Origin of the sequence: Pseudomonas sp. MPB23 (assembly GCF_046605395.1) — a bacterium.
Lineage (GTDB): Bacteria > Pseudomonadota > Gammaproteobacteria > Pseudomonadales > Pseudomonadaceae > Aquipseudomonas.
In genome coordinates this window covers 4,799,432-4,854,688 of record NZ_CP176771.1, presented here as the reverse complement: position 1 = coordinate 4,854,688, position 55,257 = coordinate 4,799,432, and the positions used below count along the sequence as shown (strand labels likewise).

The 55,257-nt window shown below is 60.5% G+C and carries 58 protein-coding genes and 1 tRNA gene (2 of these 59 only partly in view); 24 read left to right on the top strand and 35 right to left on the bottom strand.

The window, feature by feature from the left end:
- The 14 genes from nuoF to ACLH0J_RS21820 all read right to left on the bottom strand — a co-directional run.
- Nucleotides 1–455, bottom strand: the beginning of a protein-coding gene (gene nuoF / locus ACLH0J_RS21885) for an NADH-quinone oxidoreductase subunit NuoF (protein WP_010566875.1). 901 nt of this gene lie to the left of the window's left edge; only the first 455 of its 1,356 coding nucleotides appear in the window; it begins with the start codon at nt 453–455; the stop codon falls past the left edge of the window.
- Nucleotides 452–949, bottom strand: coding sequence for an NADH-quinone oxidoreductase subunit NuoE (gene nuoE, locus ACLH0J_RS21880; RefSeq protein WP_411388995.1), 498 nt, complete (start codon nt 947–949; stop codon nt 452–454). Before nuoE ends, nuoF begins: the two co-directional genes overlap by 4 nt.
- Nucleotides 950–951: 2 nt before the next feature.
- Complete coding sequence (nuoC, locus tag ACLH0J_RS21875) at nt 952–2,736, bottom strand: NADH-quinone oxidoreductase subunit C/D (protein WP_411388994.1); 1,785 nt, start codon at nt 2,734–2,736, stop codon at nt 952–954.
- A 72-nt stretch (nt 2,737–2,808) separates the two neighbouring features.
- Nucleotides 2,809–3,483: a NuoB/complex I 20 kDa subunit family protein gene (locus tag ACLH0J_RS21870; protein ID WP_003405105.1), complete on the bottom strand. Its 675-nt coding sequence runs from the start codon at nt 3,481–3,483 to the stop codon at nt 2,809–2,811.
- A gap of 10 nt (nt 3,484–3,493) precedes the next feature.
- On the bottom strand, nt 3,494–3,907 hold the full coding sequence (locus tag ACLH0J_RS21865) for an NADH-quinone oxidoreductase subunit A (RefSeq protein ID WP_003219575.1): 414 nt from the start codon (nt 3,905–3,907) through the stop codon (nt 3,494–3,496).
- A 597-nt stretch (nt 3,908–4,504) separates the two neighbouring features.
- Nucleotides 4,505–5,830: an isocitrate lyase gene (gene aceA / locus ACLH0J_RS21860; RefSeq protein ID WP_024076175.1), complete on the bottom strand. Its 1,326-nt coding sequence runs from the start codon at nt 5,828–5,830 to the stop codon at nt 4,505–4,507.
- A 496-nt stretch (nt 5,831–6,326) separates the two neighbouring features.
- Entirely contained in the window at nt 6,327–7,064 is a 738-nt protein-coding gene (locus ACLH0J_RS21855; RefSeq protein WP_411388993.1) for a secretin N-terminal domain-containing protein, read from the bottom strand.
- A 149-nt stretch (nt 7,065–7,213) separates the two neighbouring features.
- Nucleotides 7,214–7,636 (bottom strand): GNAT family N-acetyltransferase, encoded by a 423-nt coding sequence (locus ACLH0J_RS21850; protein ID WP_411388992.1) that lies wholly within the window; start codon nt 7,634–7,636, stop codon nt 7,214–7,216.
- Nucleotides 7,629–8,795, bottom strand: coding sequence for a JmjC domain-containing protein (locus ACLH0J_RS21845; RefSeq protein ID WP_411388991.1), 1,167 nt, complete (start codon nt 8,793–8,795; stop codon nt 7,629–7,631). The genes ACLH0J_RS21850 and ACLH0J_RS21845 overlap by 8 nt, the downstream gene beginning before the upstream one ends.
- Before the next feature lie 84 nt (nt 8,796–8,879).
- Complete coding sequence (gene purB / locus ACLH0J_RS21840) at nt 8,880–10,250, bottom strand: adenylosuccinate lyase (RefSeq protein WP_411388990.1); 1,371 nt, start codon at nt 10,248–10,250, stop codon at nt 8,880–8,882.
- A 125-nt stretch (nt 10,251–10,375) separates the two neighbouring features.
- A complete protein-coding gene (gene hflD, locus ACLH0J_RS21835; protein ID WP_411388989.1) occupies nt 10,376–10,999 on the bottom strand; it encodes a high frequency lysogenization protein HflD in 624 nt (207 codons plus the stop codon).
- Nucleotides 10,996–12,120, bottom strand: a complete 1,125-nt coding sequence (gene mnmA / locus ACLH0J_RS21830; protein WP_411388988.1) for a tRNA 2-thiouridine(34) synthase MnmA — start codon at nt 12,118–12,120, stop codon at nt 10,996–10,998. Before mnmA ends, hflD begins: the two co-directional genes overlap by 4 nt.
- A gap of 59 nt (nt 12,121–12,179) precedes the next feature.
- Nucleotides 12,180–12,626 (bottom strand): NUDIX hydrolase, encoded by a 447-nt coding sequence (locus tag ACLH0J_RS21825; RefSeq protein WP_411388987.1) that lies wholly within the window; start codon nt 12,624–12,626, stop codon nt 12,180–12,182.
- Between the two features lie 75 nt (nt 12,627–12,701).
- Entirely contained in the window at nt 12,702–14,927 is a 2,226-nt protein-coding gene (locus tag ACLH0J_RS21820; protein WP_411388986.1) for an NADP-dependent isocitrate dehydrogenase, read from the bottom strand.
- A 493-nt stretch (nt 14,928–15,420) separates the two neighbouring features.
- Here ACLH0J_RS21820 and icd point away from each other — a divergent pair, with 493 nt between their 5' ends.
- Nucleotides 15,421–16,677, top strand: coding sequence for an NADP-dependent isocitrate dehydrogenase (gene icd / locus ACLH0J_RS21815; protein ID WP_010566863.1), 1,257 nt, complete (start codon nt 15,421–15,423; stop codon nt 16,675–16,677).
- Nucleotides 16,678–16,755: 78 nt separating this feature from the next.
- Here icd and cspD read toward each other — a convergent pair whose 3' ends face one another.
- A complete protein-coding gene (cspD, locus tag ACLH0J_RS21810; RefSeq protein ID WP_411388985.1) occupies nt 16,756–17,064 on the bottom strand; it encodes a cold shock domain-containing protein CspD in 309 nt (102 codons plus the stop codon).
- A gap of 224 nt (nt 17,065–17,288) precedes the next feature.
- Between cspD and clpS the strand changes: the two genes are divergently transcribed.
- Nucleotides 17,289–17,657, top strand: coding sequence for an ATP-dependent Clp protease adapter ClpS (clpS, locus tag ACLH0J_RS21805; protein WP_010567912.1), 369 nt, complete (start codon nt 17,289–17,291; stop codon nt 17,655–17,657).
- Nucleotides 17,658–17,686: 29 nt separating this feature from the next.
- Nucleotides 17,687–19,957 (top strand): ATP-dependent Clp protease ATP-binding subunit ClpA, encoded by a 2,271-nt coding sequence (gene clpA / locus ACLH0J_RS21800; protein WP_411388984.1) that lies wholly within the window; start codon nt 17,687–17,689, stop codon nt 19,955–19,957.
- A 156-nt stretch (nt 19,958–20,113) separates the two neighbouring features.
- On the opposite strand, the gene infA is transcribed toward clpA, so the two are convergent.
- The 3 genes from infA to aat form a co-directional block, all read right to left on the bottom strand.
- On the bottom strand, nt 20,114–20,332 hold the full coding sequence (gene infA, locus ACLH0J_RS21795; RefSeq protein WP_002553999.1) for a translation initiation factor IF-1: 219 nt from the start codon (nt 20,330–20,332) through the stop codon (nt 20,114–20,116).
- Between the two features lie 100 nt (nt 20,333–20,432).
- Nucleotides 20,433–21,140, bottom strand: coding sequence for an arginyltransferase (locus ACLH0J_RS21790; protein WP_411388983.1), 708 nt, complete (start codon nt 21,138–21,140; stop codon nt 20,433–20,435).
- 55 nt (nt 21,141–21,195) lie between these two features.
- A complete protein-coding gene (aat, locus tag ACLH0J_RS21785) occupies nt 21,196–21,876 on the bottom strand; it encodes a leucyl/phenylalanyl-tRNA--protein transferase (RefSeq protein WP_411388982.1) in 681 nt (226 codons plus the stop codon).
- A gap of 496 nt (nt 21,877–22,372) precedes the next feature.
- Between aat and ftsK the strand changes: the two genes are divergently transcribed.
- From ftsK to cysG, 6 genes are read left to right on the top strand one after another with little or no spacing between them, the layout of a single operon-like run.
- Nucleotides 22,373–24,778 carry a DNA translocase FtsK gene (ftsK, locus tag ACLH0J_RS21780; protein ID WP_411388981.1) on the top strand — a complete coding sequence of 802 codons (2,406 nt, stop codon included), beginning with the start codon at nt 22,373–22,375 and terminating at the stop codon, nt 24,776–24,778.
- 54 nt (nt 24,779–24,832) lie between these two features.
- Nucleotides 24,833–25,456, top strand: a complete 624-nt coding sequence (lolA, locus tag ACLH0J_RS21775; protein ID WP_411388980.1) for an outer membrane lipoprotein chaperone LolA — start codon at nt 24,833–24,835, stop codon at nt 25,454–25,456.
- Between the two features lie 27 nt (nt 25,457–25,483).
- Complete coding sequence (locus ACLH0J_RS21770) at nt 25,484–26,806, top strand: replication-associated recombination protein A (protein ID WP_411388979.1); 1,323 nt, start codon at nt 25,484–25,486, stop codon at nt 26,804–26,806.
- Entirely contained in the window at nt 26,806–27,180 is a 375-nt protein-coding gene (gene crcB / locus ACLH0J_RS21765) for a fluoride efflux transporter CrcB (protein WP_411388978.1), read from the top strand. Before ACLH0J_RS21770 ends, crcB begins: the two co-directional genes overlap by 1 nt.
- Before the next feature lie 16 nt (nt 27,181–27,196).
- Nucleotides 27,197–28,477, top strand: a complete 1,281-nt coding sequence (gene serS, locus ACLH0J_RS21760) for a serine--tRNA ligase (RefSeq protein WP_411388977.1) — start codon at nt 27,197–27,199, stop codon at nt 28,475–28,477.
- Entirely contained in the window at nt 28,478–29,872 is a 1,395-nt protein-coding gene (gene cysG, locus ACLH0J_RS21755; protein ID WP_411388976.1) for a siroheme synthase CysG, read from the top strand.
- 61 nt (nt 29,873–29,933) lie between these two features.
- On the opposite strand, the gene ACLH0J_RS21750 is transcribed toward cysG, so the two are convergent.
- The 6 genes from ACLH0J_RS21750 to tusD form a co-directional block, all read right to left on the bottom strand.
- Nucleotides 29,934–30,929, bottom strand: a complete 996-nt coding sequence (locus tag ACLH0J_RS21750; RefSeq protein ID WP_411388975.1) for a glutathione S-transferase family protein — start codon at nt 30,927–30,929, stop codon at nt 29,934–29,936.
- Nucleotides 30,930–31,017: 88 nt separating this feature from the next.
- Nucleotides 31,018–32,019, bottom strand: a complete 1,002-nt coding sequence (locus ACLH0J_RS21745) for a glycosyl transferase family protein (RefSeq protein WP_411388974.1) — start codon at nt 32,017–32,019, stop codon at nt 31,018–31,020.
- The gene (locus tag ACLH0J_RS21740; RefSeq protein WP_411388973.1) at nt 32,016–32,351 is read right to left on the bottom strand and encodes a TusE/DsrC/DsvC family sulfur relay protein; all 336 of its coding nucleotides are present in this window, start codon (nt 32,349–32,351) and stop codon (nt 32,016–32,018) included. Before ACLH0J_RS21740 ends, ACLH0J_RS21745 begins: the two co-directional genes overlap by 4 nt.
- Complete coding sequence (gene tusB, locus ACLH0J_RS21735; RefSeq protein WP_411388972.1) at nt 32,348–32,626, bottom strand: sulfurtransferase complex subunit TusB; 279 nt, start codon at nt 32,624–32,626, stop codon at nt 32,348–32,350. The genes ACLH0J_RS21740 and tusB overlap by 4 nt, the downstream gene beginning before the upstream one ends.
- Nucleotides 32,626–32,976, bottom strand: coding sequence for a sulfurtransferase complex subunit TusC (gene tusC, locus ACLH0J_RS21730; RefSeq protein ID WP_411388971.1), 351 nt, complete (start codon nt 32,974–32,976; stop codon nt 32,626–32,628). The genes tusB and tusC overlap by 1 nt, the downstream gene beginning before the upstream one ends.
- A gap of 1 nt (nt 32,977) precedes the next feature.
- Entirely contained in the window at nt 32,978–33,370 is a 393-nt protein-coding gene (gene tusD, locus ACLH0J_RS21725) for a sulfurtransferase complex subunit TusD (RefSeq protein ID WP_411388970.1), read from the bottom strand.
- 157 nt (nt 33,371–33,527) lie between these two features.
- On the opposite strand from tusD, the gene ACLH0J_RS21720 reads away from it, so the two are divergent.
- Nucleotides 33,528–34,709: a CaiB/BaiF CoA transferase family protein gene (locus ACLH0J_RS21720; RefSeq protein ID WP_411388969.1), complete on the top strand. Its 1,182-nt coding sequence runs from the start codon at nt 33,528–33,530 to the stop codon at nt 34,707–34,709.
- A gap of 59 nt (nt 34,710–34,768) precedes the next feature.
- Here ACLH0J_RS21720 and ACLH0J_RS21715 read toward each other — a convergent pair whose 3' ends face one another.
- Both ACLH0J_RS21715 and ACLH0J_RS21710 read right to left on the bottom strand, forming a co-directional pair.
- On the bottom strand, nt 34,769–35,263 hold the full coding sequence (locus ACLH0J_RS21715) for a SprT family zinc-dependent metalloprotease (RefSeq protein WP_411388968.1): 495 nt from the start codon (nt 35,261–35,263) through the stop codon (nt 34,769–34,771).
- Between the two features lie 128 nt (nt 35,264–35,391).
- A complete protein-coding gene (locus ACLH0J_RS21710) occupies nt 35,392–35,994 on the bottom strand; it encodes a Yip1 family protein (RefSeq protein ID WP_411388967.1) in 603 nt (200 codons plus the stop codon).
- Between the two features lie 301 nt (nt 35,995–36,295).
- On the opposite strand from ACLH0J_RS21710, the gene ttcA reads away from it, so the two are divergent.
- Together ttcA and ACLH0J_RS21700 are read left to right on the top strand one after the other, a co-directional pair.
- Nucleotides 36,296–37,120, top strand: coding sequence for a tRNA 2-thiocytidine(32) synthetase TtcA (ttcA, locus tag ACLH0J_RS21705; RefSeq protein ID WP_411388966.1), 825 nt, complete (start codon nt 36,296–36,298; stop codon nt 37,118–37,120).
- Nucleotides 37,121–37,200: 80 nt separating this feature from the next.
- Entirely contained in the window at nt 37,201–37,872 is a 672-nt protein-coding gene (locus ACLH0J_RS21700) for a DNA-3-methyladenine glycosylase I (protein WP_411388965.1), read from the top strand.
- Between the two features lie 32 nt (nt 37,873–37,904).
- Here the strand turns inward: ACLH0J_RS21700 and ACLH0J_RS21695 are convergent, their stop codons facing one another.
- The 3 genes from ACLH0J_RS21695 to arsC are packed head-to-tail and all read right to left on the bottom strand — an operon-like array spanning nt 37,905 to nt 39,272.
- Entirely contained in the window at nt 37,905–38,324 is a 420-nt protein-coding gene (locus ACLH0J_RS21695; protein WP_411388964.1) for a DUF2069 domain-containing protein, read from the bottom strand.
- A complete protein-coding gene (gene wrbA / locus ACLH0J_RS21690; protein ID WP_010567934.1) occupies nt 38,308–38,922 on the bottom strand; it encodes an NAD(P)H:quinone oxidoreductase in 615 nt (204 codons plus the stop codon). The genes ACLH0J_RS21695 and wrbA overlap by 17 nt, the downstream gene beginning before the upstream one ends.
- A complete protein-coding gene (arsC, locus tag ACLH0J_RS21685) occupies nt 38,919–39,272 on the bottom strand; it encodes an arsenate reductase (glutaredoxin) (RefSeq protein WP_411388963.1) in 354 nt (117 codons plus the stop codon). Before arsC ends, wrbA begins: the two co-directional genes overlap by 4 nt.
- 115 nt (nt 39,273–39,387) lie before the next feature.
- Here arsC and ACLH0J_RS21680 point away from each other — a divergent pair, with 115 nt between their 5' ends.
- Nucleotides 39,388–39,849: a redoxin domain-containing protein gene (locus ACLH0J_RS21680; protein WP_411388962.1), complete on the top strand. Its 462-nt coding sequence runs from the start codon at nt 39,388–39,390 to the stop codon at nt 39,847–39,849.
- Nucleotides 39,850–39,896: 47 nt separating this feature from the next.
- Here ACLH0J_RS21680 and ACLH0J_RS21675 read toward each other — a convergent pair whose 3' ends face one another.
- From ACLH0J_RS21675 to ACLH0J_RS21660, 4 genes are all read right to left on the bottom strand, one after another.
- Nucleotides 39,897–40,301 (bottom strand): META domain-containing protein, encoded by a 405-nt coding sequence (locus tag ACLH0J_RS21675; protein ID WP_411388961.1) that lies wholly within the window; start codon nt 40,299–40,301, stop codon nt 39,897–39,899.
- Nucleotides 40,298–40,738, bottom strand: coding sequence for a hypothetical protein (locus ACLH0J_RS21670; protein WP_411388960.1), 441 nt, complete (start codon nt 40,736–40,738; stop codon nt 40,298–40,300). Before ACLH0J_RS21670 ends, ACLH0J_RS21675 begins: the two co-directional genes overlap by 4 nt.
- Nucleotides 40,739–40,809: 71 nt before the next feature.
- Nucleotides 40,810–41,799 carry a 2-hydroxyacid dehydrogenase gene (locus tag ACLH0J_RS21665; protein ID WP_411388959.1) on the bottom strand — a complete coding sequence of 330 codons (990 nt, stop codon included), beginning with the start codon at nt 41,797–41,799 and terminating at the stop codon, nt 40,810–40,812.
- Between the two features lie 34 nt (nt 41,800–41,833).
- Entirely contained in the window at nt 41,834–44,587 is a 2,754-nt protein-coding gene (locus ACLH0J_RS21660; RefSeq protein ID WP_411388958.1) for a response regulator, read from the bottom strand.
- 204 nt (nt 44,588–44,791) lie between these two features.
- Between ACLH0J_RS21660 and ACLH0J_RS21655 the strand changes: the two genes are divergently transcribed.
- A complete protein-coding gene (locus ACLH0J_RS21655) occupies nt 44,792–45,520 on the top strand; it encodes a response regulator transcription factor (protein ID WP_411388957.1) in 729 nt (242 codons plus the stop codon).
- Complete coding sequence (locus tag ACLH0J_RS21650; protein WP_411388956.1) at nt 45,507–46,877, top strand: histidine kinase sensor domain-containing protein; 1,371 nt, start codon at nt 45,507–45,509, stop codon at nt 46,875–46,877. The genes ACLH0J_RS21655 and ACLH0J_RS21650 overlap by 14 nt, the downstream gene beginning before the upstream one ends.
- A gap of 3 nt (nt 46,878–46,880) precedes the next feature.
- Here the strand turns inward: ACLH0J_RS21650 and ACLH0J_RS21645 are convergent, their stop codons facing one another.
- On the bottom strand, nt 46,881–47,396 hold the full coding sequence (locus ACLH0J_RS21645) for a DUF2062 domain-containing protein (RefSeq protein WP_411388955.1): 516 nt from the start codon (nt 47,394–47,396) through the stop codon (nt 46,881–46,883).
- A gap of 135 nt (nt 47,397–47,531) precedes the next feature.
- On the opposite strand from ACLH0J_RS21645, the gene ACLH0J_RS21640 reads away from it, so the two are divergent.
- The 8 genes from ACLH0J_RS21640 (at nt 47,532) to murB (ending at nt 54,369) form a co-directional block, all read left to right on the top strand.
- Nucleotides 47,532–49,757: a DNA internalization-related competence protein ComEC/Rec2 gene (locus tag ACLH0J_RS21640; protein ID WP_411388954.1), complete on the top strand. Its 2,226-nt coding sequence runs from the start codon at nt 47,532–47,534 to the stop codon at nt 49,755–49,757.
- Nucleotides 49,758–49,844: 87 nt separating this feature from the next.
- Complete coding sequence (locus tag ACLH0J_RS21635; protein ID WP_411388953.1) at nt 49,845–50,480, top strand: MotA/TolQ/ExbB proton channel family protein; 636 nt, start codon at nt 49,845–49,847, stop codon at nt 50,478–50,480.
- A complete protein-coding gene (locus ACLH0J_RS21630; RefSeq protein ID WP_411388952.1) occupies nt 50,477–50,905 on the top strand; it encodes an ExbD/TolR family protein in 429 nt (142 codons plus the stop codon). Before ACLH0J_RS21635 ends, ACLH0J_RS21630 begins: the two co-directional genes overlap by 4 nt.
- Nucleotides 50,905–51,915 (top strand): tetraacyldisaccharide 4'-kinase, encoded by a 1,011-nt coding sequence (gene lpxK / locus ACLH0J_RS21625; protein ID WP_411388951.1) that lies wholly within the window; start codon nt 50,905–50,907, stop codon nt 51,913–51,915. Before ACLH0J_RS21630 ends, lpxK begins: the two co-directional genes overlap by 1 nt.
- A 27-nt stretch (nt 51,916–51,942) precedes the next feature.
- Nucleotides 51,943–52,128 carry a Trm112 family protein gene (locus ACLH0J_RS21620; RefSeq protein ID WP_003174668.1) on the top strand — a complete coding sequence of 62 codons (186 nt, stop codon included), beginning with the start codon at nt 51,943–51,945 and terminating at the stop codon, nt 52,126–52,128.
- Complete coding sequence (kdsB, locus tag ACLH0J_RS21615; protein ID WP_411388950.1) at nt 52,125–52,889, top strand: 3-deoxy-manno-octulosonate cytidylyltransferase; 765 nt, start codon at nt 52,125–52,127, stop codon at nt 52,887–52,889. Before ACLH0J_RS21620 ends, kdsB begins: the two co-directional genes overlap by 4 nt.
- A complete protein-coding gene (locus tag ACLH0J_RS21610) occupies nt 52,889–53,353 on the top strand; it encodes a low molecular weight protein-tyrosine-phosphatase (RefSeq protein WP_411388949.1) in 465 nt (154 codons plus the stop codon). Before kdsB ends, ACLH0J_RS21610 begins: the two co-directional genes overlap by 1 nt.
- The gene (gene murB, locus ACLH0J_RS21605) at nt 53,350–54,369 is read left to right on the top strand and encodes a UDP-N-acetylmuramate dehydrogenase (RefSeq protein ID WP_411388948.1); all 1,020 of its coding nucleotides are present in this window, start codon (nt 53,350–53,352) and stop codon (nt 54,367–54,369) included. Before ACLH0J_RS21610 ends, murB begins: the two co-directional genes overlap by 4 nt.
- A gap of 62 nt (nt 54,370–54,431) precedes the next feature.
- Here the strand turns inward: murB and ACLH0J_RS21600 are convergent, their stop codons facing one another.
- Entirely contained in the window at nt 54,432–55,103 is a 672-nt protein-coding gene (locus tag ACLH0J_RS21600; RefSeq protein ID WP_411388947.1) for a Bax inhibitor-1/YccA family protein, read from the bottom strand.
- Between the two features lie 152 nt (nt 55,104–55,255).
- On the opposite strand from ACLH0J_RS21600, the gene ACLH0J_RS21595 reads away from it, so the two are divergent.
- Nucleotides 55,256–55,257: transfer RNA gene (locus ACLH0J_RS21595), tRNA-Ser, on the top strand (it continues 89 nt past the right edge of the window).

The following is a 55,257-nucleotide window of genomic DNA, read 5'->3' as shown; positions in this document are numbered from 1 at the left end:
TTGAGGTGCTTGGCGGCGGTGGTGTATTCGCCACGCAGGAAGATGTAGCCACGGTAGGTTTTCAGCGCGCGGGCGCTGATCAGCATGCCTTCGATCAGCAGATGGGGCAGTTGCTCCATCAGCATGCGGTCTTTCCAGGTGTTCGGCTCCATTTCATCCGCGTTGCACAACAGGTAGCGGATGTTGATGGATTCGTCTTTGGGCATCAGGCCCCACTTCACACCAGTGGGGAAGCCTGCACCACCGCGGCCTTTGAGGCCGGCATCTTTGACGGTCTGGACGATGTCGTCCTGGGCCATGTCGGCGAAGGCTTTGCGCGCAGCGGCGTAGCCGTTCTTGGCCTGGTACTCGTCGAGCCATACCGGCTCGGCATCATCACGCAGGCGCCAGGTCAGTGGGTGAGTCTCGGGCGACCGCTTGATGCGGTTGGCCGGGCCGAAGGAAGTCAGGGTCATGGGTAGCCCTCGAGCAATTGGGTCACGCCAGCAGGCTGCACGTCACCGAATGTGTCGTCGTCGATCATCAACGCCGGCGCCTTGTCACAGTTGCCCAGGCAGCACACCGGCAGCAGCGTAAAGCGGCCGTCCGGGGTAGTCTGGCCGAGGCCGATGCCCAGCTTGGCCTGGATTGCGCTGACCACCGATTCGTGGCCACCGATGTAGCAGACCATGCTGTCGCACACGCGAATGATGTGGCGACCTACTGGCTGGCGGAAGATCTGGCTGTAGAACGTGGCCACACCTTCAACGTCGCTGGCAGGGATGCCGAGGATCTCGCCGATGGCGTAGAGGGCGCCATCCGGCACCCAGCCACGTTCCTTCTGGACAATCTTCAAGGCTTCGATCGACGCCGCGCGCGGGTCTTCGTAGTGATGCAGCTCGTGCTCGATGGCCGAGCGCTCGGTTTCACTCAAGGTGAAACGGTCTGTCTGGATAAGCGTGTTATTCATGCTTAGCGGTCCACGTCGGCCATAACGAAATCGATACTACCCAGGTACGCAATCAAGTCCGCGACCATCTCGCCTTTGATCACCGAAGGGATCTGCTGCAAGTGGGCGAAGCTTGGGGTACGAATCCGGGTGCGGTAGCTCATGGTGCCGCCATCGCTCGTCAGGTAATAACTGTTGATACCCTTGGTCGCTTCGATCATCTGGAAGGACTCGTTGGCCGGCATTACCGGGCCCCACGAGACTTGCAGGAAGTGCGTGATCAGGGTTTCGATGTGCTGCAGCGTGCGCTCTTTCGGCGGCGGCGTGGTCAGCGGGTGATCCGCCTTGTACGGGCCGGCCGGCATGTTGCGCATGCACTGTTCGATGATCTTCAGGCTCTGGCGCATTTCTTCGACGCGCACGATGCAACGGTCGTAGGCATCGCCATTGGCCGCCAGCGGTACTTCGAACTCGAAGTTCTCGTAGCCGGAGTACGGGCGTGCCTTGCGCAGGTCGAAGTCGCAACCGGTGGAGCGCAGGCCGGCACCGGTGACGCCCCATTCCAGGGCTTCCTTGGTGTTGTACTGGGCAACGCCGATGGTCCGGCCCTTGAGGATGCTGTTGTCGAGGGCGGCTTTCTGGTACTCGTCCAGACGCTTGGGCATCCAGTCGATGAATTCCTTGACCAGTCGATCCCAGCCGTTGGGCAGGTCGTGTGCCACACCGCCGATGCGGTACCAGGCCGGGTGCAGGCGGAAGCCGGTGATGGCTTCGATGACCTTGTAGGCGCGCTGACGGTCGGTGAAGGTGAAGAACACCGGGGTCATGGCGCCGACGTCCTGGATGTAGGTACCCAGGAACAGCAGGTGGCTGGTGATCCGGAAGAACTCGGCCATCATGATGCGGATGGTGTCGACGCGGTCCGGCACCTTGATCCCGGCCAGCTTCTCGACCGAGAGCACGTACGGCAGGTTGTTCATCACGCCGCCGAGGTAGTCGATACGGTCGGTGTACGGGATGAAGCTGTGCCAGGACTGACGCTCGGCCATCTTCTCGGCACCACGGTGGTGGTAACCGATGTCCGGCACGCAGTCGACGATTTCTTCGCCGTCCAGTTGCAGGATGATACGGAACGCACCGTGGGCCGAAGGGTGGTTCGGGCCCAGGTTGAGGAACATATAGTCCTCGTTGGTGCCGGAGCGTTTCATGCCCCAGTCTTCCGGACGGAAGCGTGCAGCCTCTTCTTCCAGCTGCTGCTTGGCCAGGTTGAGGCTGAAAGGGTCGAATTCGGTGGCGCGGGCAGGGAAGTCCTTGCGCAGTGGGTGACCTTCCCAGGTCGGCGGCATCATGATGCGCGTCAGGTGTGGGTGACCCGGGAAGTCGATACCGAACATGTCCCAGACTTCACGCTCGTACCAACTGGCGTTCGGCCAGATACCGGTGACAGTCGGGACGCTCAGGTCGCTCTCGGACAGGGCGACCTTGATCATCACGTCGCTGTTACGTTCCAGCGACATCAGGTGGTAGAACACGGTGAAATCGGCGCCGCTCGGCAGCCCCTGGCGCTTGGTACGCAGACGCTCGTCCACGCCATGCAGGTCATAGAGCATGACGTACGGCTTGGGCAGGTTGCGCAGGAAGGTCAGGACTTCGACGAGCTTGGCGCGCGCCACCCACAGCACCGGCATACCGGTGCGTGTGGCCTGGGCGGTGAAGGCGTCAGGGCCAAAACGGTTATTGAGTTCGACGACCACATCCTGGTCGTCTGCCTTATAAGGCGGGATGTACAGAGCACTGCCTGTAGTCATGGTTTTTTATCGCTTTCGGTCAACGTAAAGAATGAAGCCAGGTTTTCGTTCTATGAAAGAAGCGGCGCTGGATCAGACTTCGTCGGGGCTGCGCAGGTTGGTGACCTGAATACGCTGTTCGCGGCGCTGTTCCTTTTGTGACGGCATCTCGGCGCGGTAAACGCCTTGATCTCCGACAACCCAGGAAAGTGGGCGACGCTCCTTGCCAATCGATTCCTGCAACAGCATCAAGCCTTGCAGGAACGCTTCAGGGCGGGGCGGGCAGCCAGGCACGTAGACGTCCACGGGCAGGAACTTGTCCACCCCCTGAACCACGGAGTAGATGTCGTACATGCCACCAGAGTTGGCGCACGAACCCATGGAGATAACCCACTTCGGCTCGAGCATTTGCTCGTAGAGACGCTGAATGATCGGCGCCATCTTGATGAAGCAGGTTCCGGCGATAACCATGAAATCCGCCTGGCGCGGTGATGCCCGGATGACTTCGGCGCCAAAGCGCGCGATGTCGTGGGGCGCCGTGAAGGCGGTGGTCATTTCCACGTAGCAGCAGGACAGACCGAAGTTGTACGGCCACAGGGAGTTCTTACGTCCCCAGTTGACCGCGCCACTCAGCACGTCTTCCAGCTTGCCCATGTAGATGTTTTTGTGGACTTGGTCTTCTAACGGATCGGAAACGGTTTCCCGTTTGCCGATGGGGTACTGCTCGTTAGGAGCATCCGGGTCGATCCTGGTGAGATTGTATTGCATCGCCAAAGCCTCATTGTTTCAGCTTCGCTTGCCGCTTACGACGAGCTTCCGGAGCCCAATCAAGGGCGCCCACTCGAAATAGGTAGACAAGGCCTGCCAACAGAATTGCTATGAAAACGAGGGCTTCGACGAATCCGGTCCAGCCGCTTTCGCGGACGGACACAGACCAGGCAAAGAGAAAGAGGGCTTCGATATCGAAGATCACGAACAGCATCGCGACCAGATAGAATTTGGCTGAGAGCCGCAGGCGGGCGCCACCTGTAGGTAGCATGCCGGACTCGAACGGCTCATTTTTGCTGCGGCCCCAAGCTTTTGACCCGAGGAGGCTGGAGACGCCGAGCATGAAGGCACAGAGGCCGACAACACCGAGGAGGAAAATGGCAAAGCCCCAGTTGTGGGCCATGAGTCCTGTCGCTTCGGTCATGCTGGTAATCCTTAGCAGAGAGCAAAGGTCTCTGAGCTCGAAAAAGTAATAATGCAGTGACGATATGTCGCAGCGCAATCAATCGCGTTGATTTTATGGCTAAACACCGGGCAAGTAAAATTCCGATGGTGAAATTATTCGATGGAATAAGGACATAGTGTACCTTCCTGGGGCTGCAGCCCTTGTAGTACGGGCATTAGCGAGCATTTGATCAAATGTGTTTTGTTTAACCTGTAACAGCGTTTTCACGCCCTAAATGATAATGAATGTTGTTTGGGTGGGTTTTAAGCGGATGGTTGTGGTGGGGTGGGGGAAGTTACCGTTACTTGCTTGATTACCGCTTAGTTGCCGGTACGGATCTTTTAACCGATTTGATCTCGGTGAATGCCGCTCTGGATCAATGTTTTTTAAAAAAACTTCAGGCTGGTCACGCTTCCCGGTGTGGGAGCAAGCCCCTCCCGCATTTTTGCTCCTGGTGGCCTCCAGGGCGCATTTTACCGCGCAAAAAAAACGCCCCGAACCAGTCGGGGCGTAATTGTCGCGCGGCACGTCGGTTAGCTCTTCAGCGGATCCGCAGTGGCCGTGTTCTCACTTCAATCAGTGGAACTGCTCTTCTTCGGTCGAACCGGTCAGCGCGGTCACGGACGAGGTGCCGCCCTGGATCACGGTGGTCATGTCGTCGAAGTAGCCAGTGCCGACTTCCTGCTGGTGAGCCACGAAGGTGTAACCCTTGGCGGCGTCAGCGAATTCCTGCTCCTGCAGCTTCACGTAGGCGGTCATGTCGTTGCGGGCGTAGTCATGCGCCAGGTTGAACATGCTGTGCCACATGTTGTGAATGCCGGCCAGGGTGATGAACTGGTGCTTGTAGCCCATGGCGGACAGTTCGCGCTGGAACTTGGCGATGGTCGCGTCGTCCAGGTTTTTCTTCCAGTTGAAGGAAGGCGAGCAGTTGTAGGACAGCAGTTGGTCCGGGTATTCCTTTTTGATCGCTTCAGCGAAGCGACGGGCTTCTGCCAGGTCCGGCTTGGCGGTTTCGCACCAGATCAGGTCGGCGTACGGGGCATAGGCCAGGCCGCGGGCGATGGCCTGGTCGAGACCGGCGCGCACTTTGTAGAAGCCTTCCTGGGTACGTTCGCCGGTGACGAACGGTTGGTCGTACGGGTCGCAGTCCGAAGTCAGCAGGTCGGCAGCGTTGGCGTCGGTACGGGCCAGGATGATGGTCGGTGTACCGGCAACGTCAGCCGCCAGGCGGGCAGCGGTCAGCTTCTGTACGGCTTCCTGGGTTGGTACAAGTACCTTGCCGCCCATGTGGCCGCATTTCTTCACCGAGGCCAGTTGGTCTTCGAAGTGAACGCCGGCGGCGCCTGCTTCGATCATGCTCTTCATCAGCTCGTAGGCGTTCAGTACACCGCCGAAACCGGCTTCGGCGTCAGCCACGATCGGTGCGAAGTAGTCGATGTAACCTTCATCGCCCGGGCCTTTACCGGCTTTCCACTGGATCTGGTCGGCGCGACGGAACGAGTTGTTGATGCGCTTGACCACGGTGGGTACGGAGTCCACCGGGTACAGCGATTGGTCGGGGTACATGGATTCAGCGGAGTTGTTGTCCGCAGCCACTTGCCAGCCGGACAGGTAGATCGCCTGGATACCGGCTTTTACCTGTTGTACTGCCTGGCCGCCGGTCAGGGCGCCCATGCAGTTGACGAAATCTTTGTCGGGACGGAAGGAAGGCTTGGCGCCCTGGGTGACCAGGTTCCACAGCTTCTCGGCGCCGAGTTTTGCAAAGGTGTGCTCAGGTTGAACCGAGCCACGCAGGCGGACGACGTCAGCAGCGGAATAAGCGCGGGTCACGCCTTTCCAGCGTGGGTTTTCAGCCCAATCTTTTTCAAGGGCTGCAATTTGCTGTTCGCGTGTCAGTGCCATGGGGAAAAACCTCGTCGCATAGGTCTGGGTGGAAAATTCCGTTTGCCAGCCACGTTTTCAGTGCGTGGCAATGGCTGCTCGCTGACCAGAAGCTTAGGTGTTCAAGTCAAGTTCGGCGGAGAATGCGACGGGATGAACGAAGAGGCTCAAGGGCGGAATTGAGCAGGTAAGGGCAGACTGCGAACGGTCTTCGGGCGTCGTGGGCCTTTGTACGATCCATCAGTGTGTAGCCGGGTTACCTGGTTAGCTTCCGTCCCTCGGGACAACTTCGTTCCAGTCGCAACCTCGTCAAACACACCTTGTGGGCGGTACAGACACGAATCGGCTCAGGTGGATAACTTGGAGCGACGATCCGAAGGCCCTTGCCAGGGCCTCTGATTAGCGGGAGCGAGGCCATCATGCCCATGCTTTTTTGGATCGTCAAATGTTTTGTAGTGCTTTTTTTTAGCCACTACATCTTTAGTCTTAGGCGACTCGTCAGTCAGGTTTTGATGCTTCAGTTCAGAGTGTCGACTTTGACCCGCAAAGTCAGGTCATCACGGCCCTGGGTAGCGTAACTGCGGGTTGTAGTGTATTTGCCGGCCTGGGTCTCGCGATTGATGCCGGCCAGGGTAATCCATTCGCCCAGGCGGCCGCTGATGGTTGTGTCGGTGCTTTGCACATTCACTACATCGGGGCGTTCCTGGCTCATGCGGTCACGATTGGTGCTGATCGCCAGGTGCACGGTCTCGCCCGTGACACTGGCGGTGACGTAGAAACCCTGGGTGACATTGCGGTACTGGGTCTGATTTTGCGGGCGACCGTAGCTGTCGGGCTCGGTGGTGGTCAGGGGGACGCTCTGGCCCACCTGGATCAGTGCGGGTACGCCTTCGCTGGCCTGGATCTGCTGGATGCCGCCATCCCGGCTGGTGGTGCCGTAGCTGATGATGCGGGTCTGGCTGTCACCGCTGTTTTGCTGGTTGTTTTCGTTGGTGTCGACGGTGATCAGCAGGCGTTTGGCGGGTGTGTCCAGTTGGGCAAGCAGGGCGCGCAGGTCCTGGATTTTGCCGGGGTCAGCGTTCACGATCAGTTGATTGCCATAGGCGCTGACGGTGCCGTCTTTACCGATGAAGTTTTGCGCTACAGGCAATAGGTCGGCGCTGGTGCGATTGCTCAGATTGACGACTTCGGTGTCGGCCACTGCTGTGAAGCTGGCGGTCAGGAGGAGGGCGGTGAGCAGGGTGCGTAGGGACATGTCCGTTATCTCTGCGAGTCAAAGGCTTGATAGTGCCACTTTGTCGGCCTGGCAGGTCGCAAGTTGAATCGTAGACGGCAAAACACCCTGGCATCGGGGGATGGCAGGGTGTTTTGTGGTGCTCTCGATAGCCGCGACGCGGTCCCGGATCAGCCCTCGCGCACCATATCGACGTGCGGAATCCCGACTTCGAGGAATTCCTCGCTGACGATCTTGAAGCCCAGTCGCTCATAGAACGGCGCAGCATAGACCTGCGCACTGAGGAACTGTTTGTCCTGGCCGCGCTTCTCGGCTTCGCCAATCACGGCTTCCATCAGCTTGTCGCCGACCTTGAGCCCGCGCCAGTCCTTGAGCACCGATACGCGACCGATCTCGCCGCTGGGCAGCAGACGCGCCGTGCCAATCGGAAAGTCACCCTCAAACGCCAGGAAATGCACAGCATCAGCGTCGTCCGCATCCCACTCAAGCTCGGGTGGGACTGATTGTTCAGCGATAAATACCGCTTCACGAATGCGCCGAATCTCAGCGATATCCTTTTGCCAGTCCGCGACACGTACGTGAATCTTATTCATCGGCAAACCCCAGGCTTCCTTGCTTGACCAGTTCGCACAACAGGTCACGGCCATCTTCGTCCGCCAGCCATTCGCCGAGGTTTTCGCTGTGCAGCGCGTCGGCCGAGCACACCAGTTTCAACAGTTCACGCAGTTTGCCTGGCAGGTAACGGCTCTGGCCGCTGGCGAACAGCAGCACGTCGTCGTCGACTTCGGACCAGGCCATGCGTGCGCTCGGGTTGCGCACCAGAATCGCACCGTCTTGCAGGCTGCTGATGAAGTCTTCTTCGATCAGTTCTTCGCCGGCGATCAGTTCCGGGTAGCGTGGCTCGGTCATGAACTGGCCGAACCAGGTCAGCAGCATGCGCTCGTCGCTCATGTGCTCGGCCAGCAGGCTCTTGAGGCGGTCCAGGGCGTCGCTCTGGATCTGGTGCGGGTCGCTGACCGGCTGGGCGTCCGCATCGGTGTAACGCTCTTCGTCGGTCAGGTACTGGGCGAGGAAGTCGGTGAAGTGGGTCAGTACTTCGGCGGCGCTCGGAGCGCGGAAGCCGACCGAGTAGGTCATGCAGTCGTCTTCAGCGATACCGAAGTGGGCCAGGCGTGGCGGCAGGTAGAGCATATCGCCCGGTTCCAGTACCCATTCGGCGCTCTCTTCGAATTCGGCGAGGATGCGCAGGTCTGCGTGTTGCAGCATGGGGCTCTCGGAGCTGCACATCTGACCGATTTTCCAGTTGCGCTTGCCATGGGCTTGCAGCAGGAACACGTCGTAGTTATCGAAGTGCGGGCCCACGCTGCCGCCGGGCGCGGCGAAGCTGATCATCACGTCGTCGATGCGCCAGCTCGGCAGGAAGCGGAACTGCTCCAGCAACTCGGCGACTTCCGGCACGAACTGGTCGACGGCCTGCACCAGCAGGGTCCACTCGCGCTCGGGCAGGGTGCTGAAGGTGTCTTCGGTGAATGGGCCGCGACGCAGTTCCCACGGGCGTTCGCCGTGTTCGATCACCAGGCGCGACTCGACTTCTTCTTCCAAGGCCAGGCCTGCCAGTTCGTCGGCGTCGATCGGGCTTTCGAAATCAGGAATGGCCTGACGGATCAGCAACGGTTTTTTCTGCCAGTAGTCGCGCAGGAATTCCCGTGCCGTGATGCCGCCCAAAAGTTGAAGAGGGATATCAGGATTCATGTGTAACCTATTGAAAAAAAGCACTTTTAAGACTGAAATAAAAACGCCCGGCGCGGCCGGGCGTCTCAAAGGGGCTTGCGATGATCAGATGCGCTTGGCTTGGGCCACGGCATTGCCGATGTAGTTGGCCGGGGTGAGCAGTTTCAGCTCGGCCTTGGCAGCGGCGGGCATGTCCAGGCCGTCGATGAAAGTTTGCAGCGCTTGCGGGCTGATGCCCTTGCCGCGCGTCAACTCTTTGAGCTTCTCGTACGGGTTTTCGATGTTGTAGCGGCGCATCACGGTCTGGATCGGCTCGGCCAGGACTTCCCAGCATGCATCCAGATCAGCGGCGATTTTCTGCTCGTTGAGTTCCAGCTTGCTGATGCCTTTGAGGCTGGCTTCGTACGCGATCACGCTATGGGCAAAGCCCACGCCGAGGTTGCGCAGCACGGTGGAGTCGGTCAGGTCGCGCTGCCAGCGGGAGATCGGCAGCTTGCTGGCCAGGTGCTGGAACAGCGCGTTGGCGATGCCGAGGTTGCCTTCGGAGTTTTCGAAGTCGATCGGGTTGACCTTATGCGGCATGGTCGACGAACCGATTTCACCGGCAATGGTGCGCTGCTTGAAATAGCCCAGGGAGATGTAGCCCCAGATATCGCGATCGAAGTCGATCAGGATGGTGTTGAAGCGCGCAATGGCGTCGAACAGTTCGGCGATGTAGTCGTGCGGTTCGATCTGCGTGGTGTAGGGGTTGAAGCCCAGGCCCAGTTCGTCTTCGATGAAGGCACGGGCGTTGGCTTCCCAGTCGATCTCGGGGTAGGCCGACAGGTGGGCGTTGTAGTTGCCGACAGCGCCGTTGATCTTGCCCAGCAACGGGACCGCAGCGATCTGAGCGATCTGGCGCTCCAGGCGGTACACCACGTTGGCCAGTTCTTTGCCCAGGGTCGTCGGCGAGGCCGGCTGGCCGTGGGTGCGCGACAGCATCGGCACTTCGGCGAAACGAATGGCCAGGTCGCGGATGGCTTCGGCGGTCTGGCGCATCAGCGGCAGCAGCACGTCATCACGGCCTTCGCGCAGCATCAGGGCGTGGGACAGGTTGTTGATGTCCTCGCTGGTGCAGGCAAAGTGGATGAACTCGCTGACCTGGGCCAGTTCCGGCAGCTTGGCCGCTTGCTCTTTGAGCAGGTACTCAATGGCTTTGACGTCGTGGTTGGTGGTGCGCTCGATCTCTTTGACACGCTCGGCGTGCTCCAGAGAGAAGTTTTCCGCCAGGGTGTTCAATACCGCATTGGCTTCGGCGGAGAACGCCGGCACTTCACTGATGGCGGGGTGAGCGGCCAGGCGCTGGAGCCAGCGCACTTCAACCAGTACACGGGCACGGATCAGGCCGTATTCGCTGAAAATAGGGCGCAGGGCCTGGGTCTTGCCGGCGTAGCGGCCGTCAACAGGGGAAACCGCAGTGAGCGAAGAAAGCTGCATGGGGTGTTCTCGGACAGTCGGGCAACGAAATGGGGCGCGTATCATACATGAAAAAATCCGCCGGTCCGTTGCCAACTGACCGGCGTATTACGCGTAACGGCTTGAAAAGGGCCTGTTGCTGCGACTTATTCGTTGCGCATCAACGGGTAAAGCTCTTTGAGTAATTTGCGACGGCTGATGACCAACTGCCAACGATGACCGCCCAATTGGCGCCACAACCGCGCCGATCGAATACCGGCCAGGAGCAGGGCACGGATTTTCGAGGCGTTGTTCGGTTGCTGCAGATTGCGCATGTCGCCATGCACCTGGATGCGCTGGCGCAAGGTGCTCAAGGTGTCCTGGTACAGCGCGCCGCAGGCGGCGATGACGTTTTCATGGGCTGGGCCGAAGTGTTCAACCTGGGACTGGATCTGCGGCAGGCGCTTGCCGATCGTTTCCAGCAGGTCGTTTCGCTTGGCCAGTTGACGCTCGAGACCGAGCATCGACAGGGCGTAGCGCAACGGTTCGCGCTGCAAGGTGCTCGGGTCGCGTTCCAGTGCGCCTACCAGTGCGCGGTAGCCTTCACGCAGCGCCAAATCGTCACCGCCATAGACTTCCAGAGTGTCCTTGGGGTCGCGGATCAGCAGGCTGCCGAGCATGCAGGTCAGGCCGGCTTCGGTGACCTGGCCGGTCTTGGCGATCTTATCCACCAGTACCGCAGCGAGGAATACGCCGCCCAGTGCTGTCAATTGCTCCTGGGTCGGGGTCATGCCGGGTTGCTCCAGGGTTCGGCGACTTCTATCACGCCGCCGCCCAGGCACACCTCGCCATCGTAGAACACCACGGACTGGCCAGGCGTGACCGCGCGTTGCGGGTCATCGAAGGTGGCGCGGTAACCGCTGGCGGTTTTTTCCAGGGTGCAGGGCTGGTCGCTCTGGCGATAGCGCACCTTGGCGGTCAGGCGGCGCGGCGCGCTCAGGTCCACCGGGTTGACCCAGTAGATGTCCGAAGCGAGCAGCGCGCGGGAGAACAGCCAAGGGTGGTCATTGCCCTGGCCGACGATCAGTTCGTTGTGTTCCAGGTCCTTGACCAGTACGTACCATGGCTCGTCACCGGCGTCTTTCAAGCCGCCGATGCCCAGTCCCTGGCGCTGGCCGATGGTGTGGTACATCAGACCATGGTGGCGGCCGATCACTTCACCGTCTGTGGTCTTGATCTCGCCCGGTTGTGCTGGCAGGTACTGCTTGAGGAAGTCGCTGAAGCGACGCTCGCCGATAAAGCAGATCCCGGTGGAGTCCTTTTTCTTTGCCGTGGCCAGGTCGTGCTTTTCGGCAATCCTGCGCACTTCGGGTTTTTCCAGTTCGCCCACCGGGAACAGGGTCTTGGCGATCTGTTCGCCGCCGACGGCGTGCAGGAAGTAGCTCTGGTCCTTGTTTGCATCCAGGCCCTTGAGCAGTTCGGTGCGTGCGTCGATGTCGCGGCGGCGCACGTAGTGGCCGGTGGCAATCAGGTCAGCGCCGAGCATCATGGCGTAGTCGAGGAACGCCTTGAACTTGATCTCGCGGTTGCACAGGATGTCCGGGTTCGGTGTGCGACCGGCCTTGTATTCGGCCAGGAAGTGCTCGAACACGTTGTCCCAGTACTCGGCGGCGAAATTGGCGGTATGCAGCTTGATGCCGATCTTGTCGCAGACAGCCTGGGCGTCCGCCAGATCGTCCATGGCGGTGCAATATTCCGTTCCATCGTCTTCTTCCCAGTTCTTCATGAACAGGCCTTCCACCTCATAACCCTGCTCCATGAGCAGAACGGCGGAAACGGAAGAATCCACGCCGCCGGACATACCGACGATGACGCGCTTCTTTTGTGTGTCAGAAGGGGCTGGATCACGCATAGGGTTTCAACGGGTGTCTTGAAAAAGGACGCGATTCTATCAGGCCGCAGCCTCTAAGGCTAAAGAGAAGGTCGGATCAGTTCGAGACTGTGGCGCTGGCCGCTCAAATAATCATCGATGCAGTGGATGATCAACTCGCTGCGCCAGGCATCGCGCAGGGCCATCAGCTCGTCACGGGTCAGCCAGCGGGCACGCACGATGCCTTCATCCAGTTGATAGTCCGGGTGGTGTTTCAGGGCCTTGGCGGTGAAGCACACGCGCTGGTAGGTCACACCGTTGCTGGGGGCGGTGTAGAGGTAGATCCCGACGATGCCGGTGGCTTCGACGTCCCAGCCGGTTTCTTCGAGGGTTTCGCGCACGGCGGCTTCGGTCAGGGTTTCGTGCGGATCAAGGTGGCCGGCGGGCTGGTTGAGCACGGCGCGGCCGCCCTTGAGTTCTTCGACCATCAGGAAGCGGCCGTTGTCTTCGACGATGGTGGCGACGGTGATGTGGGGTTGCCAGGTCATGGAGCGCCTCGATTAAAAGGGGGGATAAGCAGAAACCCCGGCGCAGGGCCGGGGTTTCTTTGTATCGCTACAACCTTACACCAGTGCAGCAATCGCCGCATTGAGCGTGTTGCTTGGGCGCATGACCTTGCTGGTCAGTTCCGGGTTCGGCGCGTAGTAACCGCCGATGTCCACTGGCTTGCCCTGTACGGCGTTGAGCTCGGCAACGATGGTTGCCTCGTTCGCGGCCAGGGTCTTGGCCAGTGTGGTGAACTGCGCTTGCAGTGCAGTGTCTTCAGTCTGCGCGGCCAGGGCTTGAGCCCAGTACAGCGCCAGGTAGAAGTGGCTGCCGCGGTTGTCGATGTTGCCGACTTTGCGCGATGGCGACTTGTTGTTGTCGAGGAACTGGCCGGTGGCCTGGTCCAGGGTCTTGGACAGCACGAGGGCTTTCGGATTGTTGTACGTCACACCCAAATGCTCAAGGGACGCGGCCAGGGCCAGGAACTCGCCCAGGGAATCCCAGCGCAGGAAGTTCTCTTCCAGCAGTTGTTGCACGTGCTTGGGTGCCGAACCGCCGGCGCCGGTTTCGAACAGGCCGCCGCCGTTCATCAACGGCACGATCGACAGCATCTTGGCGCTGGTGCCCAGCTCCATGATCGGGAACAGGTCGGTCAGGTAATCGCGCAGTACGTTGCCGGTTACCGAGATGGTGTCCAGGCCCTTGCGAGTGCGCTCCAGGGTGAACTTCATCGCGTCGACTGGCGACATGATGCGGATGTCCAGGCCTTCGGTGTTGTAGTCTTTCAGGTAGGTCTGGACTTTCTCGATCACTGCACCGTCGTGGGCGCGCTGTGGGTCCAGCCAGAAGATGGCCGGGGTGTTGCTGGCGCGGGCGCGGTTGACGGCGAGTTTGACCCAGTCCTGGATCGGCGCGTCTTTGGCCTGGCACATACGGAAGATGTCGCCGGCTTCGACGGGCTGCTCCATCAGCAGCTTGCCCTTGCTGTCGGTAACGCGGACGACGCCGTCAGCCTTGACCTGGAAGGTCTTGTCGTGAGAGCCGTACTCTTCGGCTTTCTGTGCCATCAGGCCAACGTTCGGCACGCTGCCCATGGTGGTCGGATCGAACGCGCCATGGGCCTTGCAGTCTTCGATGACGGCTTGGTAGATGGTGGCGTAGCAGCGATCCGGGATCACGGCCTTGGTGTCGTGCAGTTTGCCGTCAGTGCCCCACATTTTGCCGGAGTCACGGATCATGGCCGGCATCGAGGCGTCGACAATAACGTCGCTCGGCACGTGCAGGTTGGTGATGCCTTTCTCGGAGTTGACCATCGCCAGGGAAGGGCGCGCGGCGTAGACCGCCTGGATGTCAGCTTCGATCTGGGCTTGCTGCTCGGCCGGCAGGGCCTTGATGCGAGCGTACAGGTCGCCGATGCCGTTGTTCAGGTTGAAGCCGATCTGCTCCAGTACGGTGGCGTGCTTGGCCAGGGCGTCTTTATAGAACTCGGCAACGATCTGGCCGAACATGATCGGGTCGGAGACCTTCATCATGGTGGCTTTCAGGTGAACCGACAGCAGCACGCCTTGTTTCTTCGCGTCTTCGATTTCGGCGGCGATGAAGCTGCGCAGGGCGTTCTTGCTCAATACGGAACTGTCGATGATTTCGCCAGCTTGTACGGAAGTCTTTTCCTTCAGTACAGTCGCGGTGCCATCTTTAGCGATCAGTTCGATTTTGACCGCGTCGGCTGCCTCGATCTGTACGGCTTTTTCGCTGCCGTAGAAGTCGCCGTGGCTCATGTAAGCGACGTGGGACTTGGAGTCGGCAGCCCAGGCGCCCATCTTGTGCGGGTGCTTGCGCGCGTAATTCTTGACCGACAGCGGTGCGCGGCGGTCGGAGTTGCCTTCGCGCAGTACCGGGTTCACGGCGCTGCCCTTGATCTTGTCGTAACGTGCGCGGGTTTCTTTTTCCGCGTCGGTGGTTACGGTTTCCGGGTAGTCCGGCAGGGCGTAGCCCTTGGCTTGCAGTTCCTTGATCGCCGCCTGCAACTGAGGGGTCGAGGCACTGATGTTAGGCAGTTTGATGATGTTGGCTTCAGGCGTAACGGCCAGGGCGCCGAGTTCGGCGAGGTGGTCCGGGACGGCTTTATTGCCCAGTTGCTCGGGGAAGCTTGCGAGGATGCGCCCGGCGAGGGAAATGTCGCGGGTTTCCACGGCAATATCAGCGGAAGCGGTGAAGGCCTCTACGATAGGCAGCAGTGAATAGGTGGCGAGGGCTGGTGCTTCGTCGGTGAAGGTGTAGATGATCTTCGAGCGGGTGGGCATATTCGGATTAACTCTCTTCTTTGCTGAAAGCGTGCGCAGAAACTCGAGATGCGCCGGGTAGAGCGCGTTCGTTCAAAGTCATCCATGAGCGAAAGGTCGAGGTTTCTTCGCGGTGATGTTGGGTTGCATCAGTCGAGCGTCAAGCGGGTGGGCTATTGTAATAGCCCTGCTTTCTGGCGGAGGGCTCGGTTCTAGAGCGGTCCGCCGTTGTGACTCTTTGGTCAGCGGCGGCATTATACATAGGTCGCTATGCTTACGCCGAGCCTTCATACAAAAGGTGGGTCGTCCATTGGTCTAAAGGTCGCAGGTACCGGGTTACGCCTAAAGTCGCACGATGTGCTCAAGATTGGCATTTTTCCCTTTGCTTTCAGGCTTGTAGGCGACAAATTATGCTGTTTTCGATGCAATTGAGCGTGGCGTGAGGTTTCGGTCGCCATTTATCTGGAGTAGGCTCGAACGCAGCCAGATGTTTAATCCATAGATGGAGTTCAGCATGGGATACAAGAAGATTCAGGTTCCGGCAGTCGGCGACAAAATCACCGTCAATGCAGACCATTCTCTCAATGTTCCTGACCAACCGATCATTCCTTATATTGAAGGTGACGGTATTGGCGTCGACATCAGCCCGGTAATGATCAAGGTAGTCGACGCCGCTGTTGAAAAAGCGTACGGCGGCAAGCGCAAGATTTCGTGGATGGAAGTTTTCGCCGGTGAAAAGGCCACCCAAGTCTACGACCAGGACACCTGGCTGCCCCAGGAAACCCTGGACGCGGTCAGGGATTATGTGGTGTCCATCAAGGGTCCGCTGACGACGCCGGTCGGCGGCGGCATCCGTTCGTTGAACGTCGCTCTGCGCCAGCAACTCGACCTTTATGTGTGCCTGCGCCCTGTGCGCTGGTTCGAAGGCGTGCCAAGCCCCGTCAAGAAGCCGGGTGATGTGGACATGACCATCTTCCGCGAAAACTCCGAGGATATTTACGCCGGGATCGAGTGGAAAGCCGGCTCGCCGGAAGCGATCAAGGTGATCAAGTTTCTCAAGGAGGAAATGGGTGTTACCAAAATCCGTTTCGACCAGGACTGTGGTATTGGCATAAAGCCGGTTTCCAAGGAGGGCACCAAGCGCCTTGCGCGCAAGGCCCTGCAATATGTAGTGGATAACGACCGCGAGTCGCTGACCATTGTGCACAAAGGCAACATCATGAAGTTCACCGAAGGGGCCTTCAAGGAGTGGGCCTATGAAGTGGCGGCCGAAGAGTTCGGCGCGACGCTGCTTGACGGTGGGCCGTGGATGCAGTTCAAGAACCCGAAAACCGGCAAGAACGTGGTAGTCAAGGACGCTATTGCCGACGCCATGCTCCAGCAGATCCTGCTGCGTCCGGCTGAGTACGACGTGATTGCTACCCTCAACCTCAATGGCGACTATCTGTCTGACGCCCTGGCAGCGGAAGTGGGCGGTATCGGTATTGCGCCTGGAGCTAACCTGTCCGACACCGTGGCCATGTTCGAAGCCACCCACGGTACTGCGCCCAAGTATGCGGGCAAGGATCAGGTCAACCCAGGGTCGCTGATTTTGTCGGCGGAAATGATGCTGCGCCATATGGGCTGGACCGAAGCGGCCGACCTGATCATCAAGGGCACCAATGGCGCTATTTCGGCCAAGACGGTGACCTATGACTTTGAGCGCCTGATGGATGGCGCGAAGCTGGTGTCGTCGTCAGGGTTTGGGGATGCGTTGATTTCGCATATGTAAGTCGAAGGCTATAAAAGCCGGCCATTCTGATGAATCAGGATGGCCGGCTTTTTTTCGGGCTATTTACTCAAACGCTGATCAGGCCGTTTGTTTGGTTTTCGATCGAACGGATTGATCTGTTTGAGGCTTCGCTTCATGCGTTTCCGTGTGGGCTTTTCCGGGCACTCCCACGCAGGCGGCACAAATACCGACGGCGTGCAGCCCCTTGGGTCCTTGAATGATTTCAAATTCCACGCGTTGGCCCGCTTTCAGCGTCTTGTATCCGTCCATGTTGATCGCTGAGTAATGCGCAAAAAGGTCTTCGGACTTGCCATCTTCAACAATGAAGCCATATCCCTTGGCATTGTTGAACCACTTGACCTTGCCACTGATCTTGACGCCAGACATACCCATATCCCTCTGCACCAGACTCCATCACTGGGGTATCATCCAGTTTATCCGTCCTAACCCGAATAAATAAGGTTGACTGCGCGGACCTTTTTTACCCACTGTGGGTTCTATTGGTTGTAACACCGATTTGCCGATAGTCAAGGCGACCGGGTGGTCAGAGTTGAAAATCTGGCAGGTCGCCCCCACCACTGTATTTGAACCACTGACGAACCTTTCTTTCCATGCATGCAATCAGCCAGATTCGACTAACATTCAATCAGGATCGACCGGATCACGAACACGATGACGACGGTTCTGCAGGCATTGCTGTTCAGGAGGCCAAGCCTGCTCTACAGGCGCCGCCGATGTACAAGGTGGTTTTGTTCAATGATGACTACACACCGATGGATTTCGTGGTCGAAGTGCTCGAGGTGTTTTTTAACCTGAACCGCGAGTTGGCGACCAAGGTAATGCTGGCCGTTCACACAGAAGGACGGGCAGTATGTGGAGTGTTTACCCGCGACATCGCCGAGACAAAGGCCATGCAGGTCAACCAGTACGCCAGGGAAAGCCAGCATCCGCTACTCTGTGAAATCGAGAAGGACGGTTAACGCCGACCACTTGGGTATGAGGTGAAGCTATGTTAAACCGCGAGCTCGAAGTCACCCTCAATCTTGCCTTCAAGGAGGCTCGTTCGAAGCGTCATGAATTCATGACTGTCGAGCACCTGCTGCTGGCACTTTTGGATAACGAAGCTGCCGCCACCGTGTTGCGTGCGTGCGGCGCCAACCTCGACAAGCTCAAGCATGACCTGCAGGAGTTTATCGACTCCACCACGCCACTGATCCCCGTGCACGACGAGGACCGTGAGACCCAGCCAACCCTGGGTTTCCAGCGGGTATTGCAGCGCGCCGTTTTCCATGTACAGAGCTCCGGTAAGCGTGAAGTCACGGGGGCCAATGTGCTCGTGGCGATCTTCAGCGAACAGGAAAGCCAGGCGGTGTTTCTGCTCAAACAGCAGAGCGTTGCCCGTATTGATGTCGTCAACTACATCGCCCACGGTATTTCCAAAGTGCCTGGGCACGGCGATCATTCCGAGGGTGAGCAGGACATGCAGGACGACGAGGGCGGTGAGTCTTCTTCTTCGGGCAATCCACTGGATGCCTATGCGAGCAACCTCAATGAGCTGGCGCGCCAGGGGCGGATCGATCCGCTGGTGGGTCGCGAGCTTGAGGTCGAGCGCGTGGCGCAGATCCTGGCGCGTCGTCGCAAGAACAACCCGTTGCTGGTGGGTGAGGCTGGCGTGGGTAAAACCGCGATTGCCGAAGGCCTGGCCAAGCGCATCGTCGATAACCAGGTGCCTGACCTGCTGGCCAACAGCGTCGTCTACTCCCTTGACCTGGGCGCCTTGCTCGCCGGGACCAAGTACCGTGGCGATTTCGAGAAGCGCTTCAAGGCGTTGCTCGGCGAGCTGAAAAAACGCCCGCAGGCGATTCTGTTCATCGATGAAATCCACACGATCATTGGTGCCGGTGCGGCGTCCGGTGGGGTGATGGATGCCTCTAACCTGCTCAAACCGTTGCTGTCGTCGGGCGATATCCGTTGCATCGGATCGACGACGTTCCAGGAGTTCCGCGGTATCTTCGAGAAAGACCGTGCCCTGGCGCGCCGCTTCCAGAAAGTCGACGTGTCCGAGCCTTCGGTTGAAGACACCATCGGTATCCTGCGTGGGCTCAAGGGGCGTTTTGAAGCGCACCATGGCATCGAGTACACCGATGAGGCCCTGCGTGCTGCTGCCGAGCTAGCGTCGCGCTACATCAACGATCGGCACATGCCGGACAAGGCCATCGACGTGATCGACGAGGCCGGTGCCTATCAGCGCCTGCAGCCGATCGAGAAGCGTGTGAAGCGCATCGATGTGCCTCAGGTCGAGGATATCGTGGCGAAGATCGCGCGGATTCCGCCAAAACACGTCACCAGTTCCGACAAGGAGCTGCTGCGTAATCTGGAGCGTGACCTCAAGCTCACCGTGTTTGGCCAGGATGCGGCCATCGATTCGTTGTCCACGGCGATCAAGTTGTCGCGTGCGGGCCTTAAGTCGCCGGACAAGCCGGTTGGTTCGTTCCTGTTCGCCGGCCCAACCGGTGTCGGCAAGACCGAGGCAGCGCGGCAGTTGGCCAAGGCGATGGGGATCGAGCTGGTTCGTTTCGACATGTCCGAATACATGGAGCGCCATACCGTGTCGCGCCTGATCGGTGCGCCTCCGGGCTATGTCGGTTTCGACCAGGGCGGCCTGTTGACCGAGGCGATCACCAAGCAACCGCATTGCGTGCTGCTGCTCGATGAAATCGAGAAGGCGCATCCGGAAGTCTTTAACCTGCTCTTGCAGGTGATGGATCACGGGACCCTGACCGACAACAATGGGCGCAAGGCGGACTTCCGCAACGTGATCGTGATCATGACGACCAACGCCGGTGCCGAAACGGCCGCGCGGGCTTCGATTGGCTTCAGCCATCAGGATCACTCTTCCGATGCCATGGAAGTGATCAAGAAGAGCTTTACGCCGGAGTTCCGCAACCGTCTGGACACCATTATCCAGTTTGGTCGCCTCAGTCATGAGGTCATCAAAAACGTGGTGGACAAGTTCCTTACCGAGCTTCAGGCGCAGTTGGAAGACAAGCGCGTGCAGCTGGAGGTGACGGACGCGGCACGCAATTGGCTGGCCGAAGGTGGTTACGATGCGGCAATGGGCGCTCGTCCGATGGCGCGTCTGATCCAGGACAAGATCAAGCGGCCATTGGCCGAAGAGATCTTGTTCGGTGAGCTTTCCGACCATGGTGGCGTGGTGCATATCGACCTGAAGGACGGCGAGCTGACCTTCGACTTCGAAACCACGGCCGAAATGGCCTGATCGTTCTGCAGCGATGCAAAAGGCGCCGAAAGGCGCCTTTTTGCTGTCTTGAAATGCAGCTGTCAGAACAATGGAGACCCAATCTGGGAGGGGGCACAGGTAAATCCTATGCACACAAAAACGCCCGGCATAACCGGGCGTTTTGTATTGACTTGTTTAACGAGCGCGGTAAGTGATGCGCCCTTTGCTCAAGTCATAGGGCGTCAGCTCGACGCGCACTTTGTCACCGGTAAGAATACGAATGTAGTTCTTGCGCATCTTGCCGGAGATATGCGCGGTTACGACGTGCCCATTTTCCAACTCCACGCGAAACATGGTGTTGGGCAGGGTGTCGACGACAGTGCCTTCCATTTCGAAGCTGTCTTCTTTCGACATGCAGTAAAGCCCTCGGTATCCAGTGAATGGCCCGGTGCAACTGCGCCAGGCAAAAGCGGCGTGCATTGTGCCCGAAAAAGGGGGTTTAAGCCAAGGGGTTCTAGTTAAGCGTGACCCATCTTTGATTAATCAGCAGTTCAATGGGCCGATATTGGGTCTTGTAGTTCATCTTTTTGCAGTTTTTGATCCAGTAACCGAGGTACAACGCCTCCAGTTCCTGGCGCAATGCTTCGCCAATTTGCCAGAGGATGGCAAAACGCCCCAGGCTACGGCGCTCCTCGGCCGGTTCATAGAAGGTGTAGACCGCAGAAAGGCCGTTGGGCAGCAAATCGGTCACGGCGACTGCCACCAGGCGACCGTCGAGGCGAAACTCATAGAACCGCGAGAAGGGCAGGTCGCGTACCAGAAAGGTGGAAAACTGGTCGCGGCTGGGTGGGAACATATCGCCGTCGGCGTGACGTTGTTCGATGTAGCGCTGGTAAAGATCGAAATACTCTTCGGTAAATCTTGGCTTGCTCGCAGTCACCGTAAGGTCGGCGTTGCGTTTGAGGATGCGTTTCTGGTTGCGGGCCGGCACAAATTGCGCAACGGGGATGCGTGCCGGAACACAGGCATTGCAGTTCTGGCAATGGGGTCGGTACAAATGATCGCCGCTGCGCCGAAAGCCCATTTCCGAGAGATCGGCATACACATGCACGTCCATAGGCTGGCTGGGGTCGAGGAACAGTGTAGTGGCCTGCTCGTCGGGCAGATAGCTGCAAGAGTGGGGTTGAGTGGCATAAAACTTCAAGCGCGCCAACTCGGTCATGATCAACCCTCGGATAAGCTTTGAAATAAGTGTAAGCCAGGTGCGCGCAAGTCGCCTAGGAAACCCATGGTCCAGTATTGGGTTGATCGAGAAAGTCGCGCAGGAAACCCGCGAATTCGCTGCGTGGAATAGCACGCGCGCCCAGGCTGTGCAGGTGATCATTGGGCATCTGGCAGTCGATCAGCACAAAACCCCAGGCCTGCAATTGGTGAGTCAATGTCACAAAGCCGAATTTAGAGGCGTTGTCCGCGCGGCTGAACATGGATTCGCCAAAAAACAGCTTGCCCATTGCCAGGCCATACAGGCCGCCCACCAGCTCGCCGTTGTCCCATACTTCCACTGAGTGGGCGTAGCCGCGCTTGTGCAGCTCCAGGTAGGCGCTCTGTATGCCTTCGGTGATCCAGGTGCCATCGGCATAGGCGCGTGGCGCAGCGCAGGCCTGGATGACCGCTGCAAAGTCCTGGTCGAAGGTGACGGCATAGCGCTGCTGGCGCAACAATTTTGCCAGGCTGCGGGAGACATGCAGCTCGTCCGGGAAGATCACGGTGCGCGGGTCGGGTGACCACCAGAGAATCGGCTGGCCTTCCGAAAACCATGGAAAGCAGCCATGGCGGTAGGCCTGGATCAAGCGATCGGCCGACAGGTCGCCACCGGCGGCGAGCAGGCCATTGGGTTCGCGCATGGCTTTGGCCAGCGGAGGGAAGGTCAGGGTGTCGCGTTGTAACCAGGTCAGCATGGCATCCAGGCTTATGGAAGGGGAGTGGAGTGGCAGGTAGGTCGTCTGCCCCAAGGGGATGATTATTGTCGAGCCAGCGCTGTGGGGCCAGCCCGAATCTGTCAGGGGGGAACATTAGGGTTAGCGGGTGTTTCTGCAACTCTATGCATAAGGCGTGGTCGTAATCGGGTCTGGTCGATGCAGGCCATTTGCCAAGCTTGCCTGGATTGGTAAAAACCGCTCATAAGCCTTTGTCAGCAAAGACAATGCATGCTCAAATTGAATATGTTGCGACATGCTAATGGCTATGCTGTTGGAAGACCGCCGAGCGGCGTGGCATCGAGGACGCAAACCCGTACAATGCGGCCATTGTCGCGTTATCGCCATTTCATCCAGCAATCGCTCAGTGTAAAAAGTAGATTCAACGACGCTCGTTCATTTTTCAACTGCCCGGATTCGGCAGTATTTGCAGTCATTCAATAGATGGACGCGCTAAAGGCGCAGGAAAAGACCCGTTTTGAAGAAAACCACCGCGACACCCAAGACAGTCGTGCCGGCCTGGCGTCAGCACCTGCATTATCGACTCAAGGAAGGTGCGCTGATCGCGATCGGTGCGCTGTGCCTGTTCCTGATGATGGCCTTGCTTACCTACGGCAAGGACGATCCGGGCTGGAGCCATAACAGCAAGATCGAAGACGTGCAGAACTTCGGTGGGCCTGCCGGTTCTTACAGCGCCGATATCCTGTTCATGGTGTTGGGTTACTTCGCCTATATCTTCCCGTTGCTGTTGGCGATCAAGACCTGGCAGATCTTTCGCCAGCGTCATGAACCGTGGCTGTGGAGCGGTTGGCTGTTCTCGTGGCGCCTGATCGGTCTGGTGTTCCTGGTGCTGTCCGGCGCGGCGCTGGCGCATATCCATTTCCATGCGCCTACCGGCCTGCCGGCGGGCGCGGGCGGGGCGCTCGGCGAAAGCCTCGGCGACCTGGCACGCAAGACCCTGAATATCCAGGGCAGCACCCTGATGTTTATCGCGCTGTTCCTGTTCGGCCTGACGGTGTTTACCGACCTGTCGTGGTTCAAGGTGATGGACGTGACCGGCAAGATCACCCTCGACCTGCTGGAGCTGTTCCAGGGCGCCGCCAACCGCTGGTGGGCGGCGCGGGTCGAGCGTAAGCGCATGGTGGCCCAGTTGCGCGAGGTGGACACCCGTGTCAACGAGGTAGTGGCGCCAAGCACGCCGGACCGTCGAGAGCAGGCCAAGGTCAAGGAACGCCTGATCGAACGGGAGCAGGCCCTGAGCAAACACATGTCGGAGCGCGAGAAGCAGGTGCCGCCAGTGATTGCCCCAGCACCGCCCAAGGCTCCCGAGCCGAGCCATCGCGTGCAGAAAGAGAAACAGGCGCCGTTGTTTGTCGACAGCGCCGTCGAAGGCACGCTGCCGCCGATCTCGATTCTCGACCCGGCCGAGAAGAAACAACTCAACTACTCCCCTGAGTCCCTGGCGGCCGTCGGCCATCTGCTGGAAATCAAACTCAAGGAATTCGGCGTCGAAGTGTCGGTGGACTCGATCCACCCGGGCCCGGTGATTACCCGTTACGAAATCCAGCCAGCGGCCGGGGTCAAGGTCAGCCGCATCTCCAACCTGGCCAAAGATCTTGCCCGCTCCCTGGCCGTGACCAGCGTGCGCGTGGTGGAAGTGATCCCCGGCAAAACCACCGTGGGCATCGAGATTCCCAACGAAGACCGCCAGATCGTGCGCTTCTCCGAAGTGCTGTCGACCCCGGAATACGACAACTTCAAGTCGCCGGTCACCCTGGCCCTGGGCCATGACATCGGCGGCAAGCCGGTGATCACGGACCTGGCGAAAATGCCTCACCTGCTGGTCGCCGGTACCACCGGTTCCGGTAAGTCGGTGGGGGTGAACGCGATGATCCTGTCGATCCTGTTCAAGTCTGGCCCGGAAGACGCCAAGCTGATCATGATCGACCCGAAGATGCTGGAATTGTCGATCTACGAAGGCATTCCGCACCTGCTCTGCCCGGTGGTCACCGACATGAAGGACGCCGCCAACGCCTTGCGTTGGAGCGTCGCCGAGATGGAGCGACGCTACAAGCTGATGGCGAAGATGGGCGTGCGCAACCTGTCCGGCTTCAATGCCAAGGTCAAGGAAGCCCAGGACGCCGGCACGCCGCTGACCGATCCGCTGTACAAGCGCGAAAACATCCACGACGAAGCGCCATTGCTGACCAAGTTGCCAACCATTGTGGTAGTGGTCGACGAATTTGCCGACATGATGATGATCGTCGGCAAGAAGGTTGAGGAGCTGATCGCGCGTATCGCCCAGAAGGCCCGTGCCGCCGGTATCCACTTGATTCTCGCGACCCAGCGGCCGTCGGTGGATGTGATCACCGGTCTGATCAAGGCCAACATCCCGACGCGCATGGCGTTCCAGGTGTCGAGCAAGATCGACTCGCGGACCATCATCGACCAGGGTGGCGCCGAACAACTGCTGGGCCACGGTGACATGCTCTACATGCCGCCAGGCACCAGCCTGCCGATTCGCGTGCATGGCGCGTTCGTTTCCGACGATGAAGTGCATCGCGTGGTGGAAGCCTGGAAACTGCGCGGCGCGCCGGAATACAACGACGACATCCTCGCGGGTGTTGAAGAAGCCGGCAGCGGCTTCGATGGCGGCAGCAGCGGTGGCGATGATGATGCCGAAACCGACGCGCTGTACGACGAGGCCGTGGCCTTCGTGCTGGAAAGCCGTCGCGCCTCGATTTCCGCGGTGCAGCGCAAACTGAAAATCGGCTACAACCGCGCCGCCCGCATGATCGAGGCCATGGAAAATGCCGGCGTCGTCACCGCAATGAACACCAACGGTTCGCGCGAAGTCATCGCCCCCGGGCAGATGCGCGACTGATCCCGCGCCGCGTGGCAGCACGCGGCGCGTCCTAACAACTCAATGAGGACTCCCATGCGTCTTATCCGCATGCTGTTGTTGCCGGCACTGGCCCTGACTGCTGTTTCGGCTCACGCTGATCCAGCCTCCGTCACCAGCCTGACCAACCTGCTGGACAAATCCAAGACCCTGACCGCACGTTTCTCCCAGTTGACCCTGGACGCCGGCGGTACCCGGTTGCAGGAAACCGCCGGTGAAATGGCCGTGCAGCGTCCAGGGCTGTTCTACTGGCACACGGAAGGCAAGGCCGAGCAGACCATCGTTTCCGACGGTCAGAAGGTCACGCTGTGGGACCCTGACCTGCAACAGGCAACCATCAAAAAGCTCGATCCGCGCTTGAACCAAACTCCCGCGCTATTGCTGTCAGGCGATGTGTCGAAGATCAGCGACAGCTTCGAGATCACCTCCAAGCAAACCAGCAACGTGATTGAGTTCACCCTTAAACCGAAAGCCAAGGACACGTTGTTCGACACCCTGAACCTGTCGTTCGGCAACGGCGTGATCAATAACATGCGCCTGATCGACAGCGTCGGCCAGCGCACCGATATCCTGTTTACCGGGGTCAAGGCCAACCAGCCTGTGCCGGCATCCACGTTCAAGTTCGACATCCCCAAGGGTGCCGACGTGATCCAGGAATAATCTGCCTAGAGGTTTCAAGCGCTGCCCATGGACCTGTTTCGAAGTGACCCGATCGCTCAACCCCTGGCCGCACGCTTGCGTTCGACCAACCTGGATGAGTACGTCGGCCAGGAACACCTGCTCGCTCGCGGCAAGCCTTTGCGCGAAGCCCTGGAGCAGGGTGCGCTGCATTCGATGATTTTCTGGGGGCCGCCGGGAGTGGGTAAGACCACCCTGGCGCGGCTCCTGGCGAAAGTCTCGGATGCGCACTTCGAAACGGTTTCGGCGGTGTTGGCCGGGGTCAAGGAGATCCGCCAGGCGGTGGAAGTGGCCAAGCAGCAGGCCGGGCAGTACGGCAAGCGCACCATCCTGTTCGTCGACGAAGTGCATCGCTTCAACAAGTCGCAGCAGGATGCGTTCCTGCCTTATGTCGAAGATGGCACGCTGATTTTTATCGGTGCGACCACCGAGAACCCGTCCTTCGAATTGAACAACGCCTTGCTCTCGCGGGCGCGGGTGTATGTGCTCAAGAGCCTGGACGAAGCGGCGATGCAAAAGCTGCTGCACCGGGCGCTTAGCGAAGACAAGGGGCTGGGCAAGCGCCAACTGAGCCTGAGCGATGAAGGCTTCAAGATCCTGCTCAGCGCCGCCGATGGCGACGGCCGCCGCTTTCTCAACCTGTTGGAAAACGCTTCCGACCTGGCCGAAGATGGCAGCGAGATCGGTGTCGACCTGCTGCAAAGCCTGCTTGGCGACACGCGTCGGCGTTTCGACAAGGGCGGCGAAGCCTTCTACGATCAGATCTCGGCGCTGCACAAGTCCGTGCGCGGTTCCAACCCTGACGGCGCGTTGTACTGGTTTGCGCGGATGATCGACGGTGGTTGTGACCCGTTGTACCTCGCGCGTCGCGTGGTGCGCATGGCCAGCGAAGATATCGGCAACGCCGATCCCCGGGCGTTGAGCCTGTGCCTGGCCGCGTGGGAAGTGCAGGAGCGCCTGGGCAGCCCGGAAGGCGAACTGGCGGTGGCCCAGGCCATCACTTACCTGGCCTGCGCGCCGAAAAGCAACGCGGTGTACATGGGCTTCAAGTCCGCGTTGCGGGCCGCCGCCGAGCACGGCTCCCTCGAAGTGCCGCTGCACCTGCGCAATGCGCCGACCAAACTGATGAAGCAACTGGGCTACGGTGATGAATACCGTTATGCCCACGATGAGCCGGACGCTTATGCCGCCGGCGAAGACTACTTTCCCGATGAGCTTGAACCGCAGCGGTTCTACCAGCCGGTGCCTCGTGGCCTGGAACTGAAGATCGGGGAAAAGCTCAATCACCTCGCCCAACTCGACCGGTTAAGCCCCAAACAGCGGAGAAAGTAATGCTCAAGACGATTCTTGCCGTGTCCGCAGCCGGCATCGCTGGTACATTATTGCGTTTCGCCAGTGGCACCTGGGTCAGCACCCACTGGCCAAGGCATTTTTATGCGGCGACCCTCGCGGTCAATCTGGTGGGCTGCCTGATCATCGGGTTGCTGTACGGCTGGTTCCTGCTGCGCCCGGAAGTGCCGATTGAAATTCGTGCCGGCTTGATTGTCGGCTTTGTAGGCGGTCTGACGACCTTTTCATCCTTTTCACTGGATACGCTGCGCCTGCTGGAAAGCGGGCAGGCCCTGGTCGCCTTCGGGTACTTGGGCATCAGCGTGTTCGGCGGGCTGCTCGCCACCTGGGCCGGCCTGTCCTTGACCAAACTTTGATAAACGAGAGACCGACATGCTCGATTCCAAACTGTTACGTAGCAACCTTCAGGACGTAGCGGACCGCCTGGCATCCCGTGGCTTCACCTTGGATGTCGCGCGCATCGAAGCGCTGGAAGAACAGCGCAAGACCGTCCAGACCCGCACCGAAGCACTGCAGGCTGAGCGCAATGCACGTTCCAAATCCATCGGTCAGGCCAAGCAGCGTGGCGAAGACATCGCGCCGTTGATGGCGGATGTCGAGCGCATGGGCACCGAGTTGTCCGACGGCAAGGTCGAGCTGGACAAGATTCAGTCCGAGCTGGATTCGATTCTGCTGGGCATCCCCAATCTGCCGCACGAGTCGGTGCCGGTGGGGGCGGACGAAGACGGCAACGTCGAGGTGCGTCGCTGGGGCACGCCAAAAACTTTTGATTTCGAGATCAAGGATCACGTCGCCCTGGGCGAATTGAGCGGTGGCCTGGATTTCGAAACCGCCGCCAAGTTGTCCGGTGCGCGTTTTGCCTTGTTGCGTGGCCCGATCGCACGCCTGCATCGCGCCCTGGCGCAGTTCATGATCAACCTGCACACCGGCGAGCATGGCTACGAAGAGGCCTACACCCCGTATCTGGTACAGGCTCCCGCACTGGTGGGCACCGGCCAGTTGCCCAAGTTCGAGGAAGACCTGTTCAAGATCAGCCGCGACGGTGAAGCGGACCTGTACCTGATTCCTACCGCCGAAGTGTCGCTGACCAACATCGTGTCCGGCGCGATCCTCGACGCCAAGCAACTGCCGATCAAGTTCGTCGCTCACACGCCGTGCTTTCGCAGTGAAGCCGGGGCGTCGGGTCGCGACACTCGCGGCATGATCCGCCAGCACCAGTTCGACAAGGTTGAGATGGTGCAAGTGGTCGAGCCGTCGACCTCCATGGAAGCCCTGGAAGGCCTGACCGCCAACGCCGAGCGCGTGCTGCAACTGCTGGAGCTGCCGTACCGCGTACTGGCCTTGTGCACCGGCGACATGGGCTTCAGTGCCGTGAAGACCTACGACCTTGAGGTGTGGGTGCCGAGCCAGGACAAATACCGTGAGATCTCGTCGTGCTCCAACTGCGGCGACTTCCAGGCCCGTCGCATGCAAGCGCGTTTCCGTAACCCGGAAACCGGCAAGCCGGAACTGGTGCATACCCTCAACGGTTCGGGCCTGGCCGTAGGCCGTACCCTGGTGGCAGTGTTGGAAAACTACCAGCAGGCCGACGGTTCGATCCGTGTGCCTGAGGTGCTCAAGCCTTACATGGCGGGCATCGAGGTCATCGGCTAAATGGAATTTCTGCCGCTGTTTCATAACCTGCGCGGCAGCCGTGTGTTGGTCGTTGGCGGAGGGGAGATTGCCTTGCGCAAATCCCGGCTGCTGGCCGATGCCGGTGCACTGCTGCGGGTGGTTGCTCCCCAGATCGAAGACCAACTGCGTGAGTTGGTACTGGGCAGTGGCGGAGAGCTGATTATGCGCGGTTATCAGGAGGCTGACCTTGACGGTTGCACCCTGATCATCGCCGCGACCGACGACGAGCCATTGAACGCGCAAGTGTCCAGTGATGCCAAGCGCCGTTGCGTGCCGGTCAATGTGGTGGACGCGCCGGCTTTATGCAGCGTGATCTTCCCGGCGATCGTCGACCGTTCGCCGCTGGTGATTGCGGTGTCCAGCGGCGGCGATGCGCCGGTGCTGGCGCGCTTGATCCGCGCCAAGCTGGAAACCTGGATTCCGTCCACCTACGGGCAACTGGCCGGGCTGGCCGCGCGTTTTCGTGCCCAGGTCAAAAGCTTGTACCCGGATGTGCAGCAGCGCCGCGCGTTCTGGGAAGAAGTGTTCCAGGGCCCGATTGCCGATCGCCAATTGGCCGGGCAGGGCGATGAGGCCGAGCGTCTGCTGGTCGAAAAGGTCAACGGCGCGCCACCCCATGCGCCGGGCGAGGTGTATCTGGTGGGCGCAGGCCCGGGTGATCCGGACCTGCTGACCTTTCGGGCGTTGCGCCTGATGCAGCAAGCTGACGTGGTGTTGTATGACCGCCTGGTGGCGCCGGCGATTCTCGAATTGTGCCGCCGTGATGCCGAGCGGGTTTACGTCGGCAAGCGCCGCGCCGACCACGCCGTGCCGCAAGACCAGATCAACCAGCAGTTGGTCGATTTGGCCAAGCAAGGCAAGCGTGTGCTGCGCCTCAAGGGCGGCGATCCGTTCATCTTTGGGCGTGGCGGCGAAGAAATCGAGGAACTGGCGGCCCATGGCATTCCGTTCCAGGTGGTGCCGGGAATTACCGCCGCCAGTGGCTGTGCGGCGTATGCCGGGATTCCGTTGACCCATCGCGACTATGCGCAGTCGGTACGCTTTATCACCGGACACTTGAAGGACGGGACCTCGGACCTGCCCTGGCATGATCTGGTGGGGCCGTCCCAGACCCTGGTGTTCTACATGGGCTTGATTGGCTTGCCGATCATCTGCGAACAGTTGATCAAGCACGGGCGTGCGGCGAATACTCCGGCGGCGTTGATCCAGCAGGGCACCACGTCCAACCAGCGCGTGTTTACCGGCACCCTGGCGGACCTGCCGCGCATGGTGGCGGAGCATGAAGTGCATGCACCGACGCTGGTGATCGTGGGTGAGGTGGTGGTGTTGCGTGAGAAGTTGAAGTGGTTTGAAGGCGCTCAGGCGCAGGTCTGAGTCTGAAAAGCATCGGGGGCTTGCTCCCGATGAGGCGTTCAGACACAGCCCATCTTTCGGATCAGCGCCAGACGCCATTCCCGCCTAACCGCTCCCGATCATGCGGGGCATCAAACTTCTGCAACGGCCCCTTCGGCACAATCCCGGTGGGGTTGATGGTGCGGTGGCTGGCGTAGTAATGGCCCTTGATGTGCTCGAAATCCACCGTCTCAGCCACGCCCGGCCACTGGTACACCTCTCTGAGCCAATTCGATAAGTTCGGATAATCGGCAATCCGCCGCAAATTACATTTGAAGTGGCTGTAATACACCGCATCAAAGCGAATCAGCGTGGTGAACAGTCGCACGTCGGCCTCGGTCAAGTATTCGCCGGCCAGGTAGCGGTGGTCGCTCAGGTGCTGTTCCAGGTGATCCAGCTCGGCAAACACATCATCGAACGCACTTTCGTACGCCTGTTGCGAAGTGGCGAAGCCTGCGCGATACACGCCGTTGTTGACGGCCGGGTAGATCCGCTCGTTCAGCGCGTCGATGGCAGGGCGTAGTGCTTCGGGGTAGAAATCCAGGGTGTTGCCGGTCAAGTCGTTGAATGCGCTGTTGAACATGCGGATGATCTCCGCCGATTCATTGCTGACGATGCGATTGAGCTTTTTGTCCCACAGCACCGGTACCGTGACGCGCCCGGTGTAGTCGGCGGTGTCGGCGGTGTAGCGCTGGTGCATGTAGGTCAAGTCATCGAGGCTATCGCCACTGGAACCGTGGGCCTTGTCGAAGGTCCAGCCGTTTTCCAGCATCAGCCAACTGACCACCGAGACGTCGATCAGGCCTTCCAGTCCTTTGAGCTTGCGCAGGATCAGTGTGCGGTGGGCCCAGGGGCAGGCGAGGGACACATAGAGGTGGTAGCGACCGGCTTCGGCCTTGAACCCCCCTTCGCCCGTCGGGCCCGGCGCGCCGTCGGCGGTCACCCAATGGCGGCGTTGTGCCTGTTCGCGTTGGAAGGCGCCATCTGCACTACTTTCGTACCACTGGTCTTTCCAGTGTCCTTCGATCAGCAAACCCATGACTGGCTCCTCGACTAATAAACGTTGGAGCCCAGTCTAAAGGGATGAGTTCGAACTAAAAGCGCAAAGACACGGAGTGAATTATCGATTAAATCGATTTGTCCCGTGCATCCCAGTACTGCTGGGCCAATTCGAACGCCTGCTCCCTTGGGTGGCCAAGGCCGCGCAACGCCAACGCCATGGTCGCGATCAGCGCCAGTTGCGGGTAGCTGTCCTCGATGGCGCCTCGCCATACCGCCTTTAGCTGTTCAGGCTCAAGCGTGGCCGGTTTGACGTGGCGCTGGGCGGAGAGGGCAGGCCATTCTTCATCCCAGCTCTGGCCTCCCGTGGTGCCGTAAAGATGGCTGAGCGTGTCGGGGTTGATTTCGATCTCGCCGCCGTCGCCCTTCACCACAATCACATTGTCGCCCAGCAGGCCACTGGCATCGCGGTGCACACCCTGGTAACCGGGGTGAAAAATGCTCTGCAGGCCACAACGGGCATTGAGCGGGTTGAGCAGGCGCGCCAGCGAGTGGATTGGTGAGCGCAGGCCCAGGGTGTTGCGCAGGTCGATCATGCGTTGCAGTTGCGGTGCCCAGTCGCCCAGGGGGATGAACGCCAGGTTGCCTTGCTCGAAGGCCGCCTCGACCTGTTGCCAGTTGCGGCACCGCGGGATCTGCAAGGTGTCGAGCAATTGTTCGGTGTACAGCCGGCCGGCGGTGTGCGCGCCGCCGCCGTGCATGAGGATGCGCACGCCATTTTGCGCCAGGCACTTGGCCGCCAGCAGGTACCACGGCAGGTGGCGTTTTTTGCCGGCGTAGGTCGGCCAGTCGACATCGACGTTCAACGCCGGTGCGTGCAGGCGCTCGCGCACGGCTTCGGTGAAGCCAGCAAGCTCTTCTGGGCTTTCTTCCTTGTGGCGCAGCAGCATCAGGAAGGCACCGAGTTGGGTGTCCTCGACTTTTTCGTCGAGCAGCATGCCCATGGCTTCGCGGGCTTCTTCACGGGTGAGGTTGCGCGCGCCGCGTTTGCCTTTGCCCAGGATGCGCACGAATTGCGCAAATGGGTGCTCGGCAGGGGTTTCGAGGGTCAGCGGGGCAAAGTCAGTCATAAGCAATTCGTCGGCCTGGGCAGGCCCGCCAGCTTGGCGGCGAGTTTGGCGGGAGTGCCGTTGAACAGTTTGTTGAGGTGCAGGCTGTTGCCCTTTTCCGGGCCCAGCTTCAAGGCGGTGTATTTGATCAGCGGGCGTGTGGCGGGGGAGAGCTGGAACTCGGCGTAGAAGCCGCGCAACAGCTCGAGGATTTCCCAGTGGTCCGCGGTCAGTTCCAGGGCTTCGGCGGCGGCCAGGGCGTTGGCCACCTCCGCTGACCAGTCGTTCAGGTCAACAAGGTAACCGTCTTTGTCCAGTTCGAGGCTGCGCGAACCTACAGTCAGGGTGTTCATAGCCAGGTGTTGACCTTGTCGTAGTCGATCGACAGTTGCACGAAACCCGGGTAGTCCACGCTGTCGGCCCAGTCCGGTAGCGGCATATTGCGCGCCTGCATGTCTTCAGCCAGCACAAAGACCTTCACGCCCTTGGTTTGCAGGGCCGGGTTGTGCAGCCCGTAGGCGCCATCGCCGCACAGCAGGATTGCGTCTTCGGCGCCGCAGATGCGCAGGCAACTGTCGAGGCGGCTGTCGGTAAACGGGGAGTGGGACACCACATGTAAAGTCGACATCAGAGGGTCATCACCTGGTCATAACGGTCAATCAATTTGGAAATGGCTTCGCTGTCCAGCGGCTGGGCGCTGACAGGATGGATGAGCCCGCGCTCAGCCAAGCTATGGCTGCAAGCGAACACGTCCTCAATGCCAAACAGCCCCAGTGCCTGCAAGTTGGCGCTGAGGTCTTTCTGTTGCACGGCCTTGGCGTCCTGGTGCGGCGCGAGCTGGAACACGCCGTCGTCCATGAACAGCAGGCCGATGGGCAGATCGAACGCACCGCCGGCCAGCACGATATCCAGCGCTTCCCGCGCACTCGGCCCGGACCACGGTGCCTGGCGGCTGATTACCAACAAGGATTTGGACATATCATGGCCCTCCAAAGCAGATCAGGCGGTCGGCCGTCTGCGCAGCGTCGTGCAGTTGCCCCAGGCCCGACAGCGTCCACGGCGCTTCCAGGTTGACCGCGTTGCGCTGATAGCGCGTGGCTTCCTCCTGGTTGAGCACGCCACGGCGCAACGCGGCGGCGATGCACACCACGCCGTCGAGCTGATGCGCATCGACCAGTTCACGCCATTGGCGGGCGATGTCCTGTTCATCCTGAGGCGCAACGATGTTATTGGAGGCGCTGTACACCCCATCCTGATAGAAAAACAACCGCACAATCTCATGCCCGCCGGCCAGCACCGCCTGGGCGAACAGCAGGGCGCGGCGCGAGGAGGGCGCATGGGCGGCGGAAAACACGGCAATCGCAAACTTCATGGAACACTCTGCAAGCAAACGTGGGCCAATGATAAGGCCGCTTGCCTGAAAAAGCCCGCCGTGATCAAAACGGTCACTGTCGCTGATCGTTCTGACGATTGCCCATAGGCCCGTAGCTGCCTAGTCTGTGGGGATTCGAAACCCCAATGGAGTCTCCATGACCGGTCCCCTGGCGTCCCTCAAAGTATTGGATTTTTCCACCTTGCTGCCCGGCCCGTTTGCGTCCTTGATGCTCGCGGACATGGGCGCCGAGGTGCTGCGGATCGAATCGCCCACCCGCATGGACCTGCTGCGGGTATTGCCGCCCCATGATCAGGGCACTTCGGCCAGCCATGCCTACCTCAATCGCAACAAGCGCAGCCTGGCGCTGGACCTCAAGCAGCCTGAGGCGCTGGAGATCGTGCACGCGCTGGTCAAGGACTATGACATTGTCCTCGAACAGTTCCGCCCAGGGGTGATGGAACGCCTGGGCCTGGGTTATGAGGCGCTCAAGGCGATCAATCCTCGTTTGATTTATGTGTCGATCACCGGTTACGGCCAGACCGGCCCTTACAAGGATCGCGCCGGACACGACATCAACTACCTGGCACTCGCCGGTGTGGCCAGTTATACCGGGCGTGAGTACAGCGGACCGTTGCCCTTGGGGGTGCAATTGGCGGATGTGGGCGGTGGTTCGCTGCATGCGGTGGTGGGGTTGTTGGCGGCGGTCATTGCCCGGCAAAACAGCGGCGTGGGCCAATACCTGGATGTGAGCATGACCGATTGCACCTTCAGCCTGAACGCCATGGCCGGCGCCGGCTACCTGGCCTGCGGGGTGGAGCCGGAGAGGGAAAGCCACGTGCTCAATGGCGGTAGTTTCTACGACTACTACCGCTCCCGGGACGGGCGCTGGATGTCGGTTGGCAGCCTGGAGCCGGCCTTCATGCAGCAACTGTGCGCGGCCTTGGGGCGCCCGGAACTGGCTGGGCAAGGTTTGTCACCCAGCCCCGAAGCGCAAAAAGCCCTCAAGCTGGCGCTGCAAGTCGAGTTCGAGAAGCGCAGCTTTGAGGAGTTATGCGCGTTGTTTGCCGGGGTGGATGCGTGCGTGGAACCGGTACTGCGTTTGAGCGAGGCCGTGGAGCATCCGCAACTGAAGGCGCGAGAGCTGGTGAGCCAGGTTCCACGAGCGGATGGCACGACCCAGGCGCAAATCGCCTGCCCGCTGAAGTTCTCCGAGGGATTGCCGGAACCTCGGCACATCGGCGCCGCGGTGGGCGCGCACAGTGATGAAGTGCTGGGGGAGCTGGGTTTTAGCCCGCAACAAATCAGTGAACTGCGGCGCGCCAGGGTGATTGTGTAATTCAGTGATCTGAATGTGGGGGCTTGCTCACGATGAGGCCCATACCGGCAGCGCCCATCTCACTCGACGCGGGTTTCGCCGGTAAACACCAGGGTCTGCCGACAGCGTCTGCACAAATAACGCCGTCCTTGAGCCACCATGCCATGGCGCTGCGGTGAAAACGGAAAGTCACTGTCGGCACACGGGCAACGGTAGATGTAGCGGGTCACCTGGCGGCGCTTCACGGCATAGGTGTGGCAGCGGTCCGGCGGCAATTCGTAGACCCCGCGCATGATCAGTTGCCATTCCTCACCATGGGGCTGGATGCGCTCACCGAACAATTGGTGGGCAATCAGGTGTGCCACTTCGTGGGCCACGGTCTGTTTGAGGAAATGTTGGCTGTTTTCGCGGTACAACTGCGGGTTGAAACGCAGCAGGTTCTCGTGCAAATGCGCGACACCGGCCTTCTGGCCCCGCAGCTTGAGGCTGACCTGAGGGCGTTTGAAGCTTCGTTTGAAAAAGGATTCGGCTAGCAGGAAACAATCTTCGACGCGGGTATTGAGTTGCTCGGGCATGCTGTACATATCTCCAGAGACGTCCAGTATGCCGCAAAGCGCAGTGTTTCCGAATCTGTCAGGCGCCGAATGGTCATGCATCACGCACAAAGCCACCTTGCGGTGGCTTTGTCTACGGGTTTATCCGCTTAGTTGGTATAGATAGGCCCTACGCCGAGGCCCCAGACGACCACGGTAAACGCCATGATTGCCACCAGTACCACCAGCCCTACGGCCAGTATTGAGCTGGAAAACAGGAACCCTTCATCCGGGTCGATGCTCATGAAGGTCGGCACGCCGACATACAGGAGATACACCGTGTAGCAGATCGCCGCCGTGCCGACGACCATACCCAGCCACATATGCGGGTAGAGCGCCGCCAGCCCGCCGATGAACAGCGGTGTCGCGGTGTAGGTGGCAAACGCCACGCAGCGCGCCATGCTGGGGCTGGCGTCGTAGGTACGGGCCATCCAGTGAATGAACGCACCCATCACCGCCACGCCACACAGCATGGCGGCGTACGACATGATGGTCATCCATAACGCGCTTTCCTGGGTCAGCATGACCGGCGAGCGGTTGCCGATGACCCAGCCGACCTGTGTGGTCCCGATAAAGGCTGATACGGCGGGGATCGCCGCGAGAATCAGCGTGTGAGTGAGGTACATGTGGCCGATGCTTTCTTCTTTATCGCCACGAATGTCCCGCCATTCCTGGTCGGGATGGGTAAAAAGCCCCACGACGTGATGGATCATGCCAGTCACTCCTGTCGTTATTACCATCGCCCCCCATTGGAGCGCCTACGGGCCAGGTGGCCTCAAAGGTCTGGATATGTGTGCGACCTTTAGTCGCAGTATAGGAAGTGATGACCGGAAAAACTGTGGGGCTTTAGAGCAAATCGCGCTGTAAACAGTGGGGTTAATCGCGGTGGGGTCTGTAGTGGGCACTGCAGTTGAGTGTGAAAGGGAGCCAGCCCCTTCCTACATTGGAAGTCGGCCAGCCTTACCGGTAAAATACCCGGCTTTTCGTCACACACCTCTAGCGGATCCAAGCGCCATGGGCACTCTTACGGTCAACCAGAACAAACTGCAAAAACGCCTGCGTCGCCTGGCCGGTGAAGCGGTCGCCGATTTCAACATGATCGAGGATGGCGACAAGGTCATGGTCTGCCTCTCCGGCGGCAAAGACAGCTACACCATGCTCGATGTGCTGCTGCACCTGCAGAAAGTCGCGCCGATCAAGTTCGAGATCGTCGCCGTCAACATGGACCAGAAACAACCGGGTTTCCCCGAGCATGTGCTGCCGGCCTACCTCAAAACGCTGGGCATCGAGTACCACATCGTCGAAAAAGACACCTACTCGGTGGTCAAGGAACTGATCCCCGAAGGCAAGACCACCTGTTCACTGTGCTCGCGTCTGCGCCGTGGCACGCTCTACACCTTTGCCGATGAAATCGGTGCGACCAAGATGGCCCTGGGTCATCATCGTGACGACATCGTCGAGACCTTTTTCCTCAATATGTTCTTCAACGGCTCGCTCAAGGCCATGCCGCCCAAGCTGCGGGCCGATGATGGGCGCAACGTGGTGATCCGCCCGCTGGCGTATTGCAACGAGAAGGACATCCAGGCCTACTCCGACTTCAAGCAATTCCCGATCATTCCGTGCAACCTGTGCGGTTCCCAGGAAAACCTGCAGCGCCAGGTGGTCAAGGAGATGCTGGTGGACTGGGAGCGCAAGACCCCAGGTCGCACCGAAAGCATCTTCCGCAGCCTGCAGAATGTGATCCCGTCGCAGTTGGCCGACCGCAACCTGTTCGATTTCACCAGCCTGAAAATTGACGAGAGCGCGGCTTCGCGCTTCGTCAATGTTGTGAACCTCTGAGTGCCTTCCATGCTCTGAGACACGGCGCTTGCGGGCGCCGTTTTCAATTCAATTGCCAGCATTCAACAGCAGGAGAGGGCATGCGCGATTACAAGTGGCTGCACGAGTATTGTCTGAATCGCTTCGGTTCAGCGGCCGAACTGGAAGCCCATCTGCCTGTCCCCAAGACCCCGGCGCAATTGCGCAAAATCAGCGATGACCGCTATTTGTCGACCCTGGCGCTGCGCGTATTCCGTGCGGGCTTGAAGCACAGCGTGGTCGATGCCAAGTGGCCGGTGTTCGAGCAGGTGTTCTTTGGCTTCGACCCGGAAAAAGTCGTGCTGATGGGCGCCGAACACCTTGAACGGCTGATGCAGGACACGCGCATCATCCGTCACCTCGGCAAGCTCAAGAGCGTGCCGCGCAATGCGCAGATGATTCTGGATATCGCGCAGGAAAAAGGCAGCTTCGGCGCGTTTATCGCCGACTGGCCAGTGACTGATATCGTTGGGTTATGGAAGTACCTGAGCAAGCACGGCCACCAGTTGGGTGGGCTGTCGGCGCCGCGCTTCCTGCGCATGGTCGGCAAGGACACGTTCGTGCCGAGCGATGATGTGGTCGCGGCCTTGAATGCGCAAAACATCGTGGACAAGGCCCCGACCAGCCTGCGCGATCTGGCGACCGTGCAGGCTGCGTTCAACCAGTGGCATGCCGAGAGCGGGCGGCCGATGTGTCAGTTGTCGATGATGTTGGCTTATACGGTGAATCATTGAAACCGTGGGGGGCATCGCCGGCAAGCCGGCTTCTACATGGCTTGTAGATCTGCAGTCAACCGGCGGTTCCACTGATGCCGCCACCGCACATACAGCAGCGCGGTGCAAAACACCGCCAGGCTCGCCAGCATCTCCAGTACCCCGAACCACTGGCGGTTCGGGTCGTACGCCGCCAGTGCTCCCTTGATGAAATACAGGTTCACCGCAAAGCACATCCACGAATGCCCACGCGCACTGCCCAGCAGCATCCCCGGCGCGAGTATCAATAGCGGCACCAGTTCGATCAGCAGGATTACCCACGGACGCGCGCCGTGCAGGTCGGCGACGAACAGGTAGTACACACACAGCAAACCCACCAGGCCGAAAAATGCCAGCAGGCTCAATGCGCGTGCGGCCTTGACCCGTGGTGCCAGCCACGTCTGGGGCGGCAGGATCTTAGGTTTTCTGGCCACGGCCGGTCTCCAGCAAAGTCGCGGTGGTGGCCAGGCGCAGGCCCAGGGCCCGACACAGGGTGATTTCATGTTGATCGAGCAGGCGTTTGCCATCGGGGCCGGCATGGTGGCTGGCACCGTACGGCGTGCCGCCGCCCTGGGTGTCGAGCAGCGCCTGTTCGCTGTAGGGCAGGCCGGTGATCAGCATGCCGTGGTGCAACAGCGGCAGCAGCATCGACATCAGCGTGGTTTCCTGGCCGCCATGCAGGCTGGCGGTGGAAGTGAACACCCCGGCGGGTTTGCCGACGAGCGCACCGGTCAGCCACAGGTTGCTGGTGCCGTCGATAAAGTACTTCAATGGTGCGGCCATATTGCCGAAACGGGTCGGGCTGCCCAGGGCCAGGCCCGAGCAGTTCTTCAAGTCATCGAGGCTGGCATATAGAGCGCCTTCGTCCGGAATGCTCGGCGCCACGGCTTCGCATTCGGTGGAGATCGCCGGCACGGTGCGCAAACGCGCTTCCATGCCGCCTTGCTCGATGCCCCGGGCAATCTGCCGGGCCATTTCGCTCACCGAGCCGTTGCGGCTGTAATACAGGACCAGCACATAGGGCGTGGTCACGACAGGATCTCCAGCACATTCTCGGGTGGACGGCCGATGATCGCCTTGTCGGCGGTTTCCAGGATCGGGCGTTCCATCAGCTTCGGGTGCTCGGCGATGGCGGCGATCAACTGTGTTTCGTCGAGTGTCGTGTCAGCCAGGTTGAGGGATTTGTATTCTTCTTCGCCGGTGCGCAGCAGTTGGCGCGCGCTGATCCCTAGTTTGGCCAGCAGGGCCTTCAATTGCGCGGCGTCCAGCGGGGTTTCCAGGTAGCGCACCACGGTGGGGGTGAGGCCGCGGGCTTCCAGCAGTTCGAGCGCTCCGCGGGATTTCGAGCAGCGCGGGTTGTGATAAAGCGTCAGATCGGTCATGTGCGGGTCGCATCTTGCGTAAGGTGGCGGGTATTCTACCTGCGCTGCGCCCGGTCCTTAAACCGTAAGAGGCGATCCGTCGCAGCCAACGTTCATATTTGCGAAGGATTACCCCATGACAAGGCGACTGATCGGTGCATTGGCGATCATCACAACCCTGCTGCTCAGCGGCTGCGGCAATGACTATGGCGTTGACCAGTACGGCCAGAAAGTCGCGGCCGAGCGCTTGGACAAACAATGGCTGGTGGTCAACTACTGGGCGGAATGGTGTGGCCCATGCCGCACGGAAATTCCGGAGCTCAACACCCTGGCGGAGCAGTTGAAGGGGCAGGGCGTGGGCGTGTTCGGGGTCAACTTCGACAATGTGCAGGGTGCCGAGCTGAAGGAAGCCAGCGAGAAGCTGGGGATCAAGTTCACGGTGCTGGCACAGAATCCGGACGGTATCTTCGATATTCCGCGCAGCGAAGGGTTGCCGGTGACCTACATCATCGATGACAAGGGCAAGGTGCGCGAACAGCTGATGGGCGAGCAGACCGCAGAAGGGGTGTTGGCCAAGCTCAAGGCCCTCAAAGGCTGACGCCATTTACTGTAGGAGCAAGCTCGCTCCTACAGTAGGGCGTGGGATTAGCCCTCTTCAAGCCACAGGCGAATGGGCTTGCCCTCGACCGGCCAGAAACGGGTCTGCTCGATCGGCGAGATGTCCCAGCGCTGCACGCCTTGCAGTGCCTGGAAGAAGCGGTGTTCCTGCTCCATCAGAGCCTCGGCGCATAGCTTGCGAGTGCTGCCGATCTTGCCAAAGCTGAGCTTGTCGCCCGCGACCGTGTACGGTGCGAACCAGTGGTTGCAACCGCCATTGCCGTAGGCGCGGCCATCGGCGCCAAGGGTGACGCTCAGGTGCGCGTAATCCATCAGCGGCCGCTCACCAATCCATTCCACCACATAGCTGTGATCCTGCTTGAGCTGGACCGCATCACCGGCGCAGCCCGCGGTGGCTGCACCAACGACGGCGAGCAGCAGCAACCCCTTCATTGCGCGGCCTTCTGGCAGGTCGGACAGCGATGCTTGCCGCCCTCGCTGGCCCAGCCCAACTCCTTGATGCGCGCGTTGGCGGCCGGTTGCAGCGGCTCCTTGCTCAGCTTGGTTTCCACCGAGAACTCAAACTCCAGTACGGCGTCGCAGCTGTCGCAATTGACCTTCCAGGTGTGAATCTCCAACTCGCCGAATGTCGGCCCTTGGGCCATGGCGACCCATTGGCCCGCCGGGCGGATGGAATAGCGTGCGTCGCCTTCGACGGTCAGACGCATCGACAGGGTTTTACTGCCGCGCAGGGTGACGATCAGCACGTCGCCATGCTTGATCGAGCCACCGTTGCCGGTGACCTGGTAACGGCCCGGCACCAGGGCGCGGCATTCGATCAGGGTGTGTTGCGGGCTCAGCAAGCTGAAGCGGAAATCGTGTTCGGCCATGGATCCTCCAAATAGGCGCGGCATCCTATCACGGGTGCCGGCCTATCATGAGCGCGGTATGTGACCGCTGATCATCCTTCGACAAGGTTCTGTGCGCGGCCATCGGCCCATGCCGCAATGTTGGCCAGGGTGGTGCCGGCGATCGCCGCCAGGGCCTCGCGGGTGAGAAACGCCTGGTGCGCGGTGATGATCACGTTGGGGAAGGTCAGCAGGCGCGCCAGTACATCGTCTTGCAGGGGCAGGTCGGAGCGATCTTCGAAAAACAGCTGGGCTTCCTCCTCGTACACATCCAGCCCCAGGTAGCCGAGCTGGCCGTCCTTGAGGGCTTCGATCAGCGCCGGTGTATCGACCAGGCCACCGCGACCGGTATTGATCAGCATCGCGCCGGGTTGCATCTGCGCCAGGGACGCGGCATTGATCAGGTGCTTGCTGCCGGCGGTCAACGGACAGTGCAGACTGATGATCTGCGCGTGGGCCAACAGCTCCGGCAGCTCCACGTAGCGTGCTCCAAGGGCCTGGACCTGCGGGTTGGGGAACGGGTCGTAGGCCAGCAGCGTGCAGCCGAAACCGGTCATGATCTTGGCGAATGTGGCGCCGATCTGGCCGGTGCCGACCACGCCGACGGTCTTGCCCACCAGGTCGAAGCCAGTGAGGCCGTGCAGGCTGAAGTCGCCATCGCGGGTGCGGTTGTAGGCGCGGTGCAGGCGACGGTTGAGGGCGAGGATCAAGGCCACCGCATGTTCGGCGATCGCGTGGGGCGAATAGGCGGGGACGCGCACAATGGTCAGGCCCAGGCGCTTGGCGCTGGGCAGATCCACATGGTTATAGCCGGCCGAGCGCAGGGCGATCAGGCGGGTGCCACCGTGGGCCAGTTGTTCCAGCACCGGGGCGCTGAGGTCATCGTTGATGAAGGCGCACACCACTTCGTGTTGCGCGGCCAGGGCCACGGTGTCGAGGTTGAGCCGGGCGGGTTGGAATTGCAGTTCCAATCCCTGTGGCAGCGGTTCACCTAGAAAGCTGTCGCGGTCGTAGGCTTGGCTGCTGAAAAGAATCACGCGCATTGAAAATGCTCCCTGCGACTTTTGATTAATGCGTTCAGGCACTGACCCGCGCTTCACTGGCCAGTCGGGCGATGGCCATGTCCAACTCGTCCAGTGCTTGTATCGCCTTGGCGTCGTCCTGCTTGAGCAGCGTTTCGGCGCGTTGGCAGGCGGCGCGCAGTTGCGGGACGCCACAGTAGCGGGTAGCACCGTGCAGGCGGTGGACGCGCTCGATCAGGGCGTTGTTGTCATTGGCGTCGCGGGCGATGTTGATGGCCAGACGGTCGGCCTCCAGCGATGCCAGCAGCATGGCCAGCATATCGGCGGCCAGGTCGGTCTTGCCGGCGGCCAGGCGCAAGCCCTCCTCATGGTCCAGCACGGGCAATTGTTCGCGAGAGGCCAGGCCGTCGGCACTGCGTTCCGGCCCCTGGTTACGCAGGGCCAGGCCGGTCCATTTCAACACCACCTGGGCCAGTTGCCGCTCGCTGATGGGTTTGGTCAGGTAGTCGTCCATGCCGCTTTGCAGCAACGCGCGTTTCTCGTTGGCCATGGCGTGGGCGGTGAGGGCGACGACTGGCAATGGCGTGCCATGGCGCTCGCTTTCCCACTGACGGATCGCCTCGGTGCTCTGGCGCCCGTCCATGCCGGGCATTTGCACGTCCATCAGCACCAGGTCGAAGGTGTCCTGTTTCACCGCCTCGACCGCCGCATAACCGCTTTCCACGGCCCGCACTTTTGCCCCCATGTCTTCCAGCAGGGTCTGCACCAGCAGCAGGTTCGCTGGGTTGTCATCCACGCACAGCACGCGCGGCGCCCGGCTGGACAGCGGTTCGCCGGGCTCACTGCGCGCCGGCCGCGGGCTGACGAGATCGGACAGTGCCCGGCGCAGCTTGCGCGTGCAGGCCGGCTTGGCCTGCAACTGGCTGTTGGGGTTGGGCACCGACTGGTTGAACAGCATCTGTTCAGTGGTGGGGCACAGCACCAGCACTTTACAGCCCAGGTGTTCGAGATCCCACAGGTGCTGGTTGAGGCGCTCGGGCGGAATGTCGTTGGCGGTGACGCCGAGTACCGCCAGGTCGATGGCCTGTTCGGTCTGATGGGCACTGGTAATGCCGTTGGTCAGGCTTTCCAGGGTATTGAATGGTGTGACTTGCAGGCCGCAGTCTTCCAGCTGATGTTGCAGAGCCTGGCGCGCCAGCTCGTGGTTTTCCAGTACCGCCACGCGATGGCCGAGCAAAGGCGCGCAGGGCAGGTCTTCGACATCGTCGCGGGTCTTGGGCAGGTTGAGGCTGATCCAGAATTCCGAGCCCTCGCCTGGCGTGCTGTCGACGCCGATTTCACCGCCCATCTGCTCGATCAGCCGCTTGGAAATCACCAGGCCCAGCCCCGTGCCGCCAGGTTGGCGTGACAGCGAGTTATCCGCCTGGCTGAACGCCTGGAACAGCGCGCGCACATCCTGGTTGGACAGGCCGATGCCGGTGTCCTGCACGCTGATACGCAGTTGCACGCTGTCTTCCTGTTCGTCCTCGATCATTGCGCGCGCGACGATGGTGCCTTCGCGGGTGAACTTGATCGCATTGCTGATCAGGTTGGTGAGGATCTGCTTGAGGCGCAGCGGGTCACCCACCAGCGCCAGTGGGGTGTCGCGGTAGACCAGGCTCACCAGTTCGAGCTGCTTGGCATGGGCGGCAGGGGCGAGGATGGTCAGGGTGTCCTGCAGCAAGTCCCGCAGGTTGAAGGGGATGCTGTCGAGTACCAGCTTGCCGGCTTCGATCTTCGAGAAGTCGAGGATCTCGTTGATGATGCCCAGCAGGTTGTCGGCGGACTTTTCGATGGTGCCCAGGTAATCCAGCTGGCGTGGGGTCAGTTCGCTTTTTTGCAGCAGGTGGGTAAAGCCCAGTATGCCGTTGAGCGGCGTGCGGATTTCATGGCTCATATTGGCCAGGAACTCCGACTTGATGCGGCTGGCCTCCAGGGCCTCTTTGCGCGCCAGGTCCAGCTCGATGTTCTGGATCTCGATGGTTTCCAGGTTCTGGCGTACGTCTTCGGTGGCCTGGTCAATGCTGTGCTGCAATTCTTCCTGAGCGTTTTGCAGGGTTTCGGCCATGCGGTTGATGCCCGAGGCGAGCTGGTCCAGTTCCTGGCTGCCGAGTGCCGGCAGGCGGGTTTCCAGGTTGCCGTCCTTGAGTTGGGCCACGGCTTGCTTGATCAGCCCGATGGGTGAATTGATCGAGTGGCTGATGCGCAGGGCCAAGGCTGCGGTACAGATCAGGCCGATGGCAATCAACAGCAGACTGGCGAACAGGCTACGGTAGCCGCGCAGCAACATGCCGTTGTGAGACAGTTCTACCTCGACCCAACCGAGCAGGCGGTCGGCTTCATCGGGGACCAGGTCGCCGGCGAGGTTGCGATGGCGACCGAATACGGGCAGCAGATACCGGGTGGCGTCATTGCCGGTGCGCTGCAGCAGGTGGGAACTGTTACCGACGGGCGGCGGGTTCAGCATGGTCGGGCCGGCGTGGGCGAGGGGGCCGCGGTCTGCGGCGAGGAACGACACGGCGCGCACGTCCGGCTGTTCCAGGGATTGGGTGGCGATCCGCTCCAGCAGTTCGGTGTTTCGCGTACTCAAGGCAGGCGCTGCCAGCGGCGCCAATTGCTCGGCGATCATTTCGCCGCGTTGCAGCAATTGGGTCTGGAGTTCCGAGAGCTGCATCCAGGTGAAATAGCCCCCCAACAGCGAGGCCATCAGGCTGGTCGGTAATAAGGTCAGCAACAGTACGCGGCCCTTTATCCCCATTCTTCTAAGCACGCCACTCTCCTGCTACCACAGTGTTATCGATGATGGGAGTGGGCATCCGGCCCGCACCACCTGCGCAGTGTAGCCATTTGCGCGGCGTGGAATCTTGCAAATTGATGTCAGGCGGCACTCTTCGAGCCATTTTGCGGGGGTTGTGATTGCCTGTGGCGGGGTAATCTTGAATAATTGGTGACTGAGAATTAATTGCAGACGCTAATGAATCCCGCAACTTTTGGCCTACCCCGTATCCTGACCATTGAAGATGACCCCGTGCTGGGCGCTTATGTCCACGAACACCTGGGGCGTTGTGGGTTCCAGGTCACCTGGTGCCAGAACGGCCAACAAGGCCTGCAGTTGGCGCGCGACCAGGCGTTCGATGTGGTGTTGATGGACATCCTGCTGCCGGGGCTGGATGGTTTATCGGTCCTGACCCATCTGCGCCGGAGCCATTCGATCCCGGTGATCCTGATGTCTGCGCTGGGCGCAGAGGCCGATCGCGTCAGTGGTTTTCGCCTGGGCGCCGATGATTACCTGCCCAAACCGTTCAGCATGATCGAGTTGCGGGTGCGCATCGAGGCGATCCTGCGCCGAGTGGCTCTGGATCGGCGCCCATTGCCCAGCCTGGTGCCCGTGCGCGGAGACGTGAACACCCTGCGCTTCGACGATGAACTGTGCGATGTCTTCCATCTGCATCACTGGGCCGGTCTGACCCGCAGCGAATACCGCTTGTTGGAAACCCTGCATCGCAACAGCGAAGAAGTGCTCAGCAAAGCCTTCCTTTACCAGCATGTGTTGCAACGCGGTTATGCCCCCCATGATCGCAGCCTTGATATGCACATCAGCCAGATCCGCCGCAAACTCAAAGCCATCGGCTACAGCGAATACCAAGTGCGCACCGTGTGGGGCAAGGGCTACGTGCTGAGCGGTCACGATGCCGGGCTTTGATCACCCGTTGAAGCGGCTGCCGGGCAAGCACTCGTTATTCTGGAAACTGGCCTGTCTGTTGATCGCCTTTTGCTTGCTGATGATCTGGCTCAGTTGGTCCTGGGGCCGGTATATGGAGCAGAAGAATGCCTACCTGTCCGATGAAGCTCGGAGCACCTTGAGTGGTTATGCGGCCGGCGCGGAGGAGGCCTGGAACCGGGATGGCCGTGCTGACATTGATACGTGGCTGCAGGCGCTGGGCAAGCACGAAAGCACGTGGGTAGGCGTGATCGGCAATGATCTGCAATCGTTGAGCAGCTATCCATTGACCGACAAGGAGAGCCAGCGCCTGACGTTCCTGCGCGGTCTGGACTGGCCGGTCAGTCGTCACGTCAAAGGGCTGCCCTGGTTGAAGATCCCGTTTCCGGTCGATCCCAGTGTCGGCTCGCTGGTGATCGAGTTGCCGCAGCGTTTCATGCCGGGACGCTATCAATTGTTCTGGCGGGTGGTGACCAATGGTCTGATCCCCGGCCTGTTTACCCTGTTGCTCTGCATTGGCTTGTATCGATTGCTGATCATCCCCCTCAACCAACTGCGCGAGCAGGCCAACGCCTGGCGTGCCGATCAATTGAATACGCGGATGTCCCACGATGCCACTAGTCGTCAGGACGAGTTGGGTGAGCTGGGGCGGGCTTTCGACCATATGTCCGAGCGTTTGCAGGGGACCGTGGTGCTGCAGCAGCAGTTACTGCGGGACATGTCCCATGAACTGCGCACACCGTTGAGCCGTTTGCGTGTGGCCTGTGACAGTGAGCAAGACCTTGCGCAACTTCGGGAGCGGTTGGGCCGGGAGATCGACGCCATGCAGCGCCTGGTGGAAGACAGCCTGCAACTGGCCTGGCTGGATACCGAACGGGCGCCATTGCCACAGGAAGATATCCAGCTTCAGGCTTTGTGGGACATGCTGCGGGAAAACGCCTGTTTTGAAAGCGATTGGCCTGCGTCGCGCCTGCCCTGTCTGTTGGCCGCTGACTGCTGGGTCCGGGGTAACCTGAATGCCCTGGCCCAGGCGCTGGAAAATATCCTGCGCAATGCCATACGGCATTCGCCAACGGACGGTGTGGTGCGTCTGGATGGACGTCGTGACGGTGAATACTGGCATCTGTGGCTGGAGGATCAGGGCGGGGGCATAGATGAGCAGGATCTGGAGCGGATCTTTGCGCCCTTTACTCGTCTTGACGGCTCGCGGCCAGGCGACGGCGGCTTCGGCCTGGGCTTGAGCATCGCGCGCAACGCCGTGCAGCGCCAGGACGGCAGCCTGTGGGCAGAAAATACCGGGAGTGGCCTGCGCGTGCACCTGCGCCTGCGGGCTTGCTGACCTTCAGGTGCGACGTTGTTTACGTTTCTTCCACTGGTGCGCCACCCACCAGCGCCAGTAGCCCATGGTCAGGCAGTAAGCCAGCGCGCCCAATACCAGCCCCAGTACCACCGAACCCAGCAGGAACGGCTGCCATAACGTGCTCAACTGGCCGCTTATCCACTCCCAGGTCAGGTCATCGGGCAGACTGCGGGGTGGCACGTTCATCAACCAGGCGCCGGTCATGTAGGTGCAGAAAAAAACCACTGGCATTGTGATCGGGTTGGTCAGCCACACCAGACTGATCGCGATGGGCATATTGCCACGCACCGTAATCGCCAGGATCGCCGCTAACAGCATCTGCAGCGGAATCGGGATAAAAGCCGCGAACAAACCCACGGCCATGGCCCGCGCCACTGAGTGCCGGTTCAGGTGCCAGAGGTTCGGGTCATGCAGCAACGTGCCGAGAAACTGTAATGACTTGTGTTCCCTGATACTGGTGGGATCGGGCATGTACCGTTTGAATAAGCGCCGAGGCATAAGGGGTCCAGGTCTGTTCAAGGGGCAAGTATGCCCGCATTCTATAAACAGGAAATTCAGACTTTGTGACAAAACATCATAGGTCTTGCCGGGCGCTCGACTAAGACTGAGTGGATCACTTGAAAGGGATGATTCATGAGGACAGGGATGTTTGCGCTCGCGCTGGGGCTGTTGGCCTTGCGTTTTTTACCGGCTCTGCCGTCTATCGGCTGGCTGATAGCGATGCCGGTGGTGGCGCTGATGCTATTGCCGTTTCGCACCTACCCGTTGGCGTTTTTCCTGCTGGGGCTGAGTTGGGCCTGCATCAGTGCGCAATCGGCACTTGACGATCGCCTGAAGCCGGCATTGGACGGCCAGACACGTTGGGTGGAGGGGCGGGTCACCGGGTTGCCGCAACAGACGGGCGAGGGGGTGCGTTTTGAGTTGACCGACAGCCGGTCACGCAAGGCGCACTTGCCTAAGCGCATTCGTGTGTTCTGGCGTGGCGGGCCAGAGGTGCGCAGCGGTGAGCGCTGGCGTCTGGCAATCGCCCTAAAGCGGCCGTTCGGGCTGCTTAATTTCCATGGTTTTGATCAGGAGGCCTGGCTGCTGGCCCAGCGCATCGGTGCCACGGGCTCGGTGAAGGACGGTGAGCGGCTGGCACCGGCGCGTAACGCCTGGCGCGACAGCATCCGCCAGCGCCTGATGGCGGTGGATGCTCACGGTCGGCAAGCTGGCCTGACTGCCCTGGTGTTGGGCGACGGCTCGGGATTGGCCGCTGAGGATTGGCAAGTACTGCAGGACACCGGCACCGTGCATCTGCTGGTGATTTCCGGCCAGCACATCGGCTTGCTGGCAGGCCTGGTCTATGGGCTGGTGGCCGGCCTGGCGCGCTACGGGTGCTGGCCGCGGACCTGGCCATGGCTGCCTTGGGCGTGTGGCCTGGCATTCGCCGCGGCGCTGGCCTACGGCCTGTTGGCAGGGTTCGGTGTGCCGGTCCAGCGCGCGTGCGTGATGGTGGCACTGGTGTTGCTGTGGCGGTTGCGCTTTCGCCATCTGGGGATCTGGTGGCCATTGCTGCTGGCGCTCAATGGGGTGCTGATGCTGGAACCGTTGGCCAGTTTGCAGCCGGGCTTCTGGTTGTCTTTTGCGGCGGTGGCAGTGCTGGGCCTGGCGTTTGGTGGGCGGCTTGGGCCTTGGAGTTTCTGGCACGTGTGGACCCGTCCGCAATGGATGATCGCCATCGGCCTGTTTCCTGTGCTGCTGGTGCTCGGGCTGCCCATCAGCCTGAGTGCGCCGCTGGCCAATCTGGTTGCCGTGCCGTGGATCAGCCTGGTGGTGTTGCCATTGGCGTTGCTGGGGACTGTGCTGCTGGCGCTGCCGTTCGTGGGGGAGGGCTTGTTGTGGTTGGCCGGTGGGGCGCTGGATGGATTGTTCATGGGCCTGGCGTGGCTCGCCGGGCATGTGCCGGCGTGGGTGCCGACGCAGGTGGCGCCGATTTACTGGTGCATCAGCCTGATGGGGGCGCTGCTGTTGCTGTTACCCAAAGGGGTGCCGTTTCGCTTGCTGGGCTGGCCGATGCTGTTGCTGGCAGTGTTTCCCCCTCGAGCGCTGGTGCCCCATGGGCAGGTGGAGGTCGTGCAATTGGATGTCGGGCAGGGGCAAGCGTTGATCCTGCGCACGCGTCACCACACGCTGCTCTACGATGCCGGCCCGCGTTCAGGAGCGTTCGACCTGGGCGCGCGGGTGGTGCTGCCGTCGTTGCGAAAGCTCGGGGTCGGGAGTTTGGACATGATGCTGCTCAGCCACGCCGACGCCGATCATGCCGGCGGCGCGGTGGCGATTGCCAATGGCATGCCGATCAAGCGTGTCGTCGGCGGGGAAACCGAGAGGTTGCCGGCAGTTCTCGGCACCCAGCCGTGCGTCAGCGGTGAACAATGGCGGTGGGACGGCGTTTCATTCGAACTCTGGCAGTGGGCTGACGCTGTCGCCGGCAATCCGAAATCCTGCGTACTGCTGGTGCAGGCCAACGGCGAGCGCCTGTTGTTGACCGGCGACATCGACCGCGCGGCTGAACAGGCGTTGCTCGGCACGCCGTTGGCGGTGTCGACCGATTGGCTGCAAGCACCGCACCACGGCAGCCGAAGCTCTTCATCCCGGGCCTTTTTGCAGCGGCTGGCGCCCAAGTCAGTGCTGATATCGCGTGGACGTGGCAATGCGTTCGGCCACCCCCATCTGCAGGTGCTGGAGCGCTATCGGGCATTAGGCAGCCGGGTGTACGACAGCGCGGAGCAGGGCGCCGTGCGCCTGCAACTCGGGGCCTTTGCACCGCCGGTTGTTGCGCGCAGTCAACGCAGGTTCTGGCGTGAGCGGTTACCCTGATCATACTGTCGGCAGCGCCATGGCCGACGAACCCCGCCGCCGAGCCTATATGGTAAAGTGGCGCACTTTTTCAAGGGGACATTCACTGTGTGGGAATTGGTTAAATCCGGCGGCTGGATGATGTTGCCGATCATCATGAGTTCTATCGCCGCACTCGGCATCATTGCCGAACGCCTGTGGACCCTGCGCGCCAGTCGCGTGACCCCCGAGCATCTGCTGGGGCAGGTCTGGGGCTGGATCAAGAACAAGCAACTGGACAAGGACAAACTCAAGGCACTGCGAGCCGACTCGCCGCTGGGGGAAATCCTCGCGGCGGGCCTTGCAAACTCCAAGCATGGTCGCGAGATCATGAAAGAGTGCATCGAAGAGGCCGCGGCCCGAGTCATCCATGAACTGGAACGCTATATCAACGCGCTCGGCACCATCGCCGCCATGGCGCCATTGCTCGGCCTGCTGGGTACGGTGCTGGGCATGATCGACATTTTCAGCTCGTTCATGGGCTCGGGGATGACCACTAACGCCGCTGTGCTGGCCGGCGGTATTTCCAAGGCATTGATTACCACGGCGGCGGGCCTGATGGTCGGTATTCCCTCGGTGTTTTTCCACCGCTTCCTGCAACGGCGCATTGATGAACTGGTGGTCGGTATGGAGCAGGAAGCCATCAAGCTGGTGGAAGTGGTGCAGGGCGACCGTGATGTGGACCTGGTTGAGGGCAAAGCGTGAAATTTCGCCGCAAGCAACGGGAAAATGTCGATATCAACCTCGCGTCGCTGATCGACGTGGTGTTTATCCTGCTGCTGTTTTTTGTCGTCACCACCACATTTACCCGACAGACCGAACTGCGGGTCGACCTGCCCGAAGCGGTGAGCGGTTCACCGGCCGAAGATCAGGAAGTCAAGCAACTGGATATTGCCATCAGCGCCGAAGGGGTGTTTTCGGTGAATAACCGGGTGCTGGAGAAAAGCGACCTCAACAGCCTGATGGATGCGCTGCAGAAGGAGTCCGGTGGCGATACCAAGATGCCGCTGTCCATCAGCGCCGATGGCAAGACCCAGCATCAAGCCGTGATCACGGCCATGGATGCCGCCGGTAAGCTCGGTTTCAGCCATCTGCGCATGAGCACTGTCGAGGCGGCGAGCCAACCCTGATGGCCATGTCCGATCGTTTGCTCAAAGCCTGGTACGAGGGCCATCCGGCGCTGACGTTGCTGCGTCCGCTGGAGTCTTTGTATCGCCGGGTGGTAGAGCGCAAACGCGCGCGGTTCGTGGCGGGTGAGGGCGAGATTTATCAAGCGCCGGTGCCGGTGGTGGTGGTCGGTAATATCACCGTGGGCGGCACCGGCAAAACGCCGTTGATCCTATGGCTGATCGAACACTGTCAGCGCAGTGGTTTGCGCGTCGGCGTGGTCAGTCGTGGCTACGGCGCCAAGCCCCCGCAGTTGCCGTGGCGGGTCAAGGCCAGTCACAGCGCCGAGGTGGCCGGTGATGAACCGCTGTTGATCGTGCAGCGCTGCGGCGTACCGCTGATGATCGACCCCGACCGCAGTCGCGCGGTCAAGACGTTGCTGGCCACTGAGACCCTGGACCTGATCCTCTCCGACGATGGCTTGCAGCACTACCGCCTGGCCCGTGACCTGGAACTGGTCCTTATCGACGCCGCCCGCGGCCTGGGCAACCGCCGCTGCCTGCCTGCCGGCCCCTTGCGCGAGCCGGTGGAGCGTCTGCGGAGTGTCGATGCGTTGCTCTACAATGGTGCCGCCGCCGATCGTGAGGATGGCTTTGCCTTTCGCCTGCAGCCTACCGCACTGGTCAATCTGCAGACTGGCGAGCGCTACCCGGTGGATCACTTCCCGCCAGGCCAAGCGGTGCATGCGGTCGCCGGTATCGGCAACCCGCAACGTTTCTTCAAGACCCTTGAAACGCTACACTGGCAGCCAATACCCCATGCTTTTGCCGACCACGCGCCCTACAGCGCCGAGGTCTTGAATTTTACGCCGTTATTGCCGCTGGTCATGACCGAGAAAGACGCGGTGAAGTGCCGCGGATTCGCCCGACCCGACTGGTGGTACCTTGCAGTGGATGCCGTGCCGTCGCCAGCGTTCGTCGCCTGGTTCGACACACAGTTGATGCGCCTGCTGCCCGCCCGTCTTTTGCCTTAAACGCTGCTATCCAGCCAGGAAACACTCATGGACACCAAACTACTCGACATCCTCGCTTGCCCGATCTGCAAAGGCCCGCTCAAGCTCAGCGCCGACAAAACCGAGCTGATCAGCAAGGGCGCCGGCCTGGCTTACCCGATCCGTGATGGCATTCCGGTGATGCTGGAAAGCGAAGCCCGCACCCTGACCACCGATGAGCGTCTGGATAAATGACCACAGCCTTTACCGTCGTCATTCCTTCCCGCTACGCCTCGACCCGCTTGCCGGGCAAGCCACTGCAACTGATCGGCAGCAAGCCGATGATCCAGTTGGTGTGGGAACAGGCCTGCAAAAGCAGCGCCGAGCGCGTGGTGGTGGCCACCGATGACCCGCGCATCATCGAAGCCTGCAAAGGCTTTGGCGCCGAAGCCGTGTTGACCCGCGAAGACCACAACTCCGGCACTGACCGCCTGGCCGAAGTGGCCACACAGCTTGGTCTGGCGCCTGACGCCATCGTGGTCAATGTGCAAGGTGACGAACCTTTGATCCCGCCGAGTGTGATCGACCAAGTGGCCGCCAACCTGGCGGCCCACGGCGAAGCGCGTATGGCGACCCTGGCCGAGCCCATCGAAGACATCGAAACCCTATTCAACCCGAACGTGGTCAAGGTGGTCAGCGACATCAATGGCCTGGCGCTGACCTTCAGCCGTTCGACCTTGCCCTGGGCGCGCGATGCGTTCGCCAAGCATCCTGACGTGTTGCCGGAAGGCGTACCGTACCGGCGCCATATCGGCATCTACGCCTACCGCGCCGGTTTCCTGCATGACTTTGTCCGTTGGGGCCCGTGCTGGCTGGAAAACACCGAGTCCCTGGAGCAACTGCGTGCCCTGTGGCACGGTGTGCGTATCCATGTGGCCGATGCGTTGGAAGCACCGCCGGCAGGCGTTGACACCCAGGAAGACCTGGAGCGCGTCCGTCGCTTGTTGGGGGCTTGATGGAGGTTTTGTTTGTCTGCCTGGGCAATATCTGCCGCTCGCCAACTGCCGAAGGCGTATTGCGCCATAAATTGCGCGAAGCCGGCCTGGTGGGCCAGATAGAGGTGGCATCCGCCGGTACCGGCGAATGGCATGTCGGCAACCCGCCCGACCCGCGCAGCCAACGTGCGGCGCTCGTGCGCGGTTACGACCTGTCGACGCAACGTGCCCAGCAGGTATCCCGCGCCGACTTTGCGCGCTATGACCTGATCCTGGCCATGGACCACAGCAACCTGCGTAACCTCAAGGCCATGCAGCCAGGGCAGGGCAAGGCGGAGCTGGACCTGTTCCTGCGCCGCTTTGATGCTGAAGTGGACGAAGTACCGGACCCTTATTACGAAGGCGAGCAAGGGTTTGAACGGGTTCTGGACCTGATCGAGCGCGCCTGTGATTTATTGGTGATCGAATTGAAGGGGCGGTTATGACCTTGCACGTGCTTGCGCAGGTATCGCTCAAGCCATTCAACAGTTTTGGTATTGATGTGCGTGCCCGGTTGTTCGCCGAAGCCCACAGCGATGACGATGTGCGCGAGGCGCTGGCCTACGCAGCCGCAAACGCATTGCCCCTGCTGGTGATCGGTGGCGGCAGCAATCTGTTGCTGACCCAGGACATTCCAGCACTGGTCCTGCGTATGGCTACCCAGGGCATCCGTATCTTGCAGGATGACGGCGCACGGGTGGTAGTCGAAGCCGAAGCAGGCGAGGCCTGGCATCCGTTCGTACTGTGGACGCTGGAGCAGGGGTTCTGTGGCCTGGAAAACCTCAGTCTGATTCCCGGCACCGTCGGGGCTGCACCTATGCAGAACATCGGCGCCTACGGCGTGGAGATCAAGGATGTGTTCGCCGGTTTGACCGCCTTGGATCGTCATACCTGCGAACTGCGGGATTTCAGCCTGGAGGAATGCAACTTTGCCTACCGTGACAGCCTGTTCAAGCACGAAACCGGACGCTGGCTGATCCTGCGCGTGCGCTTTGCCCTGAGCCGCGCCAGCCACCTCAAACTCGACTACGGTCCGGTGCAACAGCGTCTGGCCGGGCAGGGCATCACCGAAGCGACGCCGAGTGATGTCAGCCGGGCGATCTGCAGTATTCGCCGCGAAAAACTGCCGGACCCGGCAGAACTCGGCAATGCCGGCAGTTTCTTCAAGAACCCGCTGGTATCCCAGGCGTTGGCGGCAGAGCTGCAGGGTTTGTATCCGGACCTGGTGGCCTATCCCCAGGCGGACGGGCAGATGAAGCTCGCCGCTGGCTGGCTGATCGACAAGGCCGGCTGGAAGGGCTTCCGTGAAGGTGATGCCGGTGTGCACAAGCTGCAGGCGCTGGTGCTGGTCAACTATGGTGGCGCCACGGGGCACGATATCGCCAACCTGGCCCTGCGTATCCAGCGAGACATCGCCGAGCGCTTCAAGGTCGAGCTGGAAATGGAACCCAACCAGTACTGAAACCATGAAAACAAAAATGCCCCGTATCTTTCGATACGGGGCATTTTTTTTACCGCTATGAATCAGTCATCACGGCTCATGATGCCGAAGATCTGCAACAAGCTGATAAACAGGTTGTAGATCGACACATACAGGCTAACTGTCGCCATGATGTAGTTGCGCTCACCGCCGTGGATGATTGCGCTGGTCTGGAACAGGATGCACACCGAGGAGAACAGCACAAAACCTGCGCTGATCGCCAGTTGCAGGCCGCTGATCTGGAAGAACATGCCTGCGACGACGGCTGCCAGCAGCACGAAGAAACCGGCGGTGATGAAGCCACCCAGGAAGCTCATGTCCTTACGGGTAATCAGCACGTAAGCCGACAGACCACCAAACACCAGGGCGGTCATGGCAAACGCCGAGCTGACGACTTCCGCGCCGCCGGCCATGCCGAGGTAACGGTTGAGGATCGGGCCGAGGATAAAACCCATGAAGCCTGTCAGGGCAAATGCCGACAAGAGGCCCCACGCCGAGTCGCGCAACTTGTTGGTCAGGAAGAACAGACCATAGAAGCCGATCAGCACGACAAAGATGTTCGGGTAGCCAACGCGCATCTGTTGCGCTACGAACGCCATCACGCCGCTGAATGCGAGGGTAAGGGCGAGCAAGCCATAGGTGTTGCGCAACACGCGGCTGACTTCAAGCTGCTCAGCCTGCACGTTGCCATTCACTGCGTAATTCTGTTCGCGCATGGCGACACTCCTTCGGTTTTGAAACGTTCAGTCGCAAAGATCATAACAGACGCTCTGTAACAAGCGATGGCGAGAGTTTGACAGTGTGTTTCATTCGGGTATTATGGCGCCCGCTGAGACGGGATGGGCTATTATGATTCCGTGACGCGCAAGG

Bases quoted from the DNA above. Each gene is read 5' to 3' on its own strand.
- cysG (WP_411388976.1), top strand. From the start codon at position 28,478: ATGGAATTTCTGCCGCTGTTTCATAACCTGCGCGGCAGCCGTGTGTTG.
- ACLH0J_RS21770 (WP_411388979.1), top strand. From the start codon at position 25,484: ATGGACCTGTTTCGAAGTGACCCGATCGCTCAACCCCTGGCCGCACGC.
- ACLH0J_RS21600 (WP_411388947.1), bottom strand. From the start codon at position 55,103: ATGCGCGAACAGAATTACGCAGTGAATGGCAACGTGCAGGCTGAGCAG.
- ACLH0J_RS21710 (WP_411388967.1), bottom strand. From the start codon at position 35,994: ATGATCCATCACGTCGTGGGGCTTTTTACCCATCCCGACCAGGAATGG.
- clpA (WP_411388984.1), top strand. From the start codon at position 17,687: ATGTTAAACCGCGAGCTCGAAGTCACCCTCAATCTTGCCTTCAAGGAG.
- kdsB (WP_411388950.1), top strand. From the start codon at position 52,125: ATGACCACAGCCTTTACCGTCGTCATTCCTTCCCGCTACGCCTCGACC.
- ACLH0J_RS21720 (WP_411388969.1), top strand. From the start codon at position 33,528: ATGACCGGTCCCCTGGCGTCCCTCAAAGTATTGGATTTTTCCACCTTG.
- ACLH0J_RS21745 (WP_411388974.1), bottom strand. From the start codon at position 32,019: ATGACTGACTTTGCCCCGCTGACCCTCGAAACCCCTGCCGAGCACCCA.
- ACLH0J_RS21750 (WP_411388975.1), bottom strand. From the start codon at position 30,929: ATGGGTTTGCTGATCGAAGGACACTGGAAAGACCAGTGGTACGAAAGT.
- aat (WP_411388982.1), bottom strand. From the start codon at position 21,876: ATGCTGACCTGGTTACAACGCGACACCCTGACCTTCCCTCCGCTGGCC.
- ACLH0J_RS21870 (WP_003405105.1), bottom strand. From the start codon at position 3,483: ATGCAATACAATCTCACCAGGATCGACCCGGATGCTCCTAACGAGCAG.
- ACLH0J_RS21680 (WP_411388962.1), top strand. From the start codon at position 39,388: ATGACAAGGCGACTGATCGGTGCATTGGCGATCATCACAACCCTGCTG.
- clpS (WP_010567912.1), top strand. From the start codon at position 17,289: ATGCATGCAATCAGCCAGATTCGACTAACATTCAATCAGGATCGACCG.
- ACLH0J_RS21610 (WP_411388949.1), top strand. From the start codon at position 52,889: ATGGAGGTTTTGTTTGTCTGCCTGGGCAATATCTGCCGCTCGCCAACT.
- ACLH0J_RS21655 (WP_411388957.1), top strand. From the start codon at position 44,792: ATGAATCCCGCAACTTTTGGCCTACCCCGTATCCTGACCATTGAAGAT.
- aceA (WP_024076175.1), bottom strand. From the start codon at position 5,830: ATGGCACTGACACGCGAACAGCAAATTGCAGCCCTTGAAAAAGATTGG.
- tusC (WP_411388971.1), bottom strand. From the start codon at position 32,976: ATGTCCAAATCCTTGTTGGTAATCAGCCGCCAGGCACCGTGGTCCGGG.
- ACLH0J_RS21665 (WP_411388959.1), bottom strand. From the start codon at position 41,799: ATGCGCGTGATTCTTTTCAGCAGCCAAGCCTACGACCGCGACAGCTTT.
- nuoC (WP_411388994.1), bottom strand. From the start codon at position 2,736: ATGACTACAGGCAGTGCTCTGTACATCCCGCCTTATAAGGCAGACGAC.
- ttcA (WP_411388966.1), top strand. From the start codon at position 36,296: ATGGGCACTCTTACGGTCAACCAGAACAAACTGCAAAAACGCCTGCGT.
- tusD (WP_411388970.1), bottom strand. From the start codon at position 33,370: ATGAAGTTTGCGATTGCCGTGTTTTCCGCCGCCCATGCGCCCTCCTCG.
- lolA (WP_411388980.1), top strand. From the start codon at position 24,833: ATGCGTCTTATCCGCATGCTGTTGTTGCCGGCACTGGCCCTGACTGCT.
- ACLH0J_RS21645 (WP_411388955.1), bottom strand. From the start codon at position 47,396: ATGCCTCGGCGCTTATTCAAACGGTACATGCCCGATCCCACCAGTATC.
- ACLH0J_RS21820 (WP_411388986.1), bottom strand. From the start codon at position 14,927: ATGCCCACCCGCTCGAAGATCATCTACACCTTCACCGACGAAGCACCA.
- murB (WP_411388948.1), top strand. From the start codon at position 53,350: ATGACCTTGCACGTGCTTGCGCAGGTATCGCTCAAGCCATTCAACAGT.
- serS (WP_411388977.1), top strand. From the start codon at position 27,197: ATGCTCGATTCCAAACTGTTACGTAGCAACCTTCAGGACGTAGCGGAC.
- ACLH0J_RS21620 (WP_003174668.1), top strand. From the start codon at position 51,943: ATGGACACCAAACTACTCGACATCCTCGCTTGCCCGATCTGCAAAGGC.
- ACLH0J_RS21790 (WP_411388983.1), bottom strand. From the start codon at position 21,140: ATGACCGAGTTGGCGCGCTTGAAGTTTTATGCCACTCAACCCCACTCT.
- hflD (WP_411388989.1), bottom strand. From the start codon at position 10,999: ATGACCCCGACCCAGGAGCAATTGACAGCACTGGGCGGCGTATTCCTC.
- ACLH0J_RS21825 (WP_411388987.1), bottom strand. From the start codon at position 12,626: ATGACCTGGCAACCCCACATCACCGTCGCCACCATCGTCGAAGACAAC.
- ACLH0J_RS21640 (WP_411388954.1), top strand. From the start codon at position 47,532: ATGAGGACAGGGATGTTTGCGCTCGCGCTGGGGCTGTTGGCCTTGCGT.
- ACLH0J_RS21650 (WP_411388956.1), top strand. From the start codon at position 45,507: ATGCCGGGCTTTGATCACCCGTTGAAGCGGCTGCCGGGCAAGCACTCG.
- ACLH0J_RS21715 (WP_411388968.1), bottom strand. From the start codon at position 35,263: ATGCCCGAGCAACTCAATACCCGCGTCGAAGATTGTTTCCTGCTAGCC.
- purB (WP_411388990.1), bottom strand. From the start codon at position 10,250: ATGCAGCTTTCTTCGCTCACTGCGGTTTCCCCTGTTGACGGCCGCTAC.
- tusB (WP_411388972.1), bottom strand. From the start codon at position 32,626: ATGTCGACTTTACATGTGGTGTCCCACTCCCCGTTTACCGACAGCCGC.
- crcB (WP_411388978.1), top strand. From the start codon at position 26,806: ATGCTCAAGACGATTCTTGCCGTGTCCGCAGCCGGCATCGCTGGTACA.
- ACLH0J_RS21865 (WP_003219575.1), bottom strand. From the start codon at position 3,907: ATGACCGAAGCGACAGGACTCATGGCCCACAACTGGGGCTTTGCCATT.
- cspD (WP_411388985.1), bottom strand. From the start codon at position 17,064: ATGTCTGGCGTCAAGATCAGTGGCAAGGTCAAGTGGTTCAACAATGCC.
- ACLH0J_RS21675 (WP_411388961.1), bottom strand. From the start codon at position 40,301: ATGAAGGGGTTGCTGCTGCTCGCCGTCGTTGGTGCAGCCACCGCGGGC.
- lpxK (WP_411388951.1), top strand. From the start codon at position 50,905: ATGGCCATGTCCGATCGTTTGCTCAAAGCCTGGTACGAGGGCCATCCG.
- ACLH0J_RS21845 (WP_411388991.1), bottom strand. From the start codon at position 8,795: ATGAATCCTGATATCCCTCTTCAACTTTTGGGCGGCATCACGGCACGG.
- ACLH0J_RS21670 (WP_411388960.1), bottom strand. From the start codon at position 40,738: ATGGCCGAACACGATTTCCGCTTCAGCTTGCTGAGCCCGCAACACACC.
- infA (WP_002553999.1), bottom strand. From the start codon at position 20,332: ATGTCGAAAGAAGACAGCTTCGAAATGGAAGGCACTGTCGTCGACACC.
- ACLH0J_RS21740 (WP_411388973.1), bottom strand. From the start codon at position 32,351: ATGAACACCCTGACTGTAGGTTCGCGCAGCCTCGAACTGGACAAAGAC.
- arsC (WP_411388963.1), bottom strand. From the start codon at position 39,272: ATGACCGATCTGACGCTTTATCACAACCCGCGCTGCTCGAAATCCCGC.
- mnmA (WP_411388988.1), bottom strand. From the start codon at position 12,120: ATGCGTGATCCAGCCCCTTCTGACACACAAAAGAAGCGCGTCATCGTC.
- ACLH0J_RS21850 (WP_411388992.1), bottom strand. From the start codon at position 7,636: ATGAATAAGATTCACGTACGTGTCGCGGACTGGCAAAAGGATATCGCT.
- icd (WP_010566863.1), top strand. From the start codon at position 15,421: ATGGGATACAAGAAGATTCAGGTTCCGGCAGTCGGCGACAAAATCACC.
- ACLH0J_RS21700 (WP_411388965.1), top strand. From the start codon at position 37,201: ATGCGCGATTACAAGTGGCTGCACGAGTATTGTCTGAATCGCTTCGGT.
- ACLH0J_RS21855 (WP_411388993.1), bottom strand. From the start codon at position 7,064: ATGTCCCTACGCACCCTGCTCACCGCCCTCCTCCTGACCGCCAGCTTC.
- nuoE (WP_411388995.1), bottom strand. From the start codon at position 949: ATGAATAACACGCTTATCCAGACAGACCGTTTCACCTTGAGTGAAACC.